We start from the raw sequence: 57,671 nt of genomic DNA on the forward strand, positions 1-57,671 counted from the left end.
CGGATCACCGCCCGGCTCTCCTCGTCGGAGGCGGCCAGGTCCACCTCGGCACAGATGCCCCAGCCATGATCGCCCTGGGGATCGGCGAAGGTCTGCCGCACCCGCCACAGGCCGTGCTCCGGCTGCTCCTCGATCATCAGCAGCTTCGGGCCGCGCGCGTCCGGGCCGGTGCCCAGGTCCTCGTACTCGTCCCAGTACGCGTCCATGGCGTCGGCCCACGCGTCGGCGTCCCACCCGGAGTCCGCGTCCAGCTCGCCGAGCTGGTCGTACTTCTCCAGCGCGGCCAGCTCCACCCGGCGGAAGAGGGCGTTGCGGACCAGCACCCGGAAGGCGCGGGCGTTGGCGGTGACCGGCTTGACCTGGTCGGCCCGTTCGGCTGCCTCCTCTGCGGTCTCCTCCTCGGGGTTGGCCAGCTGCTCCCACTCGTCCAGCAGGCTGGAGTCCACCTGCCGGACCAGTTCGCCGAGCCAGGCCGTCAGGTCCTGGAAGTCCTCCGACTTCAGGTCGTCCGGCACGGTGTGGTCCAGCGCCTTGTACGCGCTCGCCAGGTAGCGCAGCACGATGCCCTCGGTCCTGGCCAGCTCGTAGTAGGAGACGAACTCCGAGAAGGTCATCGCCCGTTCGTACATGTCGCGGACCACGGACTTGGGCGACAGCGGGTGGTCGCCGACCCACGGGTGGCTCTTGCGGTACACGCCGTACGCGTGCAGCAGCAGTTCCTCCAGCGGCTTGGGGTAGGAGACGTCCTGCAGGCGCTCCATGCGCTCCTCGTACTCCACCCCGTCGGCCTTCATCGCCGCGACCGCGTCCCCGCGGGCCTTGTTCTGCTGGGCGGCCAGGATCTGCCGGGGGTCGTCGAGGGTGGACTCGACCACCGACACCATGTCCAGCGCGTAGGAGGGCGACTCCGGGTCCAGCAGGTCGAAGGAGGCCAGCGCGAAGGTGGACAGCGGCTGGTTGAGCGCGAAGTCCTGCTGGAGGTCCACGGTCAGCCGGACGATCCGGCCCTCGGCGTCCGGCTCCGGCAACCGCTCGACCACGCCGCCGTCCAGCAGCGAGCGGTAGATCGCGATCGCCCGGCGGATGTGCCGGAGCTGCGAGCGGCGGTCCTCGTGGTTGTCCTCCAGCAGCCGGCGCATCCCGTCGAAGGCGTTGCCCGGCCGGGCGATGACCGACAGCAGCATCGCGTGGGTGACGCGGAATCGGGAGGTCAGCGGCTCCGGCTCGGAGGCGATCAGCTTCTCGAAAGTGTTCTCCGACCAGTTGACGAAGCCCTCGGGGGCCTTCTTCCGCACCACCTTGCGGCGCTTCTTCGGATCGTCGCCGGCCTTCGCGAGCGCCTTCTCGTTCTCGATCACATGGTCGGGCGCCTGGGCCACCACGAACCCGGCGGTGTCGAAGCCGGCCCGCCCGGCCCGGCCCGCGATCTGGTGGAACTCCCGCGCCCTGAGCACCCGGACCCGCTGGCCGTCGTACTTGGTCAGCGCGGTGAACAGCACCGTGCGGATCGGCACGTTGACGCCGACGCCGAGGGTGTCGGTGCCGCAGATCACCTTCAGCAGGCCGGCCTGCGCCAGCTTCTCCACCAGCCGGCGGTACTTGGGCAGCATCCCCGCGTGGTGCACGCCGATGCCGTGCCGCACGAACCGCGACAGATTGCGCCCGAAGGCGGTGGTGAAGCGGAAGTTGCCGATCAGCTCGGCGATGGCGTCCTTCTCGGCGCGCGTGCACATGTTGATGCTCATCAGCGCCTGCGCCCGCTCCACCGCCGCGGCCTGGGTGAAGTGCACGATGTAGACGGGGGACTGCCGGGTCTCCAGCAGCTCGGTGAGCGTCTCGGTCAGCGGCGTCGAGCGGTACTCGTAGCTGAGCGGGACCGGCCGGGTCGCCGACCGCACCACCGAGGTGGGCCGCCCGGTGCGCCGGGTCAGGTCCTCCTCGAACCGGGAGACGTCGCCGAGCGTGGCCGACATCAGCAGGAACTGCGCCTGCGGCAGTTCGAGCAGCGGGATCTGCCACGCCCAGCCGCGGTCCGGCTCGGCGTAGAAGTGGAACTCGTCCATGACCACCTGGCCGACGTCCGCGTCCCTGCCGTCGCGCAGCGCGATCGAGGCGAGCACCTCGGCGGTGCAGCAGATGACCGGCGCGTCCGGGTTGACCGACGCGTCGCCGGTCAGCATGCCGACGTTCTCGGTGCCGAAGAGCTTGCACAGGTCGAAGAACTTCTCCGAGACCAGCGCCTTGATCGGCGCGGTGTAGAAGGTCACCTCGTCGCGGGCCAGCGCCGCGAAGTGCGCGCCCGCCGCGACCAGGCTCTTCCCCGACCCCGTCGGGGTGGACAGGATCACGTTCGCCCCCGACACCACCTCGATGAGCGCCTCCTCCTGGGCGGGATAGAGCGAGATGCCCTCGCCCTCGGCCCACGTCGAGAACGCTTCGAAGAGGGCATCGGGGTCGGCTTCGGAAGGGAGCTGATCGATAAGGGTCACCCCTCCATCTTGCCGGTAACGGGCGGCGGAGGCGGCACCGGAGCACGGGAGGGGTGATCATGACCGGTAGGGTGTGCGCTCGACACGGCGTCAACTCCGCCCGCGGGCGGCGGTACAGGGGGCTGAGCAGCACCATGATGGGACCAGCGCACTCGTTGTCGGGAGCGGCGGCATGGCTGGGGGCCGGGGCGGTCGCCGCGGGCCTCGACCACCCGATGCCGTGGCCGACGCTCGTCGTCGGAGCGCTCATCTGCGCGGGCGCGGCGCTGGCCCCCGACCTCGACCACCACGCGGCGACCATCTCCCGGTCCTTCGGCCCGCTGTCGCGCCTGGCCTGCAAGATCATCGACGCCGTCGCGCACGCCGTCTACAACGCCACCCGGGGCAGGCGCGACCCGCGCCGCAACGGCGGCCACCGCACCCTCACGCACACCGGGATATGGGCGGTGCTGATCGGGGTCGGCTGCTCGGCCGCCGCGGTCTACGGCGGACGCTGGGCGGTGCTGGCGATCCTGTTCGTGCACGCGGTGCTGGCGGTCGAGGGTCTGCTGTGGCGGCAGGCCCGGGTCTCCAGCGACGTCCTGGTCTGGCTGCTCGGCGCGACCAGCGCCTGGGTGCTCGCCGACGTGCTGGACGACCCGGGCAACGGCAAGGCGTGGCTGTTCACCGACCCGGCCCAGCACTACATGTGGATCGGCATGCCGATCGTGCTCGGCGCCATCGTGCACTGCGTCGGCGACGCGATCACCGTCTCCGGCTGCCCGATCCTGTGGCCGATACCGATCGGGCGCAAGCGCTGGTACCCGGTGGGACCGCCGAAGTTCCTGCGGTTCCGGGCCGGCAGCTGGGTCGAGTACAAGGTGCTGACCCCGGCGTTCTTCCTGATCGGCGGGGCGAGCGCGCTGGGCGCTCTGGGCGTCATCGGCTGACCCGCCGAGCCCGCGGATCAGCCGTGCCAGGACCGCCACAGCGCGGCGTAGGCCCCGTCCGCGGCGACCAGCTGGTGGTGGCTGCCCAGCTCGCTGATCCGGCCGTCCTCGACCACCGCGATCAGGTCGGCGTCGTGCGCGGTGTGCAGCCGGTGCGCGATCGCCACCACCGTGCGGCCGTCCAGCACCCGCGACAGCGAGCGCTCCAGGTGTCGCGCGGCCCGCGGGTCCAGCAGCGAGGTCGCCTCGTCCAGCACCAGGGTGTGCGGGTCGGCGAGCACCAGCCGGGCCAGCGCGAGCTGCTGCGCCTGGGCGGGGGAGAGCACCGTGCCGCCGGAGCCCACCTCGGTGTCCAGGCCGTCGCCCAGCGCCCGCGCCCAGTCCTCGGCGTCGACCGCCCGCAGCGCCGTCCACAGCTCGTCGTCGCCGGCGTCCGCCCGGGCCAGCCGCAGGTTGTCGCGGAGCGAGCCCACGAAGACGTGGTGCTCCTGGTTGACCAGCGCCACGTGCGCGCGGACCCGCTCGGCCGGCATCCGGGCCAGTTCGGCGCCGCCGAGCGTCACCGCGCCGGTGCGCGGCGCGTAGATCCCGGCGAGCAGGCGGCCCAGTGTGGACTTGCCCGCGCCCGAGGGGCCGACGAGGGCGAGCCGGGTGCCGGGCGCCACGTTCAGCGTCACGTCGTGCAGCACGTCGGCGCCCGCGCGGTAGCCGAAGCGCACCCGGTCCGCGGCGACCTCGCGGCCGTCGGGGGCCACGGCGTCGTCGCGGTCCTCGGCCTCGACCTCGCGCACCCCCACCAGCCGGGCCAGCGACACCTGGGCCACCTGCAGCTCGTCGTACCACCGCAGGATCAGATTGACCGGGTCCACCAGCATCTGGGCGAACAGCGCGCCGGTGGTCAGCTCGCCGGCCGTCACCCAGCCGTTCAGCGCGAACGAGCCGCCGATCAGCAGCACCGCGGCGAGGATCAGCACATGGGTGGTGTTGATGACCGGGAAGAGCACGCTGCGCAGCCACATCGTGTAGCGCTCCCAGGCCACCCACTGGCCGATGCGCAGCCGGGACAGCTCCTCGCGGCGATCGCCGAGGCGGTGCGCCTCGATGGTGCGGCCGGCGTCCACGGACTCCGCGAGCACCGAGGCCACGGCGGCGTAGCCGGCGGCCTCGGAGCGGTAGGCGCTCGGCGCGCGCCGGAAGTACCAGCGGCAGCCGACCAGCAGCAGCGGCACCGCGACCAGCGCCGACAGGGCCAGCAGCGGCGAGGTCACGGTCAGCGCGCCCAGCAGCAGCGTCGCCCACACCACGGCGATCACCAACTGCGGGACGGCCTCACGCATGGCGTTGGACAGCCGGTCGATGTCCGTGGTGATCCGCGACAGCAGGTCGCCGGTGCCGGCCCGCTCCAGCACGCCCGGCGGCAGCGACACCGACCGCACCAGGAAGTCCTCGCGCAGGTCGGCGAGCATCCGCTCGCCCAGCACCGCGCCGCGCATCTGCTGCAGCCGGACGAAGAACGCCTGCACCGCCAGCGCGACCAGGAAGAGGGCGACGACCCGGCCCAGGTGCAGGTCGCGGTGGCCGGTGGACAGGTCCTCGACCATGCCGCCCAGCAGATAGGGGCCCACCATGGACGCCACCACGGCGACGGTGTTCGAGGTCATCAGCAGGGCGAAGTCGCGGCGGTGGCGGGCGATCAGCTCGCGCACATAGGCCCGCACGGTCGCCGACGAGCCGACCGGCAGCGTGGTGCCGCGCTGCGGTGCGGCCGGGTCGAACTCGGGCGGCGGCACGCCGATCATGCGGACTCCTCCATCGTCGGTTCGTTCGCGCCCGCCCGGTCGCCCGGCTCGCCCGGCTCGCCCGGTCCGGCCGGCGCGCGGTCGTGGGGCACTCGCGCCGCCGCCGGGGCGCCGCCCGCGGACCCCGGCTCCGCGCCGCTCTCCCGGGTGACCACCGCGCGGTACCGGGGCTGGGTGCGCAGCAGTTCGTGGTGGCTCCCCGCGGCGGCGGCCGTGCCCTCGTCGACGAAGACCACGCGGTCGGCGCGGTCCAGCACCAGCGGGCTGGAGGTCAGCACCACGGTGGTGCGGCCGGACCTGATCTTGCGCAGGCCGCGGGCGATCCGCGCCTCGGTGTGCGCGTCCACGGCCGAGGTCGGCTCGTCGAGGACCAGCACCTCGGGGTCGGCGACCAGCGACCTGGCCAGCGCCAGCCGCTGCCGCTGGCCGCCGGACAGCGACCGGCCGCGCTCGGTGACGCGGGCCCGCATCGCGTCCCGGGACAGCGCGTCGGCCCCGGTCAGCGACTGCGTCAGCGCCTCCAGCACGTCGCCGCACTGCGCCGCGGCCAGCGCCTCCGGCGCGCCGATCCGGCCGGAGGACGGGACGTCCAGCAGGTCGGCGAGCGTTCCGGACAGCAGCACCGGGTCCTTGTCCTGCACCAGGACGGTCGCCCGGGCCACCGCCAGCGGCAGGTCGTCCAGCGCGAGACCGCCGTAGCGCGCCGACTCCTCGCCCGCGGCGGACGGGCTGTGCCCGCCCAGCCGGTCCGCCAGCCGCCCGGCCGCGTCCGGGTCGCCGCAGACCACCGCGGTCAGCAGGCCGGCCGGCACCCGAACGCCGGTCGCCGGGTCGTACAGCTCGCCGCCCGGCGCCGGCACACCTCCCGGCGCGCCCGCGTCCGCGCCCGACCCCGCGCCCGACCCCGCGTCCGCGCCCGCCCCGGAGCCCGCCCCGGCAGCCGCCTCCGCGCCGGCCCCGGGCTCCGCCGCCGTGCCCGCTCGCGCCGTGCCGTCCCCGGTCGCCGCGGCCCTGCTCAGCCCCAGCACCCGCGCCGCGCGCTTGGCGGACGGGCGGGAGAAGGACCAGGCCATGGCGATCTCCTGGAAGTTGTTCAGCGGCAGCGTCAGGAAGCCCACCGCGCCGTACACGGTGACCAGCTCGCCCACGCCGATGGTGCCGTCGAGCGCCAGCCTGACGCCGTACCAGGCGACGCCGACCAGCAGCAGGCCGGGGAGCGCCACCTGCACCGCGGAGATCAGCGCCCACATCCGCTCGGTGTGCACCGCGGCGGTCCGCACCTCCTGGGAGGCCCTGCGGTAGCGCTCCAGGAACAGCTCCTCGCCGCCGATGCCGCGCAGCACCCGCAGTCCGGCCACGGTGTCGGCGGCCAGCTCGGTGGCCCGGCCCGCCTTCTCGCGCTGCAGGTCGGCGCGCCGGGTCGCGGTGGGCAGCATCGGCAGCACGCCGAGCGCCAGCACCGGCAGCGCGGCGGCCACCACGACGCCCAGCCGCGGCTCGTAGACCAGCAGCGCGACCGCCACCCCGATCGTGGCGATCAGCGCCGAGGTGAAGCGGGCCAGCGCCTCGACGAACCAGCCGATCTTCTCCACGTCTCCGGTGCTGACCGCGACCACCTCGCCGGCCGCGACCCGCCGGGTGAGCACCGAGCCGAGCTCGACCGACTTGCGGGCCAGCAGTTGCTGCACCCGGGCGGCGGTCACGATCCAGTTGGTCACCGCGGTCCTGTGCAGCATGGTGTCGCCCAGCGCGGTCAGCGCGCCGAGCAGCAGCATCAGGCCGCCGGCCAGCGCGAGCCGGGAGCCCGAGTGGTCCACCACCGCCTGCACGGCGACGCCCACGGCCGCGGGGAAGCCGGCCAGCGCGGCCATGTGGAGGGTGCCCCAGGCGGCGGACGCGAGCTGCCCGCGCCACTGCCTGACCTCCAGCCAGAGCAGGAAACGGAAACCTGAGCGGACGTCGGGCACGCCGGGGTCGGGGAACGGGAGGCTGCGTAGCGAGGGCATGATGTCCTGGATCGGAGGTATCGGGAGAAACCAGGCCGGGAGCGGTCAGGAGCCGTGCAAGGCTCGCGTCGCCGCCGACGCCGGGTCAACAGGTTTTCCGCGTGCCGCGCGGAACCGGCCACCGGTCGCGGTACGTTCACGTACAGGTGATCGAGAACGAGGTTACGATGCGACGGCGAACCGGCAGGACGCGAGGCACGGCCACCCCGAGGGCGGCGGCGACGAGAGCCGTGTCCGCGGCGGCGGCCCTGGCCGTGGCGGGGGCGCTGCTGCTGACCGCCTGCGGCGGCGGCTCGGACACCGGCTCGCACGGCGGCTCCCGCAAGGACTCCTCCGCGGCCGGCAAGGGGGCGGACCCGGCGGGCCGCTCCGGGGGACACGCGGCCGCCCCGGTCGCCACCCGCACGCTCCCCGGCGTCGGCGCGAGGCTGTCCGCCCAGGTCCCGGCCGGCGCCCGGCAGGCGATCGTCGTCTACGGCGCGAGCCCCACCACCTCCAAGTCCAGCGTCGCCTTCTTCACCCGCGCGGCGGACGGATGGCACCGCGGTCCCAGCTGGCCGTCGCACAACGCGATCCACGGCTGGACCGTCGACCACCACGAGGGCGACCTGAAGTCACCCGTCGGCGTCTTCACCCTGCACGACGCGGGCGGCCTGCTCGCCGACCCGGGGTCGAAGCTGCCCTACACCCGTTCGACGGCCTTCACCCCGTCCCCGTCGTGGCCGGCCAGCTACCAGCACGACTTCGACTACGTGATCGCCATCGACTACAACCGGGTGGTCGGCACCTCGCCGAGCGACCCGACCCGCCCCCAGGGCGAGTCCAAGGGCGGCAGCATCTGGATCCACCTCGACCACGGCGTCGGCACCTCCGCCTGCGTCACCGTCTCCAAGGACGCGATGCGCTACCTGCTGCGCACGGTCGACCCGGCCGCCCACCCCGTCATCGTCATGGGCGACACCGCGCACCTCGCCGCGAGCTGAGCCCCGGACCCCAACCCGAGCCCCGGACCCGGACCCGACCCCGGCCCCCAACCCGAGCCCCGAGCCCGAGCCCGGACCCGGACCCGGACCCGAGCCCGGACCCGACCCCGACCTCGGACCCGAACCCGGCCGCCCCGCTTGCGGGACCGCCGCGCGCGGAAACACCTTTCAGCAAGACGGCGCAACTTCTTCCGTCCACCGTATTGACGTGTCCGCATCGACGGCGGGAAGCTCCTGCGCGGAGCCCGCGGGACCCGGGCTCCCCTCCCCCCTCCGGCGGCCAGGCGCGTGGCTGCCTTCGCTGGGCACCCCCATGCCCTCTCACCGAAGGAGCCGCCCATGAGATCCCGTGTCCTCAGCGGTGCGCTGGCAGCGGTCGTCGCCGCGGCCGGCCTCATCGCCCTGTCCTCCCAGCAGGGAGCGCAGGCCAGCCCGCCGGGCGGCAAGGACGTCACCGCCACCCTCTTCGAGTGGACGTACGACTCCGTGGCCAGGGCCTGCACCGACCAGCTCGGCCCGGCCGGCGACGGCTACGTCGAGATCTCCCCGGCCACCGAGACCATCCAGGGCGGCCAGTGGTGGACCTCCTACCAGCCGGTCAGCTACAAGCTGCAGAACCGCCTCGGCGACGAGACCTCTCTCAAGCACATGATCGACACCTGCCACGCGGCCGGCGTCAAGGTCGTCGCCGACGCCGTGATCAACCACATGTCCGCGGGGTCGGGCACCGGCACGGCGGGCACCGCCTACACCAAGTACGACTACCCCGGCTTCTACCAGAACCAGGACTTCCACACCTGCCGCACCGACATCACCGACTACCAGGACCGCTCCGACGTCCAGAACTGCGAACTCGTCGGCCTCGCCGATCTCGACACCGGCAGCGACTACGTGCGCGGCACCATCGCCGGCTACCTCAACCACCTGACCTCGCTGGGCGTGGACGGCTTCCGCATCGACGCCGCCAAGCACATCGCGGCCTCGGACCTCGCGGCCATCAAGGCCAAGCTGACGAATCCGAACGTCTACTGGGCCCAGGAGGTCATCTACGGCGCGGGCGAGGCGGTCCAGCCCAGCGAGTACACCGGCACCGGGGACGTCGACGCCTTCCAGGGCGCCTACGACCTCAAGCGGATCTTCACCAGCGAGAAGCTCGCCTATCTCGGCAACTGGGGCGCCTCCTGGGGCGCCGGCTACCTGGCGAGCGACAAGTCCCGCACCTTCGTGGACAACTGGGACACCGAGCGCAACGGCTCCACCCTCAGCTACAAGGACAACGCCACCTACACGCTGGCCAACGTCTTCATGCTGGCCTGGCCCTACGGCTCGCCCAACGTCCTGTCGGACTACGAGTTCTCCGACAACGACGCCGGCCCGCCCAACGGCGGCACCGTCAACGCCTGCTACAGCGACGGCTGGAAGTGCGAGCACGCCTGGCCGCAGATCGCGTCCATGGTCGGTTTCCGCAACGCCGTCTCCGGCACCGCGGTCACCAACTGGTGGGACGACGGGAACAACGCCGTCGCCTTCGGCCGCGGCAGCCGGGGCTACGTCGCGATCAACCATGAGGGCGCCGCGCTGACCAGGACGTTCACCACCTCGCTCGCGCCCGGCGGCTACTGCGACGTGCAGCACCCGGGCACGGTGTACACCGTGGGCTCGAACGGCGCCTTCACCGCGACGGTCGGCGCCGGCGACGCCGTCGCCCTCTACAGCGGCGCCCCGTGCGGCACCGCGGGCGCCGGCGGCACGACCGGCACGGGATCGACCACCGGCGGGACCACCGACCCGGCCTCCGGCGCGTCCTTCGCCGTCGACGCGACCACCGTCCTCGGCCAGAACATCTTCGTGGCCGGCGACAACGCCGCTCTCGGCGGCTGGGACCCGGCCAAGGCGGTGCCGCTGTCCGCGGCGAGCTACCCGGTGTGGAAGGCCGACGTCCGCCTGCCCGCCGGGACGGCCTTCCAGTACAAGTACATCCGGAAGGACGGCAGCGGCGCGGTCACCTGGGAGTCCGGCGCCAACCGGAGCGCGACCGTCCCGTCCGGGGGAACAGTCGTGCTGAACGACACCTGGAGGAATTGACCGCACGTGACCAACAGGTGAGAAACCGGTGTGAACCGAGCCACACCGATTGGCCCCTCTGTGGCGGACTTGGCACACTGTGGCACTCGCCATCGTGACCACAGAGGGGACCCCCACCCATAAAGGGCTTCAGGACATTCCTGCTGCGCGGCAACGTCGTCGACCTGGCGGTCGGCATCGTGATCGGCGCGGCGTTCACCGCGCTGGTGACCGCCTTCGTCAAGGCGTTCCTCACGCCGATCGTCGGACTCGCCAGCGGCGCCACCGGCGATTTCAGCGCCAGGACGTTCCACGCCTCGGGCGTCACGTTCCCCTATGGCGTGTTCATCGACGCGGTGATCAGCTTCGTGATCGTCTCGGCGGTGATCTACTTCCTGGTGGTGCTGCCGATGAACCACATGCAGAAGAAGTTCTTCCCCAAGGCGGCCGGCGCCCCGATGCGGGAGTGCCCGGACTGCCTGACCGCGATCCCGGCCGCCGCCAGGCGCTGCAGCGCCTGCACCGCCCAGGTCACCCCGGTGATCGGCGTCCAGGGCGGCCCGGTCGACGACCCGGCGGACCTGGCGAAGTAGCCGCAGCGGCGGCCGGTGGCGGTCAGCGGCGCAGCGGTGGCGTGCCCGGTCGGGGCGACGAGGCGGCCTCAGCGGCCGGCGCGGCGGCCCGGCCGGGTCCTCGTCCTCCAGGGCGCCGAGCACCGAGGCGAGCGCCGCGCGCTGACCGTCGTCGAGCCGGCCCAGCAGGTCCACGGCGGCCGTCCGCCGTGCGCGGTGCAGCTCCCGTACCGCCAGCGCGCCGGGGTCGAGCAGCTCGATGCGGATCACCCGGCGGTTGTCCGGATCGGGCGCCCGGCGCACCAGCCCCCGCTCTTCCAGCGCGTCCACCAGCGTGGTGACCGCGCGCGGCACCACGTCCAGGCGCTGGGCCAGATCGGCCATCCGGGGCGGCTCGTCGCAGTGCGCGAGGGTGCGCAGCAGCCGCGCCTGCGCCGGAGTGATGCCGAGCGGCTCCATCAGCCGGCGGTGCGCCCGGTGCAGCCTGCGGCTGAGGTCGAGGAGCTGGTCGGCGAGGCGTCCGGTCAGCTCGTCGGCGGACGCGGGATCGCGGGGACCGTCGGCGGACGCGGGCTCCCGGGGGCCGTCGGCGGGCGGGCGGTCCGCGGAGGGCTCGTCGACGACAGCGGTGGTGCGCGGTTCCATGCGTCCGAGGGTACAGGACCTGGCTCATTGTGAGTATAGGTAACAATGACCTACACTCCCTGTGTCAGCGCTGTCGTGTGCCCGCCGGCAGCGGGTCCCCACCCCGCGAGGAGTCCCTTGCGTCCCGAGAACGAGCTGGTGAACCGGTGGACGCCGCCCAAGAGCGGCAAACCCACCGACTGGCGCCGCATCACGCGGCTGTTCCGCCCCTACCGCGGCCGGCTGGCCGTGGTAGGCTTTCTGGTCGCCCTGTCCTCCCTGGTCTCGGTCGCCTCGCCGTTCCTGCTGCGCGCGATCCTCGACACCGCGATCCCGCAGGGCCGCACCGGCCTGCTCAGCGTGCTGGTGCTCGGCATGATCGCCACCGCCGTCGCCAACGGCGTCTTCGGCGTCCTGCAGACCCTGATCTCCACCACCGTCGGCCAGCGCGTCATGCACGACCTGCGCACCGCGGTCTACGCCCGCCTGCAGCGGATGTCGCTGGCCTTCTTCACCCGCACCCGCACCGGCGAGGTGCAGTCCAGGATCGCCAACGACATCGGCGGCATGCAGGCCACCGTCACCTCCACCGCCACCTCGCTGGTCTCCAACGCCACCGCCGTGATCGCCTCGGTGGTCGCCATGGTCGCCCTCGACTGGCGGCTGACCGTCGTCTCGCTGCTGCTCCTGCCGGTCTTCGTCTGGATCGCCCGCAGGGTCGGCCGGGAACGCAAGAAGATCACCACCGAGCGGCAGCGGCAGATGGCCGCGATGTCGGCGATCGTCACCGAGTCGCTGTCCGTCAGCGGCATCCTGCTCGGCCGCACCATGGGCCGCGGCGACTCCCTGACCCGCGACTTCACCACCGAGTCCGAGCGCCTGGTGGACCTGGAGGTCCGCTCCAACATGCAGGGCCGCTGGCGGATGGCCGTCATCGGCATCGTGATGTCGGCGATGCCCGCGCTGCTGTACTGGGCGGCCGGCGTCACCGGCGGCCACGGCGGTCCGGCCGTCTCCCTCGGCACCCTGGTCGCGTTCGTCTCGCTCCAGCAGGGCATGTTCCGGCCCACCGTCTCGCTGCTGGCCACCGGCGTGCAGGTGCAGACCTCGCTCGCGCTGTTCCAGCGCATCTTCGAGTACCTCGACCTGCCCGTCGACATCACCGAGCGCCCCGAGCCGGTGCGCCTGGAGCGCGCCCGCGGCCACATCCGCTTCGAGTCCGTCGACTTCTCCTACGAGCCCGACGAGCCGGACCAGGGCGCCAAGACCCTGCGCGGCATCGACATCGACCTGCCGGCCGGCCGCAGCCTCGCCGTCGTCGGCGCCACCGGCTCGGGCAAGAGCACCCTCAGCTACCTGGTGCCGCGGCTGTACGACGTCACCGGCGGCCGGGTCACCCTCGACGGGACCGATGTGCGCGACCTGTCCTTCGACACCCTCGCCCGCGCCGTCGGCGTCGTCTCCCAGGAGACCTACCTGCTGCACGCCTCCGTCGCCGACAACCTCCGCTTCGCCAAGCCCGACGCCACCGACGAGGAGATCCGCGAGGCGGCCCGCGCCGCCCAGATCCACGACCACATCGCGGCGCTGCCCGACGGCTACGACACCCTGGTCGGCGAGCGCGGCTACCGCTTCTCCGGCGGCGAGAAGCAGCGGCTGGCGATCGCCAGGACCATCCTGCGCGACCCGCCGGTGCTCATCCTGGACGAGGCCACCAGCGCGCTGGACACCCGCACCGAGGCCGCGGTCCAGCAGGCCATCGACGAGCTGTCCGCGGGACGCACCACCATCACCATCGCCCACCGGCTGTCCACCGTCCGCGACGCCGACCAGATCGTGGTCCTCGACGCCGGCGAGATCGTCGAGCGCGGCACCCACGACGAACTCCTCGCCGCCGACGGCCGGTACGCCGCACTGGTGCGCCGCGACGCCCGCCTCGCCGCCACCGCGCGGTGACCCGGACCGCGGCCACGGCGGCGACTTCCGCGGCGGCCCGGACCGGGACCGTGGCTCCCGCGGCGGGCCGGGCGGTGCTCCGGCGGGCGCGGGTCTACGAGACCGCGCCCACCGCGCCCGCCGCGGCGCGCGCCGCCGCCGCGTCCTGCTCCGCCAGCAGCGCGCGGACCTCGCGGACCGCCGTGCGTCCCGCGCGGTTGGCGCCGATCGTGCTCGCCGACGGGCCGTAGCCGAGCAGGTGGACCCGCGGGTCGCCGGCCACCCGGGTGCCCTCCATCCGCACCCCGCCGCCGGGCTCGCGCAGCCGCAGCGGGGCGAGGTGGTCCAGCGCGGCCCGGAAGCCCGTGGCCCACAGGATCACGTCGGCCTCCAGCGTCCTGCCGTCGTCCCAGGCCACCCCGTGCGGCGTCACGCGGTCGAACATCGGCTCACGGCGCAGCACACCGCTCGCCCGCGCGGCGCGCACCTCCTCGGTCGCCGCCAGCCCGGTCACGCTCACCACGCTCTGCGGCGGCAGCCCCCGGCGCACCCGCTCCTCGACCCTGGCCACCGCCTCGCGCCCCCAGTCCTCGGTGAACGGCGCGCTGCGGAAGACCGGCGGCCGGCGCGTCACCCACGTCGTCGAGGCGACCTCGGCCAGTTCCATCAGCAGCTGCACCGCGGAGGTCCCGCCGCCGACCACCACCACCCGCCGCCCGGCGAATTCGGCCGCGCCGCGGTAGCCCGCGGTGTGCAACTGCCGCCCGAGGAAGGTCTCCTGGCCCGGGTAGTACGGCACGAACGGCCGGTCCCAGGTGCCCGTCGCGTTGATCAGCGCCCGCGCCGACCACACCCCCGCGTCCGTCTCCACCCGCAGCCGGCCGCCGTCCCCCTCGCGTACCGCGGTGACGTCCACCGGGCGGTGCACGCGCAGGTCGAAGGTCCGCTCGTAGCGGTCGAAGTAGGCGCTCACCACCTCGGCGGACGGCCGGTCCGCCGGGCCGTCGACCAGCGGCAGGCCGGGCAGGTCGTGCACGCGGTGCGCCTTGCCGTAGGTGAGCGAGGGCCAGCGGAACTGCCAGGCGCCGCCCGGTCCGGGCGCGTGGTCGAGCAGCACGAAGCCGCGGTCCGGGACGAGGCCCGCCCTGCGCAGGAAGTACCCGGCCGACAGGCCCGCCTGGCCCGCGCCGATCACCGCGACGTCCACGTCCACCGGCTCCGCCGCCCCTGCCGACCCCGCGCCCGTGTGCCGCGTCCCGCTCCCGCTCGATTCGCTCATGTTCCGGACAACGGCACGGCCGGGGCGAACCTTCCCGGCCGCCCGGCCGCCCCGGGCCCGGCGGCTCCCCCGGAATCACCGTGGTCGCCGGAGCCCCCGGAGCCGCCGGCCGCGGACGGCATACGGGGGTCGCTGGCCCAGCGGCGCAGCCGCGACACGCGGTCCGCGGCCTCTTCCAGCCGGCCCAGCGGCAGGTCCCCGTCGGCGACGGCCCGCGCCGCCGCGGCGTGGATCGCCTCGCGCACGCCCGCGCCGCTGGACGGGCCGAGCCTGACCAGGTCGACGCCGGCGATCCAGGCCAGCACCGCCGCCCCGGGCACGCCCCAGCCGTCGACGATCGACGGCGTGTCGAGCACGTCGGTCACCACCACGCCGGCGTACCCGAGTTCGCCGCGCAGGACGCCGGTGATCGCGGACCCGTCGAGCGCCGCGGGCAGGCCGTCGGCCGCGTCGTCGCCGGGGCCGTCGCCCGCGGGGGAGTGGCCCGCGGTGATCGCCCGCACGCCGGCCGCCGCGCCCTCGGCGAACGGCCGCAGGCTGCCCGTCCCGGTGAAGGGGCCGAGCGCCGCGGCGACGCCGTGCGTCTGCAGGTCGGTGACGAAGTCGCGGGTCCGCTCGGGGACCCGCGCCGGCCGCACGCCGAGGTGCAGGTTCGCGCCCGTCGCGACGAGTTCGGCCGCCGCCGCGCTGCCGCCGACCTGGCCGCGCGGGCCGGGGTGCCCGGCCAGCGCGTCGGGGTGCGCCGCGCGCAGCGCCCTGGCGGCGTCCCGCGCCGCGTCCCCGTAAGCGTGTACGGCGACGCCGGGCGTGCCACGGTCCAGGCCGCGCAGGATCCAGTCCGGCAACCGTCCGCCGCGTCCGCTCACCGACGGCAGCAGGCACGAGTCGACCAGCACGGCGAGCCGGTGCGGCGCGTTCACGTGATGTCCCCCTTCGGGACGCGGCAACGGGGAGCCCGTCCCTGGCCCGGTGAATGGTACAGACCAATCTCCCGTCACGGCAATCGCCCGTGCCCCGCCAGACCCAGCGGACCCAGCCCGACGCCCCTACGCCGCACGGCTGTCGGCCCGCACCTTCGCTGGTACCGCCCCCGCTACGCACCCCGTCCGCGCGGCGCGCCCGCGGCTCGCGCGGGCCCGCCCGAGTCGTGCCCGGTTCCCCGCGGCGCGCCCGGCGGCGGGTGCGCGCCGCGCGGCGGGCCGGTGGGCGACCATGGAGGCATGGCCGACCACCCCAGCTCCACCCACAGCCCGGCGCCGGAACCGTCCTCCGGCTCCGCCGCCCCCGCCTTCGCCAGCCGCCTCGTCGACGTCACCACGGGATCGCGCGAACAGGTCCACGACCTGACCGGCGCCTGCGAGGCGTTCCTGCGCGAGGCGGCCGGCGGCCGGGACGGACTGCTCAACGTCTTCGTGCCGCACGCCACCGCCGGAGTCGCCCTCATCGAGACCGGCGCGGGCAGCGACGACGACCTGCTCGCCGCGCTGCGCGACCTGCTGCCGGCCGACGACCGCTGGCGGCACCGGCACGGCAGCCGCGGGCACGGCCGCGACCACGTGCTGCCGGCGCTGGTCCCGCCGCACGCCACCCTGCCGGTGATCGGCGGCCGGCTGGAGCTGGGCACCTGGCAGTCCGTGGTGCTGGTGGACACCAACGTCGACAACCCCCGGCGCTCGGTCCGCCTCAGCTTCCTCGGCTGACCGCGGCGAGGACCGGGCGCGGAGGCCGCCGGCCGACGGCCCCCGCGGCTCAGCCGCCCAGCACCTGTCCCAGGTCGTAGCTCACCGGCTCCTCCAGCTGCGCGTACGTGCACGACGCCGGATCGCGGTCGTCGCGCCAGCGCCGGAACTGCGCGGTGTGCCGGAACCGGTCGCCCTGCATGTGGTCGTACGCCACCTCCACCACCCGCTCCGGCCGCAGCGGGACCCACGACAGGTCCTTCCCGCCGGACCACCGCGAGGGGCCGCCGGGCAGCCGGTCCCGGCCCTGCGCCTCCTCGCTGGTCCACCGCTCCCACGGATGGCCCGCCGCCGAGTCCATCCGCAGCGGCGCCAGCTCCTCCATCAGCTCCCGGCGGCGGGCCATCGTGAAGGACGCGCAGACGCCGACGTGCTGCAGCCGGCCCCGCGCGTCGTACAGGCCCAGCAGCAGCGAGCCGAGCACCGGGCCGCTCTTGTGCGCCCGCAGCCCGGCCACCACGCAGTCCGCGGTGCGCTCGTGCTTGACCTTGACCATGGTCCGCTCGCCCGGCCGGTACGCCGCCGCCGGCGGCTTGGCGACCACGCCGTCCAGACCCGCGCCCTCGAACGCGTCGAACCAGCGCAGCGCCTCCTCGTGGTCGGCGGTCACCGGCGTGGTGAACACCGGGGCCGCCGCGCCGCCCAGCGCCTCGGCCAGCGCCCGGGCCCGGTCCGCCTGCGGGGCGTCGAGCAGCCGCGCGTCGCCCAGCGCCAGCAGGTCGAAGGCGACCAGCGAGGCCGGCGTCGCCCCGGCGAGGTGCCGCACCCGCGAGTCGGCCGGGTGGATGCGCTCCAGCAGCGCGTCGAAGTCCAGCCGCTCGCCCCGCGCGATGACGATCTCGCCGTCCAGCACGCAGCGCTCCGGCGTGTGCTCCAGCACCGCGGCCACCACCTCGGGGAAGTAGCGGGTCAGAGTCTTGCCGGAGCGGCTGCCCAGCTCCACCTCGTCGCCGTCGCGGAAGACGATCGCCCGGAAGCCGTCCCACTTGGGCTCGTAGAGCATGCCGGGCGGGATCTTCTTCGCCGACTTCGCCAGCATCGGCTCCACCGGCGGCATCACGGGCAGGTCCATGCCGTCGATTCTGCTCGGCCGCGCGCCCCCTCGCGCGCCGAGAAGCGCGTCCGGTCCGCCGGTCCTAGCGTGGACCCATGGCAGAGACGCTGGAACTCGACGCCGGCGGGCGCACGGTCCGGGTGACCAACCCGCAGAAGGTCTACTTCCCCGAGCGCGGCTTCACCAAGGGCGACGTGGTCCGCTACTACCTCGCGGTCGGGGCCGGCATCCTGCGGGTGCTGCGGGACCGCCCGACCACGCTGGAGCGCTACCCCGACGGGGTGGACGGCGAGTCCTTCTTCCAGAAGCGGGCCCCGAAGAACCTGCCGGACTGGATCCCCACCGGCCGGATCGCCTTCCCCAGCGGCCGGTACGCCGACGAGATCTGCCCCACCGAGCCCGCCGCCGTGCTGTGGGCGGCGAACCTGGGTTGTCTGACCTTCCACCCCTGGCCGGTGCGCAGGAACGACACCGAGCACCCGGACGAGCTGCGCATCGACCTCGACCCGCAGCCCGGCACGGACTACGCCGACGCGGTGCGGGCCGCGCTGGAGCTGCGGGACGTGCTGGCCGGCCTCGGGCTGACCGGCTGGCCCAAGACCTCCGGCGGGCGCGGCCTGCACGTCTTCGTGCCGATCGCCCCCGAGTGGACCTTCACCCAGGTGCGGCGCTCGGCCATCGCCGTCGCCCGCGAGCTGGAGCGGCGCGCCCCCGAGCGGATCACCACCGCCTGGTGGAAGGAGGAGCGCGGCACGAAGATCTTCGTGGACTACAACCAGACCGCCCGCGACCGCACCATCGCCTGCGCCTACTCCGTACGGCCCAAGCCGCACGCCCCCGTGTCCGCGCCGCTGCGCTGGGACGAGCTGGACCGGGCGGTGCCGGCCGACTTCGACCTGGCCACCATGCCGGCCCGGTTCGCCGAGGCCGGCGACGTGCACGCGGACATGGACGAGCACGCCTTCCGGCTCGACGCCGCGCTAGAACTCGCCGCGCGCGACGAGCGCGACCACGGCCTCGGCGACCTGCCCTACCCGCCCGAGCACCCCAAGATGGACGGCGAGCCCAAGCGCGTGCAGCCCAGCCGGGCCAGGAAACCGTCCTGACCCGGCCGGGCGCGCGTCCTCACCCGCGCCCGAGCAGCTCCACCTCGGACAGCGCGGTCGCTCCGCCCCCGGCCGGCGGGATGAAGTCGAACCGCACGTACCGGTAGTCGCCCGGGGCGCTCGCCGGGGTGAACGCCCGGGTCTGCTGCCGCCACGGGAACGCCTCGCCGCTCCTGCGGTCCAGCACCGTCCAGTGCACGCCGTCCGCGGAGCCGCTGACCGTCCAGCCCGCCGGATCGCCGCCGGACTGCTCGGCGCTGGTCAGCGTGTACTGGTCGATGTGACCCGGCCGGTCCAGCCGGTAGGTCACCGAGGCCGGTCCGGACGGCAGGGCGACCGCCGTGGCGGAGGTGTCGTCGAACAGCGCGGCCGGGTCGGCGCCGCCGCTCGCGGTGGCCGTGCCGCGGCCGGCGCCGGTCAGGTCGGCCGGCGGGTTCGGCGCCGCCGAGCCCCGCGTCGGCGACGGCGGCGCGTCCGCCGCGCTCGTGCCCCACGCGGACGGCCGCGGACCCATGGTGAAGTCGATGGTCCCGCCGTCCGCCAGGTCCGCGTGCCGGACCCAGGTCCGGTCCGAGCTCCTGCCGTCGATCCTCAGCGACTGCACGTAGATGTTCCGGTCGCAGTTGTGGTGCGCGGTGATGGTCAGCGGCCGGCCGCCGACCGGGCTGACGGTCACCCGGTCGTACAGCGGCGACCCGATCGCCCAGGTCGGCGAGCCGGACTGCAGCGGGTAGAAGCCGAGCGCGTTGTCGATGTAGAACGCCGACATCGAGCCGTTGTCCTCGTCGCCGGGGTAGCCCTGGCCGATGGTGCTGCCGGTGAACAGCCGGCTCTCCGCGTCGCGCACGTGCTCCGCTGCCTTGGCGGGCTGTCCCACGTAGTCGTACATGTAAGGCACGTGCATGGACGGCTGGTCGTTGAACGCCCACTGCCCGACGCGGTCGTCGCGGGACTCGAACATCTCGTGGTACGGGCCGAGCCAGCTGCCGCCGAACTGCGCGGTCTCGGGCGTGGCGAAGAACGCGTCGAGCTTGTCGGCGAGCGCCGCCCGGCCGCCGTACAGGTTCGCCAGCCCGTTGCCGTCCTCGGGGACCGCGAAGGCGTACGTCCAGCCGTCGCCCTCGGTGTAGTCGGTGGCGTTCCAGTCGCGCGGGTCGTACGCGGACGGCGACTGCTCGAAGGCGCCGTCGGCGTCGCGGGCCTGGAAGAAGCCGGTGGCCGGGTCGAACAGGTCCACGTAGTGCCGGGCGCGGTCCTCGAAGTAGGTGTAGTTGTCGAGGTACTCGCGCCGGTGCGGGTCGCCCGCCTTCGCCGTCCGGTACAGCTTCAGCGACATCTGGGCGATGCCGTAGTCGGCCACGTAGTCCTCCAGCGACACCGACGCGCTGGACCCGGTGGTCTGCGGGGTGTAGCCGAGGAAGGTGGAGTGCTGCACGTCGGGCCGGCCGGTCAGGCCGGAGGAAGGGATGGTGGCGTCCTTCACCGCGGCCTCGTAGGCGCCGCGCACGTCGAAGTCGGTGACCCCGCGCAGGTACGCGTCGGCGATCGCCACGTCGGAGTTGGTGCCGCTGAAGCCCAGGTAGCCGGGCGCGGTCCACTGCCCGATCCAGCCGCCGTCGCGGTACTGCTGCACGAAGCCGTCGATCATCTCGCCGGTCAGCTTCGGGTAGAGCAGCGAGTCCAGCGCCCACGCGGTGCGGTAGGTGTCCCAGAAGCCCTCGTTGGCGTACGGCTTGCCGTCCTCGACCGCCGAGCCGGTCGCGGTCGGCGTGTTCGGGCCGGTCGCCTGCGTGTAGGGGCTGGCGTAGCGGTAGACCGGCGCGGCGGCGGTGCCGGTGTTCTCGAACAGCTCGTTCGGGTAGAGGTTCAGCCGGTACAGGCTGGAGTAGAGGCTGACCAGCTGGTCCTGGGTCGCGCCGGAGACCTTGATCACGCCGAGCGCGGCGTCCCAGGTCTTTTGCGCGGCGGCCCGCACTTGGTCGAAGCCGGCCCCGCCGACCTCCAGCCGGAGGTTGTGCCTGGCCTGGTCGAGGCTGATCGCCGAGGTCGCCACGCGCATCGTCAGCTGCCGGTCCGCGCCCAGACCGAAGCCCGCGTAGCCGCTCACCTTGTCGCCGCCACCGCCGGGCAGCGTGCCGCCGCCGGTGATCGGACGGTCGAAGGTGGCGTAGACGAACATCCGCGGCGCGCCCCAGAACCCGGAGGTGTCGGTGTAGCCGCTGACCACGCCGGCCCGGGCGTCGACGGTCAGGCCGCCGTTGTTGTTGACGTTGTCGAAGATCAGACTGCCCGTGTCCGAGGGGAAGGTGAACCGCATGACGGCCGCGTGGTCGGTGGGCGTCATCTCCGCGCGCAGGCCGTCGTCGAAGGTCACGCCGTAGTAGTCGGCCCTGGCCGTCTCGTGGTCGTGGCTGAACGGCAGCGCCCGCGAGGCGCGGTCGGCGGTCGTCGGCGCGGCGGAGACGGACGGCATCACCTGGAACGTCTGGTGGTCCTGCACCCAGATGCTCGGCTCGTGGCTGAGCGCCAGCGCCTGCAACCGCGGCTCGTTGTCCGCGTCGTTGCCCTGCTGGTAGGCGTAGACCGTGCCGGTGCTGCCCGCGTCGGTGACCGGCGTCCAGAAGTCGAAGCCGTGCGGCAGCGCGGTGGCCTGGCACGTCGTTGCCGCGCGAGTAGTCGCCCGAGGAGTTCGTGCCGCGGGTGGTGATCACACACGTCGAGGGGTGCGCGCAGTCGTCGGCGGGCGGCGCCTGGCCGATCCTGATGTCGTCCAGCCAGCCGGAGAAGTGCGCGGGACCGCCGGGGCCTTCGTAGCCGACGAGGACGCGGGTGATCGTCCTGCCCGCGGCGACCTTGCCGATGTCGGAGGTCACCTGGTTCCACTGGTCGCTCTGCAGCACCTTCGAGTCGCCCTGGCCGCGCGGGTTCAGCGGCTTGCCGTACTGGTCGGTGGCGCCGAGCGTGCTCAGGTGCGTGCCGTCGCTGAACGCGAGGTCCACCGAGACGTACGTACTGGGGTACGCGGGGTCCAGGCTCGCCCGCTCGGGGAAGACGTCGTACGACAGCCGGGTGTCGGGGCGCACCTTCAGCGAGAGCCGGTAGAGCTTGTCGGACGCCGAGCCGTGCTCGCCCAGCTGCCAGCCGGCGTAGCGCAGGGCGTGGGTGCCGGTGAAGCCGACGTGCGTCTTGGCGGTGGGGCTCGACGCCGGGCCGTCGCCGATCGCGGCGGTCATGCCCGGGTCCGCCGACGGGGCGGCGGCCAGCGCGAGTTCGCCGAGCTGGGTGCGGGCGTCGCCGTCGTTTGCCAAGACCGCGAGCCGGTAGTGCCCGTACGCCCCCGGGTGCGCGACGGTGAACAGCCGGGTCTGCGCGCGCCGTCCGAAGCTCTGCCCGGTCTCGGTGTCCACGGTGTGCCAGCTCCGCCCGTCGGCCGAGCCCTGGAGCGTCCAGGATCGCGGGTCCTGCGCGGGCGAGTCGGCGCCGGAGGTCAGCGCGTAGACGGTGATTCGCGCCGCCGAGGTCAGCGCCACCGTCAGCCGCGGTGAACTCCCCTCGGCCTGCCAGGACGTGGCGGTGTCGCCGTCGACGGCGCGGGCGGCGGTGTGGTCGGGCGGCACGTCGCCGGACGCGGTGACGCCGGCGACCGAGGACATCACGGAGCCGGGCAGCCCGGCGCCGGAGTCGGGGTAGACGCCGGAGACGTCCGGGCGCCCGCCGTGGCCGTCGTCCGGCGTGCTCTGCCAGTCGGGCGCGGGGTCGGCCGGTTCGAACGACGTCGTGAACGCGCCGCGCCCGCCGTCCTGCCGTGGGGGATCGGCGAGCGCGCTGTGCGCGGGCAGCACGGACAGCACCGCGCCGGCCAGCGCCGCCGCGGTGACGGGCAGCGAGTGTCTGAGACGCCGCTTGCGTGCGGGGCGAGCGGGCAGGACCACGTCCAGGCTCCTTGCGGTGAGTGGGCGGACGGCTGGGTGCGGACCACTGGGTGCGGGCGGCGGGGTGCGGCCGGTGGCGTGTGGGCGGTTCGGCCAGCGGTTCTGACAACGTTGTCCGAAGTCTTGTCACGTCATCCGCGCCATGTCAACGGCTCGGACCGGCCGGGGTCGGATCGGTCGATCGCCGGCCCTGGGGCCGATATGGGCAGTTTCCGTACGGTGTGCCGGGCTTTTGAGGGACGCCGCCGACCTGACGACCGGTCAGCGGCGGCACGGATGCGGTCACCCCTCTTGACGCGGGCGGCCGGTCGAACGAATGATGTGCTCCATCCCCCCTGACAACGTTGTCAGTTCGCGGTGTCCCGCGAACGGCGGCGCGCCCTTCCGCACACCGAACGAGGAGCACCCACATGCCCGACGACATCACCGAGGACAGAGCGCGGGGCGCGGGGTTCTCCCGCCGCGGGATGCTGCGCTCGGGAGCCGCCGTCCTGGCGAGCGTGAGCCTCGCCGGGGCGTTCGCCGAACAGGCCGCCGCCGCGCCGGGGTCCGGGCCCGAGGCGGCAGGCGGCACGCCCGGGACCGCCGCCGACCTCGCGCGCTACCGCCCGGTGACGGTCTCCTCGACCGCCTACGGACCGGTGCCGGCCGCGTTCGTGGTCGACGCCATGGGGGAGACCGGGCCCAAGGGCAGCGGCTGGCGGGCCGCGGACACCGACGGCCCGCAGTGGGTGGCGGTGGACCTCCAGGGCCCCTGCCGGGTGACCTCGGTGGTCCTGGTCTTCGAGGCCGCCGAGGGCGACACCGTCTACAAGCCGGCCGACGACGTCAACCCGCGCAACGGCACCACCGGCTGGGAGGTGCTGTCCAGCTACGCCACCGCGTTCCGCATCGAGGTGTCCGCCGACGGCACGGCGTGGTCCACCGCGCACACCGGGACCACCGCCACCGGCGGCGCCGTCGAGATCGTGCTGGACCGGCCGGTGACCGCGCGCTGGGTGCGCATGGTCGGCACCGCGCTGTCCAACCCCAACCCGCTGGGCCTGAACTCCTTCCAGGTGCTCGGCACCCCGGCCGGCCACCGCCCCGCCGCCACCGGCTGGACCGACTGGACCAGCGGCGCCCGGCCGGTCCCGGCACTGCGGGTCGCCGACGACGGCACCGTGCCGCTGGAGTCCGGCTGGAACCTCACCCTGGAGTCCTTCGCCGGCACCGACGACGGCGCGAAGGTCTCCGCCGCGGGCGTGGACACCTCCCGCTGGCTGCGCGCCCAGGTGCCCGGCACGATCCTGGCGTCCCTGGTCGCCGAGGGCCATCTGCCGGACCCGGTGGGCGGCTTCGGCAACCTCCAGGTCCCCGAGGCGCTCAGCCGCAACTCCTGGTGGTACCGCCGCGCCTTCCGCCTGCCGCACGGCTTCGGCGACCGCGGCCGCGGCCGGGTGTGGCTGGAGTTCGACGGGATCAACCACCGGGCCGAGGTCTGGATCGACGGCGCCAGGGTCGGCGAGCTCGAACACCCCACCGCCCGGGCCTCCTTCGACGTCACCGACGCGCTCACCGGCGCCGGGGAGCACGTCCTGGCCGTCCGCATCGACCCGATGCCGTACCCGGGCAACCCCGGCGACAAGGGCGCCGACGGCAGCTCCTACGCCGACGCCGGCTCCAACGTCATGATGCTCAACAGCCCCAATCTGCTGGCCGTCTCCGGCTGGGACTGGATGCCCGCGGTGCGCGACCGCGTCATGGGCATCTGGAACCACGTGCGGCTGCGCGCCACCGGCGACGCCGTGGTCGGCGACCTGCGGGTGGACACCGTGCTGCCGAACCTGCCGGACCGCTCGCAGGCCGAGGTCACCGTGACCGTGCCGGTGCGCAACGCCGCCGCGGCGGCCCGCACGGTCACCGTGGAGGCCGCGCTGAGCGGCGTCACGGTCCGCAAGAACGTGCGCGTCGAGGCCGGGCAGAGCCTGGACGCGGTCTTCGCGCCCGACGACTTCCCCGCCCTGCGGCTGAGGAACCCGCGGCTGTGGTGGCCCAACGGCTACGGCGACCCGGCGCTGCACGACCTGCGGGCCACCGCGACGGTCGGCGGCGCGGTCAGCGACCGGCGCACCGTGCGGGTCGGCCTGCGCGAGTTCGGGTACGCCTCGCAGAACCCGATCGTCTTTGCGCCCGGCGCCAACCACGTCGAGCAGACCGTCGACATCCCGGCGCAGCAGGCGCGCTACGTCCGCGTCCAGGGGCACAAGCGCGCCACCGGCTTCGGCATCTCGCTGTGGACGCTGTCGGTGGCCGACAGCGCGGACCCCGGCACCGACTTCGCGCTGCACGCCGCCGCCACGGCGTCCTCCACCGACAACTCCTCCAACACCCCCGGCAACGCCGTCGACGGCGACCCGCAGACCCGCTGGTCCTCGAACTACACCGACGACCAGTGGATCCAGGTCGACCTCGGGCGGACCAGGTCCTTCGACCGGCTCACCCTGGTGTGGGAGACCGCCTACGCGCTGACCTTCACCGTGCAGGTGTCCGACGACGGGACGACCTGGAAGGACGCGCTGGCCGTCGACAACCGGCCGCACCAGCTGCAGATCAGCGTCAACGGCGTGCGGGTGATGTGCCGCGGCGGCAACTGGGGCTGGGACGAGCTGCTGCGCCGGATGGGCGGCGGCCGCATGGAGGCCGTCGTCGGGATGCACCGCGACATGAACTTCACGATGATCCGCAACTGGATCGGCAGCAGCAACCGCGAGGAGTTCTTCGCCCGCTGCGACGAGAACGGACTGCTGGTCTGGAACGACTTCTGGAACGCCTGGTTCCTCGACCCGCCGAACCACGCCGTCTACCTGGACCAGGTGCGCGACACCGTCCTGCGCTACCGCTCGCACCCGTGCATCGTCGTGTGGTGCGGCGCCAACGAGGGCACGCCGTCGGGCGAGATCGACCAGGGCGCGGCGGACGCGGTCGCCGCCGAGCACCCCGGCGTGCGCTACGTCAGCAACTCCGCGGCCGGCGTGGTCAGCGGCGGCGGGCCGTACGCGTGGATCGACCCGGTCCAGTACTACTCGCCGCAGACCTACGGCGCCGGTACCTTCGGCTTCCACACCGAGATCGGCATCCCGACGGTGTCGGTGGCGGAGTCGATGCGCAACCTGGTCGGCGACGAGGAGGGCTGGCCGATCGGCACGGTGTGGAACTACCACGACTGGTCCACCAAGGGGAACCAGTACCCGCAGAACTACAAGGCGGCCATCGACGAGCGGCTGGGGGAGTCCTCCTCGCTGGAGGAGTTCGCCGCCAAGGCACAGTTCGTCAACTACGAGTCGATGCGGGCGATGTTCGAGGCGTGGAACGCCCACCTGTGGAACGACGCCAGCGGTCTGCTGCTGTGGATGTCCAACCCGGCCTGGCACAGCACCGTGTGGCAGACCTACGACTACGACCTCGACGTCAACGGCAGCTACTACGGGGCGCGGTCGGGCTGCGAGGCGCACCACGTGCAGGCCGACCCGCGCACCTGGGACGTCCTGGCGGTCAACCACACCCCCGATGCCGTCGAGGGCGCGGTCGTCACGGCCGAGGTGCTGGACCTGACCGGCCGGCGGCTGGCCGCGCCGCAGCGCCAGACCCTCGACATCGCCGCGGCCGCCACGGCCCCCGCCTTCACCGTGGCCCCGGCGACCGGCTCCCGGCTGCATTTGGTGCGGCTGCGGCTGACCCGCGCCGACGGGAGCGTGCTGTCGGAGAACACCTACTGGCGGACGACCGAGGCCGCCGACCTCGCCGCGCTCAACCAGCTCTCCGGCGCGGCGCTGCGGCTGACCCGGGGCCGCGTCACCAGCCGGGACGGCCGCCTGAGCACGACCGTGACGGTACGCAACACCGGCCGCCACGTCGCCCCGATGGTCCGGCTGTCGCTGCGCGACCACCGGTCGGGGGAGCGGGTGCTGCCGGCGCTGTACTCCGACAACTACCTGTGGCTGCTGCCCGGCGAGCAGCGCACGGTGACCGTCTCCTGCCCGCGGGGCGACCTGCACCCGGGCGACCTGGAGGTCAGGGCCCAGGGCTACCGCACCGCGGCGGCCAGTGACCGCCAGGGCCGCTGAACCGCGACCGCGGCCGGAGCGGGCCGTTCAGCCGCGGCCCCGCGCGCGCTTGAAGCGGGCCAGGCCCTCGGCGAGGTCGACGATCGGCGCGGGATAGCCCAGGCGTTTGCGTTCCGCGTCCGCCAGCCGCCACGGCTGGTGCGCCGACCGGCCGTCCAGGCCCGCCAGTTCGGGCACCCAGCGGCGCACGTACGCGCCGTCGGGGTCGTAACGGCGGGCCTGGAGCACGGGGTTGAGGACCCGGTGGGGGCGGGTGTCCGTGCCGGTGCCCGCCACCCACTGCCAGTTGAGCTGGTTGTTCGCCACGTCGCCGTCGACCAGCAGGTCCAGGAAGTGCCGGGCGCCCACCCGCCAGTCCACGTAGAGCGTCTTGGCCAGGAAGGAGGCGGCCAGCAGCCGTCCGCGGTTGTGCATCCAGCCCTCGTGGGCGAGCTGGCGCATCGCCGCGTCCACGATCGGGTAGCCGGTGCGGCCCGAGCGCCACGCGTCGGCGTCCCGCTCCGCGTCGGCGCCCCGCCGCCAGCGGTCCCCGCGCGACCGGTAGTCCGCGTGCGAGGCGTCCGGGCGGGCGGCGAGCACCTGGTGGTGGAAGTCCCGCCAGGCCAGCTGCCGCACGAACGCCTCGGCGCCCGGACCGCCGCGCTCGCGGGCCCCGCGCACGCACTCCACCGCCGAGACGGTGCCGAAGTGCAGGTGCGGCGACAGGCGGGAGGTCGCGTCGCCCGCGAGGTCGTCGTGACGGTCCTCGTAGGCGTCCACGCCGCCGCGCAGCCAGGCCGCCAGCCGGGCGCGGCCCTCCTCCTCGCCGCCGCGGGCCAGGCCCGGGGAGACGCCGGCGACGCCGGCCCGGCGCGGCAGATCCCGCGACGCGACGCCCGCGGGCACCGGCACGCGGCGCGGTACGGCCACGGCCGGCCGCAGCGTCTGCGCGTCCCAGCGGCGGAAGTACGGCGTGAACACCGCGAAGTGGTCGGAGGAGGCGGGCACGACATCGCCGGGCGGCACCGCGTTCGCCACCGCGTCGTGCACGGTCAGGGCGCAGCGCAGCTCCGCCAGCGCGCCGCGCAACCGCTCCTCCCGGCGCTGGGCGTACCGGCTGGCGTCCGCCGACAGGTGCACCTCGCGCGCGTCGTGCTCGCGCACCACCCGGCACACCTCCTCCACCACGTCGCCCGCGCGCAGCACCAGCCGCCCGCCGCGCCGGCGCAGCCCCGCGTCCAGGTCGGCGAGGCTGTCGGCCAGAAAGGCGGCGCGGTTGGCGGGCGCGAACCCGGCGCCCTCGATCGCCCGGTCCAGGACGAACAGCGGCACCACCTCGTCCGCCGCGTCGAGCCCCGCGCGCAGCGGCGGATGGTCGTGCAGGCGCAGGTCGCGGGTGAACAGGACCACGCAGACGGTCATCGGCCGCCCCTCCCGGACGCGAGATGGCCGCGGGCGGCGGCCCGGGCGATGTTGCGGGCCATCCCGCCGAAGACCAGCGCGTGGAACGGCGAGACCGACCACCAGTAGGCGTGGCCGAGCAGCCCGTGCGGGTGGAACACGGCACGCTGGCGGTACCGGCTGCGGCCGGCGGGGCCGCCGTCCGGGGCGCCGTCGCCGGCGGCGGTGTTGCCGGCGGCGGTGTTGCCGGCGGCGTCCGTGCCGGCAACACCGCCGGCATCGGTCCGCGCGCCGGCATCGGTCCGCGCGCCGGGGCCGCTCCCCGCGCCGCCGCTTCCGCCCGGCGCCGGCTCCACCCGCATCTCCAGCCAGGCCAGGCCCGGCAGCCGCATCTCCGCGCGCAGCCTGAGCAGCCGGCCCGGCTCGATCTCCTCCACCCGCCAGAAGTCCAGCGAGTCGCCGACCCGCAGCCGCGTCGCGTCACGCCGGCCGCGGCGCAGCCCGACGCCGCCGACCAGCCGGTCCAGCCAGCCGCGCACCGCCCAGCCCGCCGGGAAGGAGTACCAGCCGTTGTCGCCGCCGATGCCCTCGACCACCCGCCACAGCGCCTGCGGCGGCGCGTCCACCTCCACGCCGCGGCAGTCGGTGTAGAGGCTGCCGCCGGCCCAGTCGGGGTCGGTGGGCAGCGGATCGCTCGGCGCGCCCGGCACCGACGCCGAGGACCACCGCGTGGTGACCGACGCCTCGCGCACCCGGCGCAGCGCCGCCTCCAGCGCGGCGTCCACGCCGAGCCGCCCCCGCGGCGGGTCGGGCACCAGCGCCGCGATGTCGTCCTCGCGGCACACCACCTCGTGCCGCAGCGACTCGGTGAGAGGGCGGGCCAGGCCGGCGGGGACCGGCGTGACCAGCCCGACCCACTGGCTGGACAGCCGCGGCGTCAGCATCGGCACCGGCAGGATCAGCCGCCGCGGCAGGCCGGCGACCGCCGCGTAACGGCGCATCATGTCCGCGTAGGTCAGGACGTCGGGGCCGCCGATGTCGAAGGCGCGGCTGACGTCCGGCGGCATGTCGGCGCTGCCCGCGAGCAGCCGCAGCACGTCGCGCACCGCGATCGGCTGGAGCCGGGTGCCGACCCAGCTCGGGGTGACCATCACCGGCAGCCGCTCGGTCAGATAGCGCAGCATCTCGAACGACGCCGAGCCTGAGCCGAGCACCACCGCGGCCCGCAGCACCGTGGTGGGCACGCCCGACTCCAGCAGGATGCGCCCCACTTCGGCGCGCGAGCGCAGGTGCGGCGACAGCCGCTCCTCGGGGACGCCCTCGGGCGTCAGCCCGCCCAGGTAGACCAGGCGCGCCACGCCCTCCCGGCGCGCCTGCGCGCCGAAGACGCGCGCCGCCCGCCGGTCGGTCCGCTCGAAGGAGGCGCCCTTCCCGAGCGCGTGCACCAGGTAGTAGGCGACGTCGGCGCCGCGCATCGCCGCGCGCACCGACTCCTCGTCGGCGACGTCGCCGCGCACCACCTCCACGTCGCCCGCCCACGGCAGGTCGCGCAGCTTCTCCGGGGAGCGGACCAGGCAGCGCACCCGCAGCCCCCGCTCCAGCAGGACCGGCACCAGCCGCCCGCCGATGTAGCCGCTGGCGCCGGTGACCAGGCACAGCCGCCCGTCACCCGCGCCCGGGCCGCCCTCTGCCGCCACCACCGTCCCCGCTCCCTCGTCGTCGCGGCGCCGGCGCCCGCGCCGCCGGTCGCGCGCGGCCCCGCCGCAGCAGCCGGGCCGCGCCTCAGGGCCCTGGATACCGCATGCCGCGCCCGGGAGCGGGGACCCGGGCCGGGACGTGCCGCAGAACGACCCCGCCGAGCGCATCGCTCGGGCCCGCCCGACGCCGGCGCGCGTGTACGGACACGGCCGCGGACCGCCCGGGATCACGGCCGCGGACCCGCCGGGGTACGGCCGCGGACCCTCCGGGATCACGGCGGCGGACCCGCCAGGTACGGCCACGCGGGCGCGTCCCGCGCTCAGAACGTCTCGACGTACTCCTGCCGCGGCCCCAGCTCCGCGCGCTCGCGCAGGTCCACGCGGTCGCCGAGGCGTTCCAGCTCCAGGACGGTGACGGTGTTGGCGCCGGGGACGACCAGCGGCGCGGGCAGGTAGAGGGTGGTCTGCGGGCCGATCTCCCAGTAGCGGCCCAGCAGCGTGCCGTTGACCCAGACGAAGCCCTTGGCGAAGCCGGGCAGCGCGAGGAAGGCGTCGGCCGGCTCGGCGACGGTGAAGCGCGCGGTGGCGAAGCCCGAGCCGCCCGAGGGCGCGGCGGCGTCCGGCGCGCGCCGCACCTCCCGCGGCGTCCACTCGTCCAGCGGCAGCCCGTGCATCGTCCAGCCGTGCACCAGCCGCCGCCCGACGCGCACCCCGCCGAGCAGTCCTTTGCCCTGGCCCAGCAGCGGACCGTAGTTGATCCGGCCCTGGTTCTCCACCAGCAGGTCCAGACGGACCGGCGCGCCGCGGCCCTCGACGGTGAAGGCGGCGGTCTCCCGGTCCAGCACGGCGACCGCCGTCCCGTCCACGAAGACCTGCGCCCGGTCGTGCAGGCCGGTCACGGTGACCTCCTGGGGGCCGTGCGGCAGCCGCGGCCGGGCGCGGTAGAGCACCAGGCCGGACGGCTGGCCCAGTTCGTCGAAGCCGAGCGGGTGCGGCGCGGTCACCGGCGGCCGCGCCGCCGCCAGCAGCCCGTCGAGCAGCCCCGCGCCCGGCTCCGCGCGCAGCGACCGGGCGGGCAGCACCGGCGGATCGGCCGGCACCTGGCGCGGCGCGGCCCCGGTGAGCGCGTGCAGCCGGGCGCGCACCGCGTGGAACTTCGGCGTGAGCGCGCCGTTCTCGGCCACCGGCGCGTCGCTGTCGTAGCTGGTCACGGTCGGCTGCAGGCGCTCGCCGTCGTGGTTGGCGCCGGACCACAGGCCGAAGTTGGTGCCGCCGTGCGCCATGTACAGACTCACCGAGCCGCCCTCGGCGAGGATGCCGTCGAGGGTGTGCGCGGCGCTGTCCACCGACCTGACGTGGTGCGGCTCGCCCCAGTGGTCGAACCAGCCGTTCCAGAACTCCGCGCACACGAAGGGCTCTTCGGCCGGCGGGCGCGCAGCAGCGCCGCCGCCCGCTCCGGCCGGGACCCGAAGGTCGCGGCGGCGGGCAGGCCCGGCAGCGAACCGCCGTCCTGCATCAGCTCGGTGGGGCCGTCCGCGGTGTACATCAGCTCGGTGACGCCGCGTTCGGCCAGCGCGACGCGCAGCCACCGCAGATAGCCGCGGTCGTCGCCGAAGCTGCCGTACTCGTTCTCCACCTGCACGGCGACCACCGGGCCGTCGTGCGCCGCCTGGAGCGCGGCGATCCGCGGGACCAGCACGTCGAACCAGCGGGCGACCTCGTCCAGAAAGGGCTGGTGGGAGCAGCGCGTGCGCATCCCGGGCGTGCCGGTCAACCAGGCCGGCAGCCCGCCGTTGTCCCACTCGGCGCAGATGTACGGCCCCGGGCGGACGATGACGTCCAGGCCCGTGGCGTGCGCGAGGCGCAGGAAGCCCTCGACGTCCCGCCAGCCGTCGAACCGGGGACGCCCGCGGCGGGACTCGTGGAAGTTCCACGGGACGTACGTGTCCACGGTGTTGAGCCCCATCGCGGCCAGCCGCTCCAGCCGGTCGGCCCACTGCGCCGGGTGCACCCGGAAGTAGTGCAACGACCCGGACAGCACGCGGTGCGGGTGCCCGCCGCGCAGCAGCGTGCCGCCGGGGTGGGTCAGCAGGGGAGCGGGCGCCGCTCCCGCGACGCCGGCGGCCTTCACCCGGGCCGCGGCGTCCACGGGGCCCGCGGTGTCCACCGGGCCCGCGGTGTCCACCGGGCCGGCGGCGGGCGGGGCGAGCGCGGCGGGCCGTGCCGGCGGGGTGTCCAGACCCACCGCGACGCCGCGGAATGATATCGATACTTCGTCGCCGACCGACCGCGCCATGCTCGTGTCCTCCGCCTCCGCCACAGCTGCCCAGCGGGCATCCGCGCCCGCACGCGGCGCGGCGCCGTACTTGTCGCTGCCGTACTGTCGCACAGAGATGTTATCGATGCCAAGCGACTGCGTCGGGGAGGCGGAGCGGGGCGACGGGACGCGCGTCACGGCTGGTGGGACCGCTACCATGCAGGCAGGCAGAGCCGGGAAGGGACCGATGACCAGGCAGAGCGCGCGCGAGGCCGGACGGCCGCCCGGCATGACCGATGTCGCCCGGGTCGCCGGGGTCTCGGCGCAGACCGTCTCCAGGGCGCTGGCCGGCCACCCCAACGTGCAGGAGAAGACCCGCGCCAAGGTCCTCGCGGCGGTCGAGCAGCTCGGCTACCGCAGGAACAACGCCGCCCGGATGCTCTCCTCCGGCCGCAGCCGCACCATCGGCGTGGTCACCCTCCAGACCAGCTTCTACTCGCGCACCGCGCTGACCCTCGGCATCGAACGCGCCGCGCGGGAGGCCGGTTACGCGGTGAGCGCGGCCACCACCGCCTCCCTGGACACCTCCGCGATCGAGGGCGCGCTGCTGCGGCTGGCCGACCAGCACGTGGAGGGAGTCGTGCTGGCGGTGCCGCTGATCCACGTCAGCCGGCAGATCGAGCAGCTGACCGGCGCGGTCCCGACGATCACGGTGGACGGCTCGCGCACCGCGGCCACCGAGGTGGTCGCGGTGGACCAGTCGCTGGCCGCCCGGCTGGCCACCCGGCACCTGCTGGACCTGGGCCACGAGACGGTCTGGCACGTGTCGGGGCCGCGCGAGTGGCTGGACGCGGCGAGCCGCTCGGCCGGCTGGCGGGCGGAACTGGAGGCGGACGGCCGTACCGTGCCGCCGGAGCTGGAGGGCGACTGGTCGCCCGCCTCCGGCTACCGCAACGGCCTGATCCTGGGCCGCATCCCGGACGTCACGGCGGTCTTCGTGGCCAGCGACGAGATGGCCTTCGGCGTCATCCGGGCGCTGCACGAACTCGGCCGCCGGGTCCCGCAGGACATCTCGGTGGTCGGCGTCGACGACATCGCGCTCGCCGAGTACTGCTCGCCGTCGCTGACCACGGTGGCGCAGCCGTTCGACCGGATGGGCGCGCTCGCGGTCGCCCACCTCATGCGGTACATCGAGGACCCGGCGGCCGACGCGGAGCCGGCGTCGGTGGAGCCCGAGCTGGTGGTGCGGGCCAGCACCGGGCCGGCGCCCCGCCGCTGACCGCGCGGGCACTGCCCCCGCGGCGACGGCGCCCACATCGCCACCGCCGCCACCGCCGCCACCACTGCCACCGCCGCCACCGCCGCCACCACTGCCCACACCGCCGCCGCGTGCCGGACCCCGCCGCCCCACCGCCGCCGCGTGCCGGTTCCCGAGTGCCGCGTCCGCGCGTCCCGCCGCCGGACCCCGCCGCGAGGACCGCCGCCGGGGGTGTCGCCCGCTAACATCCCTGGATCTGAGCACCGCCACCTCTGGTGTTATCGATGCCATCTCGGCTACCGTCTGCCTCACTCAAGCGCTCCCCGGCACTCACGGACGCCTCCTAGGTGGTGCAATGTCCCCGCGCTCATCCCGCAGACCGCGATTCCTCACCGGCCTCCCGGCCGGCTCCTCCCGCGCCCGCGCCCGCCCGCGCGGCCGGCTGCTCGTCCCGCTGACCGTGCTCGCCCTGACCGCGCTCGGCGTCGTCCCGGCCCACGCGGGCGCGGCGGCCGGCGCCGATCCCGCGCCGGCCGCCGGGTCCGGGCCCGGCGCCGCGACCGTCGCGCCGCCCCCTCCCGCACACCCCGCGACCGGGGTCCGCATCCGGCACGGCGCGCTGACCGTCACCGTCGCCCGCGAGTTCCCGCAGGTGATCTCCTACGACCTGGGCGGACGCACCCTCACCGGTCAGCCCGCGGCCCTGGACACCTTCGAGGTCAACGGCGCCGCCCACACCGCCGACACCACGGCGACCGTGCGCGGCGACACCGCCACGTACGTCTCCGCCTTCGCCGACCTGCCCGGCGTGACCATCACCTCGGCCATCACGGCCACCGCCGCCGACACCGTGGTCTTCGCGGTGAAGAGCATCACCGGCAGCGCCGCGGGGAGCGTGGACACCCTCGAACTGCCCCACCAGTCGCTGGTGTCGGTCGACACCTCCGACCCGCTCGCGAACCTGGCCAGGACCCGGATCTCCACCGACTCCACGACCACCGCCGACCAGTTCCTGCCGATCACCGCCGCGACCGCCCCCGACGCGGCGGACGTCGCCACGCCGTACGGCTTCGTCAGCGACTCGCAGCTGTCCGCCGGCCTGATCAGCGACGCCACCCGGGACGCCCCGCAGGACGACAACGACAACGACAACTCCCGCCTGACCTCGCGGATCACCGACGCCGGCGGCGGCGCCCGGCGCGCGCAGCTCACGCCCGGCGTCTACACCGTGCACGCCGAGGGCGCGACCGACCCGCGGGTGGCGACCTACGCGCTGCCGCGCACCACCGTGGTGCTCGCCGCCGACGCCAACGGCGACGGGAAGATCACCTGGCAGGACGGCGCGCTCGCCTACCGGGCGGCCATGACGCACCCGCTGGGCGCCGACCGGGTGCCCGAACGCGTCGTCCAGCACATCCCGTTCAACTTCGCCAGCCAGGCCACCAATCCGTTCCTGAAGACCCTCGACAACGTCAAGCGGATCTCGCTGGCCACCGACGACCTCGGCCAGTGGGTGCTGGAGAAGGGCTACGCCAACGAGGGCCACGACTCCGGCCACCCCGACTACGGCGGCGACTACAACACCCGCGCCGGCGGACTGTCCGACCTGAACGCCCTCGCCGCCACCGGCGCCCGGTACAACGCCGACCTGGCCGTGCACGTCAACGTCACCGAGGCCTACCCGCAGGCGAAGAACTTCAGCTCCGGCCTGATCAAGGGCCAGGTCAACGGCTGGGACTGGCTCAACCAGTCGTACCACATCGACCAGCGCACCGACCTGGGCACCGGCGCCGTCCTCGACCGCTTCGCCCAACTGCGCCGGGAGGCCCCGGGGATCAGGACCGTCTACATCGACGCCTACTACTCCAGCGGCTGGCTCGCCGACGAACTCGCCGCGCGCCTGCGCGCGATGGGCTTCGAGGTGGCCAGCGAGTGGGCCTACAAGTTCGAGGGCGAGTCGATCTGGTCGCACTGGGCGAGCGACAAGGGCTACGGCGGCCCGACCAACAAGGGCATCAACTCGAACATCATCCGCTTCATCGCCAACTCCGACCGCGACGTGTGGAACGTCGACCCGCTGCTCGGCGGCTCCTCGATCAAGGAGTTCGAGGGCTGGACCGGCCAGGACGACTGGAACGCCTTCTACGGCAACATCTGGACGAACAACCTGCCGACCAAGTTCCTCCAGCACTTCCAGCTCACCGACTGGGACGTCGGCAGGTCCGCCGACCTGACCGGCGGGGTCCGGGTGACCGCCGACGGCGGCGTCCGGCAGATCACCATGGGCGGCGCCCTCGTCCTCAGCGGCGACAGCTACCTGCTGCCCTGGGGCGAGGCACAGGACGGACACGGCGTCTCCTCGCCGGCCCGCGCCGACAAGATGTACTACTTCAGCGCCTCCGGCGGCGCCCACACCTTCGACCTGACCCGGCAGTTCGCCGGCGTCGACCGCTTCACCCTCTACGAGCTGACCGACACCGGCCGCCTCAAGGCCGCCGACGTCACCCCCGACCACGGCCGGGTGACGCTCACCGGCGCCAAGGGGCAGCCGTACGTGCTGGTGCCGCGCGGCGGCGCCGCGCCGCACACCGACGTGCGCTACGGCGAGGGCACCCCGCTCGCCGACCCGGGCTTCGACGCCGGCGACCTGCGCGCCTGGCACCCCGCGGGCGACGCCTCCCTGGTGCGCACCGCGAACGGCGACCACGTCGCGCGGCTCGGCGCCGCCGCCTCCTCGCTCACCCAGACCGCGCACGGCCTCACCCCGGGGCGGCGCTACTCCTTCAGCGCCGACGTCGAGATCGCGCCCGGACTGCGCCGTCCGGTCACGCTGAGCGTCACCGGCGCCCGGCACACCTCGGCCGCCCGCACCTTCGACACCACCCCGGCGCGCAACGAGGTCGCCGCCGACGCCAAGGAGGGCAGCTACGCCCAACGGGCCTCGGTGACCTTCACCGCACCGCCCGACGGGAAGGCCGCCGTGACGCTCGCCGCGTCCGCCGGACAGGCCGCCGTCACCCTCGACGACGCCCGCCTGACGGCCGACACCTCGACGCCGCCGCCCGCCTCCGCACCCGGCGCCACCGTGATCGCCCACGACGACTTCGAGGGGAACCAGCCCGGCTGGGGCCCGTTCGTCAAGGGCGACGCGGGCGGCGTCACCGACCCGCGCACCAGTATCAGCGACCTGCACGCGCCGTACAGCCAGAAGCAGTGGAAGAACACCTACGCGCCGTACGACTCCGGGACGCTGAAGGGCCAGGCGGTGGACGACGTGCTCGACGGCGCGCACTCGCTGAAGTCCCACGAGGAGAACACCGGCCTGGTCTACCGGACCGTCCCGGCGACCGTGCCCTTCACCGCCGGCCACCGCTACCGGGTCTCCTTCCGCTACCAGAGCAACCTCGACGCCCAGTGGGCCTGGATCACCGGCGCCGACACGGTGGGCGGCGGGAAGGTCGCCGCCAGGGACCTGACCCGCGAGACCCTCGCTCCCGCGCTGACCACCACCGCCCGCACCGAGGAGATCACCGCGGGCTGCGGCGACACCTGGGTGGGCCTGCGCAAGCTCGGCGGCGCGGCCGGCACCGACTTCGTGCTGGACGACTTCACCGTCACCGACCTGGGCCCGGCCGCGACCGGCCCGGCCTGCGCGAGCCTCACCGCACCCGCCGGCGCCGAGCTGAGCCCCGGCGCGCCCAGCGCGTTCACCACCGTCTTCACCAACAACGAGGCGGTCGCCGCGACCGGCGTGCACATCACCCTCGACGGGCTGCCGGACGGCTGGAAGGTCGCGGTGGAGGACCGGGGCGGCAACGCCTTCGCCTCCGTCGCGCCGGGCGCCACCGCCGTCACCACATGGCTGCTCACCGCGCCCGACAGCGCCGCGGCCGGATCGGCGACCTGGCGGGCGACCGCGACCTACACCGCGGACGGCGCCAAGTCGGTCGGCGCGAACGCGGCGGCGACCGTCGCGGCCAGGCCGCTGCTGTCGCCCGGGTCGATGACCGCCACCGCCGACTCCGAGAACCTGTCCTCGGGACCGGCGGAGGGCCCGGTCGGCAACGTACTGGACGGCGACCCCGGCACCATCTGGCACACCGACTACACCGAGCAGGAGGCGCCCTACCCGCACTGGGTGGTGCTGCGGCTCGGCGGCCCGGCCGACGTGGACGGCTTCAGCTACCTCGACCGGCGCAGCGGCGGCCCCAACGGCCGCGTCGGCGGTTACGAGATCGCCGTCTCCGACGACGGGACCACCTGGACCACCGTCGCCCGCGGCACCCTCGTCGACTCCCCGGACCCGCAGGAGATCGACTTCCCGGCGGTCCGCGCCTCCTCCGTGCGCTTCACGGCGCTGAACGCGCTCAACGGCCTGCCCTTCGCCGCCGCGGCCGAGATGCGCGTCCTCGGCGGCTACGCGGACGCGCCGACGGGATACCCGCCGGTCTAGCCGCCCGCGCGCCCGCGCGCGGACGAACACGCGGTCCCCGGCGAGGTGCCTCCCGCCGGGGGCCGCGTGCCGTCCGGGACCCGCCCGGGCGGCGCGCGCCGTCCGGGACCGCGCGCTACCCCGCGTGCGGCGTGACCGCCGCCGCCGTGACCGCGGCCGACAGGTCCAGCGGGACCACCTCCTCGGTGCGGTCGTCGATCACCGAGACCCGCACCGCGGGGCTGGGCGCGGTGTCGATCGTCGCGGCCCGGTCCAGTGCGAACAGCACGTTGACCGGGCGCGGTCCGCGCACCTCCTCCTCGTAGACGCCCGCGAAGCGCAGCACCCGCCAGCCCTCGTCGTCCCAGTGGTCCAGCAGCGCGGACCTGACGATGGGGGAGGCGGCCTGCCAGGCCAGCGAGTGCTCGAGCAACTCCACCGACGCCTCGACCGGCACCCGGCCGCCCGCGTCGCCCGCGTCGCCCGCGTCGCCCGCGCGCAGCGGGTGGCCGAACAGATGGATGCGCAGCCGGCGCAGCGGCAGCAGCCAGTAGCGGTCGAGGTCCGCCGACACCAGGAACACCGCCACGGCCGCGGCGACGGCGAACACCGCCGACCCGGCGGGCCGCGCCGCGACCTGCGACCACCAGGCGCGGTCCGCCGCGGCCGAGACGCAGCCGGCGGCGAGCACCAGGAGGGCCCGTGCGAAGGAGCGCGCGCCGATCGGCCCCTCGGCCCGCGCGCTGCACCCGCAGCCCGACTCCGGCGCGGTGGCTTTCGCATAGCCGAGGTAGCCGGTGAATCCCGCGCCCAGCACGGCCGCGGCGGCGCCCGGCCCGGCGGCGGGCAGGCCCGCTCCCACGCCGGCCAGCAGTGCCGCGGCGACGGCCAGTTCGGCCGCGCCGACCGCGCGCAGCGCCCGGCCGGCCCGCTCGGCGTCGCCGAGCACCCGGACCAGCACGGTGCCGGCCGCGACCCGCGCGATGTCGCGGGACAGCAGCTTGGCCGCGCCGGTGGCCGCCAGCAGCACGCCCAGCACGGCCGGGACGAGGTTCGTCAGCAGGGGAAGCATCGCACCGCCCCCTCAGTGCCCGACGGTGACACGGGCGATGTCCACCGAGTCGTCCTCGGGCCGCCAGGCGCCCAGGACCTGCGCGGCCTGGCCGATGCGCACCCGCGACAGGTCCCGGGTCAGCGCGCCGCCCTGGTACGAGGCGGTGGTGGTGTCCGGCACGATCCGGCCGACCACCGCGTGGTCGTGGTCGCCGTGGGTCAGGTGCAGCCGGTCCTTGGCGATGCCTCTGATCGTGCAGTAGAGGTTCACGATGTTCACCCAGACCGCGTCGGCCGCGATGGTGCCGTCGGGCATGTCCACGCCGCGCGCGTACAGGCCGTCGCCGATGCTGATCTCCGCCGCGGTGGTGGGGCGCAGCTTCCACACGCTGGTGGCGTTGGTCATCTGGATCAGGTGGTGGTCGCCGTAGGAGCCGGCCACCTCCAGCACGCTGCCCCTGATCCCGGTGATCCGGCCCTCGGCGAAGGCGGACGAGGCGATCGCCGGGTCGAGGGACGCCATCGGCGCGGCGAAGGCGGCGTCCGCGTCGAGGCCGCCGAGCGCGGAGGCGCCCACGATGGTCGCGCCGCCCAGGGCCGCGGTGGTCAGGAAGCGCCGCCGGTCGAGGCCGGCGCGGGGTGCGCGTTCGCTGTCGCGGTTCATGTCGGTCCTTCCTCCTGCCGGCCGGGTCACTCGTAGATGTAGACGGGGAGCTTGCCCGAGCTGAGGTTGCCGATCGCGGAGAACGCGGCCGGCGTCAGGTCGATCACGCGGTTGGTGCGGCAGGCGCCGTTGCAGCAGGTGGCCTCGCCGCAGAAGGACTGGGTGCGCGGGCCGCAGTCGGCGACGGTGACGCACACCGAGGCGCCGGAGCACTGGTGCTTGACGTTCATCACCGAGCCGCAGGCGCGCCGCACGATGCTCTCGCCGCACAGGTCGGGGCGGGTGATGTCGAAGCACGCCTGGGAGGTGTTGGGCCAGGCGGCCATGTGGGCGTTGGACTGGCAGGTGCCGCAGGCGCCGGTGCCGGCGCTGCCGCAGGGTCCCCAGGACCCGCCGCAGCAGAACCAGGTGGTCTCACCCGCCCACAGGGCGGTCGTTCCGCAGGCCATGTCGGTCTCTCCTTCGCTCGCTCACGGCCACCGCGTCCAGGCGTGACCGGTGCATGACAATCGGATCTCGGCACAGCGCCGCCGTGGAGTGGGGGGCCGCGACGGACCGCGGGGCTGGGCCCGCTGCGCCGGGTGGGTCGGATGTGTCGGCAGTGCACGTGGAGCAGAGCCATGATGCGCGCTTCTACGCGCGTCCGCCAGACGCGCGGCTCGGCGGACCCGCGGGGACGGCGGCCGTCGGCCCCGTCGGCGCGGCGGGCGCCGGCAGGTCAGCCGCCGTCGCGGCGTGCCGCCGCGGCGCCGCGGCCGACGGACTCCACCAGCGGAAGCACCCGGTGCGGCACCCGCTCGCGCAGCGCGATCTCGGTGCGGGTGCGGACCACGCCCGGCAGCCGGATCAGCCGCTGGATGACGTCCTCCAGATGCGCGTTGTCGCGCGCCACCACCCGGGTGAGCAGGTCGCCGCCGCCGGTGATGGAGTACGCCTCGATGATCTCCGGCACGTCCGCGAGCGCGGTGCCGACGTCGTCCAGGTGCCCCTGCGTGACCTCGATCCGCACGAACGCCAGCACCGGGTGGTCCAGCGCGGCGGGCGACACCCTCGGCCCGGCCTGCGCGATCACGCCGTCCCGCTCCAGCCGGTCGAGCCGCGCCTGCAGGGTCCCGCGGGCCACGCCCAGGATGCGCGCGTACTCGCGGACGCTGGTACGCGGCTGCTGGAGCAGCAGCCGCAGGATGCGGGCGTCCAGCGCGTCGACGGACATGAGCCAGTGGTCCCCTCGCGGCCGGTGACAGGGCGGTTTCACTCTACCAATGGCACAGTGCGGGGCGATCGGTTTGAGCCAGAGCGCCACAGGATGCTTTCCTTGCGGTGACGACGGCGTTGCGGAGACCTCCGCAACGCCGTCGCCGTGTCCGCGGCGGCGCGGAGCCGGCCGCGGGCGCGGCGGACGCGTGCGACGAGGGCGCGCGGGTGCGCGGGCGCGCACCGGACGAACGGACGAACGGACGCTCGCGACGGACGGACGAACGCGCGGACCGGGCGGAGAGAACGGCAGCGGAGAGAACGGAAAGGGGCGGGAGGCACGGTGGAGCGGAGGACCTGGACGTGGGCGGCGCGGGCCGCGCGGGCGGTCGCGGCCCCGGACCCGGGCCGGCTGCGGCTGCGCTCGGCCGCCCGCGCGGTGCTCGGCATCTCCGCCGCGGTCGCGGCGGTGCTGCTCGCCGGGCTGCCGCTGCCGGCGGCGTGCGGCGGCGGACTCGCGGCCCTGCTCGCGTTCTTCACCGTGGCCGACGCGACGGTACGGCGGCAGGCGGTCACCACCGCGCTGCTGCCCGCCGCCGGGGTGCCCGTGCTGGCGGCGGCGAGCGCGCTGCACCCGTGGCCGGCGGCCCGCGACGCGGCCTTCGTCGCGGTGGTCATGGGCGGGGTGTACGCCCGCCGCTGGGGACCGCGCGGCAACGCGCTGGGCGTCTTCGCGTTCATGATGTTCTTCGTCGCGCAGTTCCTGCACGCCGCGCCCGGCGACCTCCCCGAACTCCTCGCCGCGGTCGGCATCGGCCTCGGCGCCGCCGCGACCGTCCGGTTCGGCCTGTGGTGCCACGAGCGCGGCGCACCGCCCCCGGCAGCCGCGCTGCTGCCCGCCGCCGTCCCCGCCGTCGCCGGACGCGGCCCGCGCCGTCCCACCACCCGGCAGGCCGTCCAGGCCGCGACCGCCGCCGCGGCGGCCCTCGGGCTCGGCGAGGCGGTCTCCGGCGACCGCTGGTACTGGGCGGTCGCCGCCTCCTGGTGGATCTTCGTCAACACCGCGTCCCGCGGCGAGACCCTCGTCCGCGGGTTCCGCCGGGTGCTCGGCACCGCCACGGGCGTCGCCGCCGGCTTCGCGCTCGCCGCGCCGCTGCACGGCGCCGCCGTGCCGTCGGCCGTCCTCGTCGCCGCCTGCGTCTTCGGGATCTTCTACAGCGCGCCGGTCTCGTACAGCTGGATGACCTTCTTCGTCACGGTCATGGCCGGGACGCTCTACGGGCTGCTCGGCGTGCTGCGGCCCGCGCTGCTGGCGCTGCGGCTGGAGGAGACGCTGGTGGGCGCGGGCACGGCGGCCCTGGCCGTCCTGCTGGTGCTGCCGGTCACCACGCACGCCGCCACCGACGCGTGGGTGCGCTGCGCGCTGCACGCCGTACGGGACGTCGCGGCACGGACCGCGCGGCACCTGGACGGCGCGGCCGCCACGGCGGGGACGGCAGGCTCGGCGGTGTCGCCAGCCACGGCGGGCGCAGTGGGCACGGCGCGAACGGCGGGCCCGGCGGACGCCGTGGGTCCGGGCGGCGAGGCACCCGCGCGGACCCCCGACGGCGATCTCGGCGTCCCCCGTGCGGGTGGCGTCCCAGGCGCCGCCACGGACCCGGGCGGCGTCGGCGCCGCCGCCGACCTGGCGGGCCGCGCCGCCGAACTCGACGCCGTGCTCGGCCGGGTGCGGATCTCGCTGGGCCCGCTGCTGCACCCGCTCAATCCCCATCGCGCGCGCCGCGCCCGCGCCCTGCGGGTGCTCGCGCTGCTGGACGACTGCGCCCGCGAGGCGCGGGGCCTCGCCCGGACCGCGGCCGACCCGCGGGCCGGGCACGACGCCCGCCTGCTCGCCGCCTGCCGCCGGGTCGAGCACGCGGTGCTGCGCCTGCTCGACCCGGACAGCGCGCCCGCCGCACCGCGGCAGGACACCGCCTCCGCCTCCGCGCCCGGGCCGCGGACCGCGTCCGCCGCGTCCGCGCCCGCGCCGTCCGGGCACCCGCACGCCGAGCGCGCCCTCGCGCACCTGCACGGCCTGGAGTCGGCCCTGCGCGCCCTCGCCGCGCCGCTGCGCCCGCAGGAGTCCGCCGCGCCGGCCGCGTGAGCGCACGCCGGGCGCGCCGCCGCGCCCGAGCCGACGCACGGCCGCGCCCGCGGAACCCGCACCGCACCGCCCCGCCCCGCCGCCGCAGACCCGCGCGGCCCGCCCGGCCGCCGCACCCCGTCAACCACCCCGCGCCGCGGGCCGACGCCCCGGGGGCGACGTAACCGCCGTCACGTACTACTGTCAGCCGCCGTACAGACATCAGGCGGAAGAGGTACGGCAGTGGCCGGGCACGTTTACATCGGGTCGTTCACGTCTGCGGGGGGCCGGGGCCTGACCACGGCCGCCCTCGACCCGGACACGGGAGCGCTCAGCGCGCTCGGGCACACGGCCGCGGTGCCGAACCCGTCCTTCCTCGCGCTCTCCGCGGACCGGCGGGTCCTCTACGCGGTCAGCGAGACCGAACCCGAGGGCGCCGCCGCCGCGTTCAGCCTGGCCGACCCCGCCGCGCCCGCCCTGCTCGGCGCGCCCGTGCCGGTGCGCGGCGGAGCGCCCACCCACCTGGCCGTCCACCAGGGCCACCTGCTCACCGCCAACTACGCCGCGCCCGGCAGCGTCAGCGTGCTCGCCCTGGACGGCGACGGCGGCCTGGGCGCGGTGCGCTCGGTGCTGGAGCACGAGGGCGACGGCCCGGACAGGGAGCGGCAGGAGGGCCCGCACGCCCACGCCGTGCTGCCCGATCCCAGCGGCCGCTGGGCGGTCAGTGTGGACCTCGGCACCGACTCGGTCCGGGTCTGCGAACTCGACGCCGCCAGCGGCGAGTTGGAGATCGAACGGGAGCTGGGCCTGCGCTCGGGGATCGGCCCGCGGCACCTGACCTTCCACCCCGGCGGCGCCCACGCCTATGTGATGAACGAGCTGGACTCGGTGGTCACCGTCTGCCGGTTCGACGCGCAGAAGGGCAGCCTGCGCCCGCTCGCCGAGGTCCGGGTGCTGCCCCCGGACGCCGACGGCGAGAACTACCCGTCGGAACTGGTGATCTCGCCCGACGGGCGCTTCGCCTGGGCCGCCAACCGCGGCCACAACAGCATCGCGGTGCTGGGCCTGGACCGCAGCGGCGAGCGGCTGGAACTCCTGGAGACCGTCCCCTGCGGCGGCGACTGGCCCCGCCACCTCACCCTCGACCCGACCGGCGCCCGCCTCTACGCCGCCAACGAGCGCTCCGGCGACGTCACCTGGTTCGACGTCGACCCCGGCACGGGCATCCCGAAGCAGACCGGCGCCCTCGCGCTGCCCGCCGTCTCCTGCGTGGTCTTCGGCTGACCCGACCGACCCGGCGCGTACGCGAAGGGCGGCCCCGACATCGGGACCGCCCTTCGCGCGGCACCTCCACAGAGCGACGCCGCGCCGGCTACTCCTGGGGCCCGGCCTGGCCCGCGCCGGCCGGGACGATGCCGACCGCCCCCGCGTACTGCGTGACCACCAGCTTGCCCACCGCCGGGTAGGGGCCCAGCGCGTCCGCGCCCGAGCAGCCGGCCTCGGCGGCGGCCTCGTGCAGCAGTTGCGGGGCGATCTCCGGCCCGATCAGGCACGGCGCCAGCGCGAGCGTGGTCGAGCCGGAGGAGCGCAGCTGCTCGGCCGCCCGCGCGATCGCGCCGTCCTCGTCCAGCGCCGCCGCCAGCACCGGCACCGCCAGCCGGGCGGCCAGCAGCAGCCCGGTCACGCCGGCCGCCTGCGCGGCCTCCTCGCCGCCGACCGTGGCCAGGATGATGCCGTCGGCCGCGGTCGCCACCGTGAACAGCCGGGCCCGGTCGGCGCGGGCCAGCCCCGCCTCCGACAGCCGCACGTGCAGCGCCTCGGCGAGCAGCGGGTGCGGGCCGAGCACGTCGGTCAGCTCCACCTGCGCCTTGGAGTCCCCGATCGCCTGCCGGACCCGGCGCAGCACCGACGCCTCGGGGCCCGCCAGCAGCGGCACCACGACCGCGGAGGTCTCCTCGCCCGGGCGCTCGGCGGCGACCTGGTCGAGCACGCCGCGCAGGCCCGGGAACTCCGCGTCGTCACCGTCGACGAAGGCCACCCGCGGGTCCAGGCCGGACAGTTCGGCGCGCGCCAGGCTGACGACCTCCTCGGCCAGGCTCAGCGCCGCGGCGGTGGGAGTGCCCGGGACGGCGAGCACCAGCACCGGCGCTCCCTCCGGGGCGGACAGCGCCTCGGGGCGGCGGTGGCGTCCGGTCTGGCGCGGGCGCGGGCTTCGTACGGGGAGGCCGGCGGCGGGCCCTGTGGCGTTGCTCATGGCGTCGCATGCTAACGCCTCGCGGCGGCCCTCCGCTCGTGCGGGTGCGGGAAGGGCCGGGGCTGTCCCGAACTGTCCGTTTCAGCGATCACCCGTGGTCATCGGGCCTGTCTGGCCGGTGCACGACCGACAGCAGCGCCGGGTCGGCGGGCAGCGTCAGCGCCCCGCGCCACAGCGCCGAGGCGATGCGCACCGCGCCGTCCAGCGGGTCGCCGTCCGCCAGGCGCAGCCGCGCGCCCGGCAGCACCGCGGCCGCCCGCGCGCGCAGCGGCGCGAGCAGCGGCTCGCCCGTCCTGAACAGGCCGCCGGCGAGCGCGACCTCCACCGGTTCCCCGGCCGCCGGCGCCTTCCGCGGCAGCACCGCCGCGGCGGCCTCCACGATGTGCCCGGCGGCGCGGCCCAGGATGTCCGCCGCCACCGGGTCCGCGGTCGCGCAGGCCGCCACGTCCGGCGCGAACGACGCCAGCACCGCGGGCCGGTCCTGCCGCGGATACAGCTGCCCCGGCAGACCCTCCGGCGGCCCGAACCGCTCCCGCAGCCGCTCCAGCAGCGCGGGGGAGCCGCCGGCCCGCCCGTCGTGCGCGCGCATCGCCGCGTCCAAGCCCTCCCGGCCGATCCACGCGCCGCCGCCCGCGTCGCCCAGCAGATGACCCCAGCCGTCCGCGCGCCGCCAGCCGTCGCCGGGGCCCGAGGTGCCCAGGGCGATCATGCCGGTGCCGGCGGCGACCACCGCTCCGGGCCGCAGGCCCAGCGCGCCGGCGTACGCCGTCACCACATCGCCCGCCAGGGCCAGTTCGCGCACCCCGAGCGCCTCGTCGAGCGCCTGCGGCAGCCGGGCGCGCAGGTCCGCGCCGAGCGTGGCCATCCCGGCCGCGCCCACGCACGCCGCGTCGATCCGCCCGGCGCCGGCCGCCGCCATCAGCCCCCGGGCGAGCGGCAACACCAGGCCGAGCAGGCTGTCGGCGTCGATGCCGCGCCCGCCGGTCACCGCGGGGCGCGCGCAGGCGGCCGGCGCGGCGACGGCCGAGCCGTCGCCGCGGGCCAGGGCGACCCGTACGCCGGAGCCGCCCGAGTCCACGCCGAGCACCCAGCCGCCGGCGCGGTGCGCGCCGTCCGGGCCGCCGCTCCCGCCGCCGGTGTCGCCGTGGCCGCCGAGACCCTCGCCCACTCGGTCAGCCGAGCCCGCGCGAGTCCTGCTTGAGCGCGGTGTCCACGGTCAGCGCCGAGGCCACGACCATGCTCAGCAGCGGGTCGGCGAGCGGCCGGTGGATCTGCAGCACGTAGTTGTCGGCCGTGGTGAACATGGTCTTCGCCAGGCCCTCCCACGTCTTGGTGATGCGGGCGATCTCGGTCTCGGTGTGGTCGACGATCGCGAAGTTCCAGGCCCGCCAGTTCTCGGCCTTGATCGTGCCGATCTGCTGGCCGTTGTACATGAAGCCGAACTTGATCTTGCCGAAGGCGTTCTGCTGCACGATCTCGCCGAGCGGCTCGCCGTTGGCGCGGTGCACCTGCACCTTGGACTTGATGAACTTGGCCGGCCGGGTCAGCACCAGCTGCGGCACGCCCTGGGCGTCCCGGACCTCCAGCTTGTGGGTGAGGAACTGGTCCACGCTGGAGACGAACCGCAGCACCTTCTTCGCCGTGGACTGGCCGACCTCCACCACCGAGCCCAGCGTCCGGCCGTTCTGGTCGAACACGCTGTACTCGTTGACCAGCTCGATCAGCTTGGCCTTCTGGTTCACCACCAGCACGGGCTCGGTGAACAGCGAGCCGCCGCCCTGGCCCGCCGGCGCCACGCCGGCCTGCTGCTGCACCTGGCGCTGGACCTTCGACGGGTCCGGGGCGCCGCTGACGTTCAACTCCCAGGCGCTGCCGCCGCCCTCCTTGGGCTGCTGCGGAACCTGGCCGGGGTTGGTGTGCTCGGTCCACTGGGTGCCGTCCCAGTACCTGAGCAGGTTCGGAGTGCCCTGCGGGTCGGCGTACCAGCCGGCCGGGGTGTTGGAATGCGTGGTCACCCGGGCAGACTACCCCGGCCGGGCGCTCAGCGGACCGGGCCGGCGCCCGGCCGAGCCCTGCTCAGGGGAGCCGCCAGTCCACCGGCTGCCCGCCCTGCCGCTCCAGCAGGTCGTTGGCCCGGCTGAAGGGCCGCGAGCCGAAGAACCCGCGGTCCGCCGACATCGGCGACGGGTGCGCGGACTCGATGGCGGGCAGATGGCCCAGCAGCGGCCGCAGATTGCGGGCGTCGCGCCCCCACAGGATCGACACCAGCGGACGGCCGCGCGCCGCCAGCGCCCTGATGGCCTGCTCGGTGACCTCTTCCCAGCCCTTGCCGCGGTGGGCGGCGGGCCGCCGCGGCGCGGTGGTCAGCGCCCTGTTGAGCAGCAGCACGCCCTGGGCGGTCCACGGCGTGAGGTCGCCGTTGGACGGCCGCGGGACGCCGAGGTCCTGGCACAGCTCGCGGTAGATGTTCTCCAGGCTGCCCGGCAGCGGGCGGACGTCTGGCGCCACCGAGAAGCTCAGCCCCACCGCGTGCCCGGGCGTCGGATACGGGTCCTGGCCGACGATCAGCACCCGTACGTCGTCGAAGGGCTGCTGGAAGGCGCGCAGGACGTTCGGTCCCGCGGGGAGGTACGTGCGGCCCGCGGCGATCTCGGCGCGGAGGAAGTCCCCCATGGCCGCGATCCGGCCCGCCACGGGCTCCAGGGCCTTGGCCCAGCCGGCCTCGACGATCTCGTGCAAGGGTCGTGCTGTCACGGTCCGTCACTCTACTGGCTCAACAGCCGTGCCGCGGACGCGAGTACGGGCCCCGGCCGCCGCCGGCCGGGGCAGCGCGCGATTCCGGCCATGTCGACCACCCCGACCGGTCCACCGACCGGTCCCGCGCCCGGTCCCGCGACCGCGCCCTCCGGCGCCCGCGCCGGCCCGCGCACGCCGCCGAGGGCGCGCTCAGACCTCGGCCGACAGGTCGTACTCCTCGACCCGGCCGGCGGCGCGCCCGCCGACCACGGCAGCTTGTAGCGCTGGAACAGCTCGGCGCGCAGCCGGGCCAGCGGCATCGGCGCGCCCGGCAGCAGCAGCGCCACCGTGGCGCCCATCAGCAACGCCCGCAGCAGCCGGTACTCCTCGTCCGGGTCCGCCGCGCCGTAGCGGGCCACGGTGTCCCGCAGCAGCCAGGCCAGCCGCTGCTGCTCGGGGCACTGGATGAAGCCCTCCTCCTGGAGGATCGAGGCCATGTGGGTGCGCATCAGCGTCGTGTGCCGCTGGGTGAGCCCGAGGACGGAGTCGACGGCCCGCGCGAGCAGTTCCTGGCCGTCCTCGGTGGGCGGCTCCGCGGCCAGCGCGTCCGCCAGCTCCAGGTGCATCAGCCGGTGCACGGCGGACTGCAGCAGCGCCCTTTTCCCGGAGAAGTAGTACGACACCAGACCGCGCGCGGAGCCCGCCCGCTCGGTGATGTCCGCCAAGGTCGTGGCCGCGTAGCCGCGCTCCTCCACCAGCTCCACGGTGGCCTGCAGCAGGCGCTCGCGGGACCGCCGCCGCATTTCTTCATTGACCGAAGCGCTCCGAGGCGACATGCTTTACTCCTGCGTTGACTGGCTGCGAGCCAATATACTCAGCGCGCGCCGTCCGGCCCTGGACCGGGCGGCACACGGGGGAAACGGGGAAACGGGGGACGCGCCGGACCCGGCGACGCGGGGGATCGCCGGGACCGGCGTTCCGCGTACCCGCGCCCGGATCCTCAGGCTCTTCGGCCGACCGGACACGGCGCGCCGCGCAGGGCGACCTGTCGCCGCCACGGCGGCAAGCGGTCCGCCGGTCGCGCCCGGCGGGGGAGCGCGCCGCCGGCCCGCCGCCCGTCGGGCGCGCTCAAGAAGAGGCGGAAGAGACGGAAACGGAAGAAGGGGAAGGCGGAGCCCGGGAAGCCGGGCACCGCGGCCGTCACCGTCACGCCGTCGCCTCCTCCCGGTCGTCGGCCGTCACGGCCATTGTGCCAACCACCGGTCAGGTCAACGCGTGCAGCCCCGGCCCGAAGGCGATCAGCAGCGGCACCGCGGGCAGCAGCAGCGCGTAGGCGGTCATCCGGACCCGGCGGCCCAGCGGCAGCCGCGGCGCGGGGTCGAGCAGCCGGTGCACCCGGCCAGGGACCGCGCCCGGCGGCGCGGGCGAGGGGCCGAACACCCCGCGCTCCTCGTTCAGCTCCACCAGCGCCAGGGCGGTGGTGAGCCGGCCGAACCGGCGCGAGGCGGTGTCGTCCGCCGCCAGCTCCACCAGGTGGTGGACCTGGTCGCGGAAGGCCGCGAACACCGGCACCTGCGGGAAGGCGGCGGCCAGCGCGCCCGCGCAGTGCAGCAGCAGGTCGTGCCGGGCCCGCGCGTGGCCCTGCTCGTGTGCGAGCACCGCGTCCAGCTGGCGCCCCTTGAGTCGGCGCAGCGCCGCGGTGGTGACGACGAGCCGCGGTGCCGCGCCCGACAGCCACCACGCGTCCGAACGCGCGTCCTCCAGGACCACCAGGCGCTCGCCCGGCGGCACCGACTCGCCCGGCAGCCGCGGCGCCCGCGCGAAGACCTCGCGTCTGCGCTGTCTGCGCCGGGTCCTGGCCGCGCGCACCTCGCGGGTGAGCATCGCCGCGGTCCACACGCCGCCGAGCGCGAGCAGCACCGCCAGCCAGCCGGCCCAGTGGCCGTGGTCCGACAGTCCGTACGCCTCCACCACGCCGCTCGGGGCGAAGGCGAAGACGTTCCCGCGCACCGCCGCCCACGCGGCCGAGCCGGCGAGCGCCATGGCCAGCAGGCAGCACAGCAGCACCGCGGCGACCACGCACTGCCACACCCACAGGGCCAGCACCGGCTCGCGCTCCGGCCACTGCGCGCGGGAGAGCAGACGCGGCGCCGTCGCCGCCGCAAGTGCGCCGAGGACCAGCAGCACGAACGCGACCGTCATGTGGATCACCCTAGGAGCGGGCGGCGCGGCGCGGCACGCGCGCCCAGCCGATGTGACGCATCACTCACCATCACTCACGCGGTGTGCCGCGCGCCCGCCGGGCAGCGGTCCGCGGTCACAGCGTGACCAGCATCGCCAGCATGCCCAGGGCCATGGATATCCGGCAGGCGTCGGCGACTTCGGGGGAGCGCCGCAGCGGCGGACGGACGCCGCCGGGAGCGCCGGCGGCGACGGCCGGGACCATGACCAGGCGGACCCCGGCGCGCACCACGTAGGCCGCGAAGTACACCAGCAGCGCGCCGGTCAGCAGCGGGACGCCGGTGCTGCCGTGGCCCCCGTGACCGCCGTGGCCGTCGCCCGCCGCCATGCCGGACATCGCCACCGCCATGTAGGCCATCGCGGCCGAGCAGACGGCGTGGTGGGTGCGGTGCGCCGCGTGCCGGCCCGGTCCCAGGACGGCGTACAGCGCCGCCGCGCCGAACACCGCGGCCAGCGCCGGCCCGCCCAGGCCCACGGGTCGGCCACCGACAGGGGCACGGCCATCGCCGCCATCGCGGCCCCGGTCAGCGCCTCCACCCGCTCCCGGCCGCGCAGCAGGCAGGAGATCGCGGCGGCGGCGTTCAGCGCCACGATCAGCCACGCCACCAGCGGCGGTCCGTGCATCGTCATGGCCCCTCCCTCCGTTCCCGCGTCCGTCCGCGGCGCCCTGCCGCCCGTCGTCCGCGTGGCGTTCACCCGTGCTGCGCGTGCTGGCGGCGCGATCCCCGCTGCCCGTGCTCGCCCCCGCGGCCCCACACCGGCCGGTGCGTGCCGTCCTGATCCGTTGGTCGTGCGCGCGCCGCCGCCGGTTCCCGGCCGCGCGGATCCGCGCCCCCTCCTGTGCTGCCCGCGCACGAGGGCGCACACCCATGCGCACGGAGGTACCAGGGGTGGTGCGGACATGTGCCGCGCGCCCCGAACGGTCCCGGCGCGCTCCGATAACCTGACCGCATGGACGCCGCAGCACCGCTCACCTTCCGCCCCGCCACCGCCGCCGACGTGCCCGCGCTCGTCGCGCTGATCGAATCCGCGTACCGCGGCGACTCCAGCCGCGCCGGCTGGACCACCGAGGCGGACATCCTCGAAGGCCAGCGGACCGACCCCGAGGGCGTCCTCGCGGTGATCCGGAAGGCCGACAGCCGACTGGTCGCGGTCGAGTCCGGCGGCGAGCTGGTCGCCTGCTGCCAGCTCGAACACCGCGGCGAGCACGCCTACTTCGGGATGTTCGCGGTCCGGCCCAAGCTCCAGGGCGGCGGCCTCGGCAAGGCGATCATCGCCGAGGCGGAGCGCTTCGCCCGCGACGAGTGGGGCGTCGCCGAGATGCACATGACGGTCATCACGGTCCGCGAGGACCTCATCGCGTGGTACGTCCGCCGCGGCTACTCCCGCACCGGGCAGACCTCGCCCTTCCCGTACGGCGACGAGCGGTTCGGCCTGCCCACCCGGGACGACCTGGAGTTCGAGCTGCTCACCAAGAAGCTCCGGTAGCGGAGCCGGGCCCGGCGTCCCCGCACGGGACGCCCCTGGTCTCAGCAGGCCGGCCTCGGTGATGCGGCGCAGGAAATCGCGGGTGCGCTGCTCGGCCGGAGCGCCGAACACCTCGGCGGGGGCGCCGCGTTCGAGCACCACTCCGCCGTCGAGGAAGCACACCTGGTCGGCGACCTCGCGGGCGAACGCCATCTCGTGCGTGGCGATCACCATCGTCATGCCCTCCTCCTCCTTCAACTCCCGGACCACCGCCAGCACTTCGCCGACGAGTTCGGGGTCGAGCGCGGCGGTGATCTCGTCCAGGAGCAGCAGCCGCGGCCGGGCGGCCACCGCGCGCAGCAGCGCCACCCGCTGCTGCTGGCCGCCGCTGAGCCGGTCCGGGTACTCGCGCGCCCGGTCCGCGAGCCCCAGCCTGCCCAGCAGTTCGTGCCCGTGCGCCTCGGCCTGCGCGCGCGGCACCCGGTGCACCCGGCGCGGGGCCAGGGTGATGTTGTCCAGCACGGTCATGTGGGGGAACAGGTTGTACGCCTGGAAGACCACGCCGATCCTGCGGCGCACCGCGTCCTGGTCGGCCCGGGGGTCGGTGATCTCCTCGCCGTCCAGGAAGACCGCGCCGTCGTCGACCTCCTCCAGCAGGTTCGCGCAGCGCAGCAGCGTCGACTTGCCCGAGCCGGAGGCGCCGATCAGCGCGGTCACGGTGTGCGCGGGCACCTCCAGCGAGATGTCGCGCAGCACCACCGAGTCGCCGTACGTCTTGCGGACCGACTCCATCCGCAGCACCGGCTCGTCGCGGGGCGCCGGCACGTCGCGGGGCGCCGGCTCCGCGCTCGGGCTCGGGTCCTTGCCCGGTCCCGGCCTCCTGCCCAGCGCCGGCTCGTCGCGCGGTCCCGGTGCTCCGACGCCGCCCTTCATACCGTGCCTCCCTGCGACTGCCGCCGGTTCATCCGCGCCGCCACCCAGTCGGTGAACCGGGTCATCGGGATGGTGATCGCGACGAAGACCAGCCCGGCGATGACGTACGGGGTGTAGTTGAACTCGCGGCTGGCGATGATCTGCGCGCCGTACACCGCGTCGACCGCGCCGCCGATCGACACCAGGCCGGTGTCCTTCTGCAGCGACACCATGTCGTTCAGCAGCGCGGGCACCACGCGCCGCACGGCCTGCGGCAGGACCACGTGGCGCATCGTCTGGGCGCTGCTCAGGCCGAGCGAGCGGGCCGCGGCGCGCTGGCTGGGGTGCACGCTCTCGATGCCGGCCCTGAACACCTCGGCCACGTAGGCGGTGTAGGTCAGGCAGAGCGCCAGGCCGCCGAGCGTCACCGGGTCGTTGGTGACGCCGCGCAGCCGCAGCGCGGGGACGCCGAAGACGCTGACCAGGATGCAGATGATCAGCGGCAGCCCGCGGAAGAAGTCCACGTAGGCGGTGGCCAGCGCGCGCACCGGGAAGAAGACCGGGCCGCGCAGCGTGCGCAGCAGCGCCACCAGCAGCCCCGCGACCAGGACGACCGCGCCGCACACCGCGAGCAGCCGCAGGTTGAGCCACAGCCCGTGCATGACGTCGGGGAACGCCACCCGCGCGTAGTGCGCGCTGAAGAAGGTCTGCCGGGTGCGCTGCCAGCCGGGGGAGTTGACGACGACCGCGTACACCGCCGCGGCCGTGGCGAGCGTGCTGACGGCGGCGACGGCGAAGGCGCGGCGGGTGCGGTCGCGCTCGTGGCGCTCGCGCTCGATCCGCCGCGCCGAGGGCCGGTAGCCGTCGTCCGCCGGCGCCTGCGCCCGCTTGGCGCCGACGGTCACTTCAGGACCGGGGCGTCGACCGCGTCGGACAGCCACTGCTTCTCCAGCGCGGCCAGCGTCCCGTCGCCGCGCAGCGCGGTGACGGCCCGGGACACGCACGCGGTGAGCCCGCTGCCCTTGTCCAGGACCAGCCCGAACTGCTCGGGGGTCCCGCCGGTGTCGGCGAACTGCCCCACCACCTTGGCGTCGGTGACCTCCGCGCCGGTGATGTAGAAGGCGGTCGGCAGGTCCACCACGATCCCGTCGACCTGGCCGTTCTTCAGCGCGGCCACCGCCAGGTCGTTGCGCTGGAAGACCGCGGGCTTCTTCGCCGGCTTCACCGTGCCGGTGATGACGTCCAGGCTGGTGGTGCCCACCTGTGCGCCGAGCTTGGCGTCCTTGAGGTCGGCCAGCGAGTGCGCGGAGGCGATCGGCGAGCCCTTGCGGGCGACGACCGCCTGCCGCACGTCGTAGTAACCGGGGGAGAAGTCGACGGCCTTGCGGCGGTCGGCGTTCACCGAGACCTGGTTGACGTCGAAGTCGAAGGACTTGGCGCCGGGCGCGAAGGCGCTGTTGAAGGGGACCTTCTGCCAGACGACGTCGGCGGGCGCGTAGCCGAGCCGCTTGGCCACCGCGTACGCGACGGCGGACTCGTACCCCTTGCCGTTGGAGGGGTCGTCGTCGGAGAACCACGGGTCGTAGGCGGGGTTGTCGGTCCCGACGGTCAGCTTGCCCTTGGTGCGGGTGGGCAGCGACGCCGCGGTGCAGGCGGCGCCGGCGGCGCTCGCGGCGGCGCCGGCCGTGGGCGAGCCGGAGGCGGCGTCGGAGCCGGCGGAGTCGTCGTCCTGCGGGGCGCAGCCGGCCACGGCGAGGACGAGCATCGAGGACAGGGCTGCCGCGGCGAGCAGCGCGCGGCGCGGGGACGGCGGGATCGCGGGACGCATGGCGGGACCTTGGCACCACCGGCCCGCGGCTGTCCACGGGATTGGGCCGGTCGTCCGGATGCCGGACATTTGTGTCCGCGGGATTGCCGGAGGTGGCGGGCGGTCAGGTATTTGCATACCTAACTTAGCTAGTTATAGCCTCCAGGGTACCGGCCGTCTCCGCGGGGACCTGTGTGCCGGAAAAAGATACCTAAGTTTCGCATCTATGAGTGGACCAGGGGAGGCCCCTCGCATGGCTCGACACACCGTCCCGGCCCCGGTCGCCGACCGGAACCCTTCCCGCCGGTGGTGGGCGCTGGCGGCGCTCGCGCTCTCCGGTCTGACGATCGGCCTCGACACCACCGTGCTCACCATCGCCCTGCCGGAACTCGCGGCGTCGCTGCACGCCACGACCGGGCAGTTGCAGTGGTTCAGCACCGCTTACACCCTGACCGTCGGCGCGGCGATGCTGCCGGCCAGCAACCTCGGCGACCGCTACGGCCGCAAGCGGATGCTGGTCGGCGCGCTGGTGCTGTTCGGCGGGGCGTCGCTGTGGTGCGCGCTGGCCGGCTCACCGGGCAGCCTGATCGCGGCCCGCGCGCTGCTCGGCCTGGCCGGCGCGGCGCTGATGCCGCTCGGCTTCGCGATGCTGCCGGTGCTGTTCCCCGAGCGGGAGGAGCGCGACCAGGCGGTGCTGCTGTGGACCACCGCCAGCACGCTCGGCCTGCCGCTGGGGCCGATCGTCGGCGGCTGGCTGCTCAACCACTTCTGGTGGGGCTCGGTGTTCCTGCTCAACGTGCCGCTGGCGGCCGTCGGCGCACTGCTGCTGGCGGCCTTCCTGCCCGAGGCGCGCAGCACCCGTCCGGTCCGGCTCGACCTGCTCGGCGCCGCGCTGTCCTCGGCCGGGCTCGTCGCGCTCATCTACGGCTCGATCAACGCGGGCCAGCACGGCTGGACGGACACGGGCACCTGGGCGCCGGCCCTGGCCGGGGTGGCGCTGCTCGCGGCGTTCACCGCCTGGGAGAGGGCCTGCGACCATCCGCTGATCGACCTCGGGCTGTTCCGCGACGCCGGCTTCTCCTGGGGCACGGCGCACGCCACGATCGCCAACTTCGCGCTGTTCGGCCTGCTGTTCGCGGTTCCCCAGTACTTCCAGAGCGTCGGCGGCAGCACTCCGCTGGGCACCGGACTGCGGCTGCTGCCGATGATCGGCGGCATGATCGTCGCCACCCAGTTCGGCGGCCGGTTCGCCCGCCGCTACGGCCCCCGGGCGCTGATCACCGCCGGCTTCGTGCTCGCCGCCGCCGCGCTGGCCGCGGCGGCCACCACGAGCGTCGGCACCGGCTACGGGTTCGCCGCCGCGTGGATCGCGGTGCTCGGCGCGGGCATCGGGCTCGCGCTGCCCGCGGCGATGAGCGGCGCGCTGGGCGCGGTGTCCGCGGAGCGCGCGGGCGCGGGCTCCGGCCTGCTCCAGGCGATGCGCCAGGTCGGCGGAACCATCGGCGTCGCGGTCCTCGGCACGGTGCTCAGCTCCGGCTACCGCGGCCGGCTGCACACCGGCAGGCTCGCCCCGACCTCGACAGCAGCGTCCACGCCGGCGTCTCGGCGGGCGTCCGGGCCGCACAGGCCGCCGGCGACGGGGCGCTGGTGCGTGTGGTGCGGGCGGCCTTCGTGCACGGCATGGACGTCATGCTGCTGGTCTCCGCGGGGACCGCGGCGGCGGGGGCGGTGCTGGCCCTGCTGTTCTTCCCGCGGGGCGACACGGAGAGCCCGGCCGGCGCGGCCGAGACGGGCGAGGCGGCCGCCGACACCGGGGGACAGCAGGGCGCGGACGCCGCTACCTCAGCGGGATCAGCACCCTGACGGCCACCACCAGGCACGCCGCGGCGACCACCGCACCCGCCAGAAGAACCGCGACAGGCCCGGCCGACCCCCGGGGACGTCGTCCGGGACGGCGTCCTCCGGCCGGCCGACCGGGTAGCGCACGAGCACCGGCTCGTCGATCTCCCTGGCCCGCCCCGAGCGATCGACGAGCAGGAACTGCCGCCCGTCCGGCGTCTCGAAGCTCACCACCGAGCGCTGCACGCCCGGGCGGCCCTGGTCGCCGGGCAGCAGCGACACCTCCAGCACCCGGCCCCGCGCCACCGGGCCCGCCCGCAGGGCGCGCCGGGTGCGGACCCTGCGCACCACGGCCGTCGCGCCGACGGCCACCAGGGCCGCCCCGGTCACCCCGCAGACGACGGCGGTCAGTTCGCGCAGCAGGGCGGTGCACCTCCGATCGGGAGCGGCAGGGACGTAGGGCACCAGCATGCCGAAACACCGCGCTGCCTGGGCCGGCTCGGCGCGGCCGCCGGCGCTCCGGGGGCTGAACGCGGGGTTTCGGGGTGGTGACACGCTTCGTGCGGGCGGACGGACTTGGCCGTCGCGGTTCGTCCGCGCGGACGAACGACGGGCCGGGGCGCGCGCCTACTGTCGCCGCATGGCGAAACTCAGCGAGATCCGGACCTGGTGCGAGGAGCGGCTGCCCGGCCTGCTCGCCCAGTACGACGTGCCGGGCGCGGCGGTCGCGGTCGACCTCGGCGGAGAGGTCGCCGACCACGGCACGGGCGTGCTGAGCCTGTCCACCGGTGTCGAGGTGGACACCGACACGCTCTTCCAGATCGGCTCGATCACCAAGCTGTGGACCTCCACACTGGTCATGCAGCTCGTCGACGAGCGGCTGATCGGACTCGACGACCCGGTGCGCGGCGCGCTGCCGGAGTTCCGGATCGCCGACGAGTCCGCCGCCCGGGTCATCACCGTGCGCCAACTGCTCGACCACACCGCGGGGTTCGAGGGCGACATCTTCACCGACACCGGCAAGGACGACGACTGCCTGGAGAAGTACGTCGCCACCCTGGCCGACGTCCCGCAGCTCTTCGAACCGGGCCGGCTCTTCTCGTACAACAACGCCGGCTACTGCGTGCTCGGCAGGCTGGTCGAGGTGCTGCGCGGCAAGCCCTACGACGCCTGCCTGCGCGACCACCTGTTCACGCCGCTCGGGCTCACCCACGCGGCCAACGGCCCGTGGGAGGCGATCTTGTACCGCGCCGCCGTCGGGCATCTGAGGCCCTCGCCGCGCGAACCGCTCGCACCCGCCCCGATCTGGGCGCTGGCGCGGTCCAACGCGCCCGCCGGATCGATGCTCGCGATGCGTGCGCGCGACCTGCTGGCGTTCGCCCGCATGCACCTGGACGGCGGCCGCGCCGCGGACGGCACCCAGGTGCTGTCGGCGCGGTCCGCGCGGGCGGTGCGCGAGCGGCAGGTCGACCTGCCGCGGCTGGGCGTCATGGGCGACGCGTGGGGCCTGGGCTGGGAGATCTTCGACGGCTCCGGCACCAGCGTGGTCGGGCACGACGGCACGACCGTCGGCCAGGCCGCGTTCCTGCGGCTGGTGCCCGAACACGACCTCGCCGTCACCCTGTTGACCAACGGCGGCCGGGGCGTCGACCTCTACCACGAGGTCGTCGGGCACATCCTGCGCGAGCTGGCCGGCGTCGAACTGCCCGCGCTGCCGGTGCCGCCGGCCGACCCGCCGCGC

At 75.0% G+C, this 57,671-nt stretch carries 40 protein-coding genes and 4 pseudogenes (3 of these 44 only partly in view); 17 read left to right on the forward strand and 27 right to left on the reverse strand.

The window, feature by feature from the left end:
• On the forward strand, window positions 1-69 hold the 3' end of the coding sequence (locus VSR01_RS34685) for a DUF6397 family protein (RefSeq protein WP_326452942.1). It extends 1,011 nt beyond the left edge of the window; the window shows 69 of its 1,080 coding nt (coding positions 1,012-1,080); its start codon lies off the left edge, out of view; its stop codon occupies window positions 67-69.
• Here the strand turns inward: VSR01_RS34685 and VSR01_RS34690 are convergent.
• Window positions 1-2,489 carry the 5' portion of a DEAD/DEAH box helicase gene (locus VSR01_RS34690; RefSeq protein ID WP_326452943.1) on the reverse strand. Its footprint begins 25 nt before the window's first position, so 2,489 of the gene's 2,514 nt are visible here — the first part of the coding sequence; the start codon lies at window positions 2,487-2,489; its stop codon lies off the left edge, out of view. The genes VSR01_RS34685 and VSR01_RS34690 overlap by 94 nt on opposite strands.
• Before the next feature lie 134 nt (window positions 2,490-2,623).
• On the opposite strand from VSR01_RS34690, the gene VSR01_RS34695 reads away from it, so the two are divergent.
• Window positions 2,624-3,418: a metal-dependent hydrolase gene (locus VSR01_RS34695; RefSeq protein ID WP_326452944.1), complete on the forward strand. Its 795-nt coding sequence runs from the start codon at window positions 2,624-2,626 to the stop codon at window positions 3,416-3,418.
• Window positions 3,419-3,435: 17 nt separating this feature from the next.
• Here the strand turns inward: VSR01_RS34695 and VSR01_RS34700 are convergent, their stop codons facing one another.
• Window positions 3,436-5,217, reverse strand: a complete 1,782-nt coding sequence (locus VSR01_RS34700; RefSeq protein ID WP_326452945.1) for an ABC transporter ATP-binding protein — start codon at window positions 5,215-5,217, stop codon at window positions 3,436-3,438.
• Entirely contained in the window at window positions 5,214-7,223 is a 2,010-nt protein-coding gene (locus tag VSR01_RS34705) for an ABC transporter ATP-binding protein (protein WP_326452946.1), read from the reverse strand. Before VSR01_RS34705 ends, VSR01_RS34700 begins: the two co-directional genes overlap by 4 nt.
• Window positions 7,224-7,390: 167 nt before the next feature.
• Here VSR01_RS34705 and VSR01_RS34710 point away from each other — a divergent pair, with 167 nt between their 5' ends.
• The 3 genes from VSR01_RS34710 (at window position 7,391) to VSR01_RS34720 (ending at window position 10,863) form a co-directional block, all read left to right on the forward strand.
• A complete protein-coding gene (locus tag VSR01_RS34710; RefSeq protein ID WP_326452947.1) occupies window positions 7,391-8,206 on the forward strand; it encodes a hypothetical protein in 816 nt (271 codons plus the stop codon).
• Window positions 8,207-8,545: 339 nt separating this feature from the next.
• Window positions 8,546-10,291 (forward strand): carbohydrate-binding module family 20 domain-containing protein, encoded by a 1,746-nt coding sequence (locus tag VSR01_RS34715; RefSeq protein ID WP_326452948.1) that lies wholly within the window; start codon window positions 8,546-8,548, stop codon window positions 10,289-10,291.
• 179 nt (window positions 10,292-10,470) lie between these two features.
• The gene (locus VSR01_RS34720; RefSeq protein WP_442785606.1) at window positions 10,471-10,863 is read left to right on the forward strand and encodes an MscL family protein; all 393 of its coding nucleotides are present in this window, start codon (window positions 10,471-10,473) and stop codon (window positions 10,861-10,863) included.
• Between the two features lie 93 nt (window positions 10,864-10,956).
• Here the strand turns inward: VSR01_RS34720 and VSR01_RS34725 are convergent.
• Window positions 10,957-11,487, reverse strand: a pseudogene (locus VSR01_RS34725) (MarR family winged helix-turn-helix transcriptional regulator); the annotation flags it as partial.
• Window positions 11,488-11,604: 117 nt separating this feature from the next.
• Here VSR01_RS34725 and VSR01_RS34730 point away from each other — a divergent pair.
• Window positions 11,605-13,422 carry an ABC transporter ATP-binding protein gene (locus VSR01_RS34730; protein ID WP_326452949.1) on the forward strand — a complete coding sequence of 606 codons (1,818 nt, stop codon included), beginning with the start codon at window positions 11,605-11,607 and terminating at the stop codon, window positions 13,420-13,422.
• Between the two features lie 94 nt (window positions 13,423-13,516).
• Here the strand turns inward: VSR01_RS34730 and VSR01_RS34735 are convergent, their stop codons facing one another.
• On the reverse strand, window positions 13,517-14,680 hold the full coding sequence (locus VSR01_RS34735; protein WP_326452950.1) for an NAD(P)-binding domain-containing protein: 1,164 nt from the start codon (window positions 14,678-14,680) through the stop codon (window positions 13,517-13,519).
• Window positions 14,677-15,600: a glycoside hydrolase family 3 N-terminal domain-containing protein gene (locus VSR01_RS34740; RefSeq protein ID WP_326452951.1), complete on the reverse strand. Its 924-nt coding sequence runs from the start codon at window positions 15,598-15,600 to the stop codon at window positions 14,677-14,679. Before VSR01_RS34740 ends, VSR01_RS34735 begins: the two co-directional genes overlap by 4 nt.
• Before the next feature lie 300 nt (window positions 15,601-15,900).
• Between VSR01_RS34740 and VSR01_RS34745 the strand changes: the two genes are divergently transcribed.
• Window positions 15,901-16,380: a secondary thiamine-phosphate synthase enzyme YjbQ gene (locus VSR01_RS34745; protein ID WP_326452952.1), complete on the forward strand. Its 480-nt coding sequence runs from the start codon at window positions 15,901-15,903 to the stop codon at window positions 16,378-16,380.
• A gap of 49 nt (window positions 16,381-16,429) precedes the next feature.
• Here the strand turns inward: VSR01_RS34745 and VSR01_RS34750 are convergent, their stop codons facing one another.
• Entirely contained in the window at window positions 16,430-17,491 is a 1,062-nt protein-coding gene (locus tag VSR01_RS34750) for an ATP-dependent DNA ligase (RefSeq protein WP_326452953.1), read from the reverse strand.
• A gap of 77 nt (window positions 17,492-17,568) precedes the next feature.
• On the opposite strand from VSR01_RS34750, the gene ligD reads away from it, so the two are divergent.
• Window positions 17,569-18,579 carry a non-homologous end-joining DNA ligase gene (gene ligD, locus VSR01_RS34755; protein ID WP_326452954.1) on the forward strand — a complete coding sequence of 337 codons (1,011 nt, stop codon included), beginning with the start codon at window positions 17,569-17,571 and terminating at the stop codon, window positions 18,577-18,579.
• Window positions 18,580-18,598: 19 nt separating this feature from the next.
• Here ligD and VSR01_RS34760 read toward each other — a convergent pair whose 3' ends face one another.
• Window positions 18,599-21,220, reverse strand: coding sequence for a GH92 family glycosyl hydrolase (locus VSR01_RS34760; RefSeq protein WP_326453974.1), 2,622 nt, complete (start codon window positions 21,218-21,220; stop codon window positions 18,599-18,601).
• Between the two features lie 188 nt (window positions 21,221-21,408).
• On the opposite strand from VSR01_RS34760, the gene VSR01_RS34765 reads away from it, so the two are divergent.
• Window positions 21,409-21,681 (forward strand): hypothetical protein, encoded by a 273-nt coding sequence (locus VSR01_RS34765; RefSeq protein WP_326452955.1) that lies wholly within the window; start codon window positions 21,409-21,411, stop codon window positions 21,679-21,681.
• A 335-nt stretch (window positions 21,682-22,016) separates the two neighbouring features.
• Here VSR01_RS34765 and VSR01_RS34770 read toward each other — a convergent pair.
• Window positions 22,017-22,232 (reverse strand): annotated as a pseudogene (locus VSR01_RS34770) (hypothetical protein); the annotation flags it as partial.
• 689 nt (window positions 22,233-22,921) lie between these two features.
• Between VSR01_RS34770 and VSR01_RS34775 the strand changes: the two are divergent.
• Window positions 22,922-26,617 (forward strand): discoidin domain-containing protein, encoded by a 3,696-nt coding sequence (locus VSR01_RS34775; protein WP_326452956.1) that lies wholly within the window; start codon window positions 22,922-22,924, stop codon window positions 26,615-26,617.
• A 27-nt stretch (window positions 26,618-26,644) separates the two neighbouring features.
• On the opposite strand, the gene VSR01_RS34780 is transcribed toward VSR01_RS34775, so the two are convergent.
• The 4 genes and pseudogenes from VSR01_RS34780 to VSR01_RS34790 form a co-directional block, all read right to left on the reverse strand.
• On the reverse strand, window positions 26,645-28,018 hold the full coding sequence (locus tag VSR01_RS34780; protein WP_326452957.1) for a cryptochrome/photolyase family protein: 1,374 nt from the start codon (window positions 28,016-28,018) through the stop codon (window positions 26,645-26,647).
• On the reverse strand, window positions 28,015-29,697 hold the full coding sequence (locus VSR01_RS34785) for an SDR family oxidoreductase (protein WP_326452958.1): 1,683 nt from the start codon (window positions 29,695-29,697) through the stop codon (window positions 28,015-28,017). Before VSR01_RS34785 ends, VSR01_RS34780 begins: the two co-directional genes overlap by 4 nt.
• A gap of 317 nt (window positions 29,698-30,014) precedes the next feature.
• The gene (locus tag VSR01_RS38120) at window positions 30,015-30,368 is read right to left on the reverse strand and encodes a beta galactosidase jelly roll domain-containing protein (RefSeq protein WP_442785740.1); all 354 of its coding nucleotides are present in this window, start codon (window positions 30,366-30,368) and stop codon (window positions 30,015-30,017) included.
• A 48-nt stretch (window positions 30,369-30,416) separates the two neighbouring features.
• A pseudogene (locus tag VSR01_RS34790) lies at window positions 30,417-32,242 on the reverse strand (glycoside hydrolase family 35 protein); the annotation flags it as partial.
• Between VSR01_RS34790 and VSR01_RS34795 the strand changes: the two are divergent.
• Together VSR01_RS34795 and VSR01_RS34800 are read left to right on the forward strand one after the other, a co-directional pair.
• Complete coding sequence (locus VSR01_RS34795; RefSeq protein WP_326452959.1) at window positions 32,199-33,230, forward strand: LacI family DNA-binding transcriptional regulator; 1,032 nt, start codon at window positions 32,199-32,201, stop codon at window positions 33,228-33,230. The pseudogene VSR01_RS34790 and the gene VSR01_RS34795 overlap by 44 nt on opposite strands.
• A gap of 334 nt (window positions 33,231-33,564) precedes the next feature.
• Window positions 33,565-37,662, forward strand: coding sequence for an endo-alpha-N-acetylgalactosaminidase family protein (locus VSR01_RS34800; protein WP_326452960.1), 4,098 nt, complete (start codon window positions 33,565-33,567; stop codon window positions 37,660-37,662).
• Window positions 37,663-37,777: 115 nt separating this feature from the next.
• Here the strand turns inward: VSR01_RS34800 and VSR01_RS34805 are convergent, their stop codons facing one another.
• The 4 genes from VSR01_RS34805 to VSR01_RS34820 all read right to left on the reverse strand — a co-directional run bounded on the left by VSR01_RS34805 (window position 37,778) and on the right by VSR01_RS34820 (window position 40,571).
• A complete protein-coding gene (locus VSR01_RS34805) occupies window positions 37,778-38,713 on the reverse strand; it encodes a MauE/DoxX family redox-associated membrane protein (protein WP_326452961.1) in 936 nt (311 codons plus the stop codon).
• Window positions 38,714-38,725: 12 nt separating this feature from the next.
• Complete coding sequence (locus tag VSR01_RS34810) at window positions 38,726-39,358, reverse strand: cell wall protein (protein ID WP_326452962.1); 633 nt, start codon at window positions 39,356-39,358, stop codon at window positions 38,726-38,728.
• Window positions 39,359-39,384: 26 nt separating this feature from the next.
• Entirely contained in the window at window positions 39,385-39,807 is a 423-nt protein-coding gene (locus VSR01_RS34815) for a hypothetical protein (RefSeq protein WP_326452963.1), read from the reverse strand.
• Window positions 39,808-40,076: 269 nt separating this feature from the next.
• Window positions 40,077-40,571 (reverse strand): Lrp/AsnC family transcriptional regulator, encoded by a 495-nt coding sequence (locus VSR01_RS34820; RefSeq protein WP_326452964.1) that lies wholly within the window; start codon window positions 40,569-40,571, stop codon window positions 40,077-40,079.
• Window positions 40,572-40,895: 324 nt separating this feature from the next.
• On the opposite strand from VSR01_RS34820, the gene VSR01_RS34825 reads away from it, so the two are divergent.
• Together VSR01_RS34825 and VSR01_RS34830 are read left to right on the forward strand one after the other, a co-directional pair.
• On the forward strand, window positions 40,896-42,695 hold the full coding sequence (locus VSR01_RS34825; RefSeq protein WP_326452965.1) for an FUSC family protein: 1,800 nt from the start codon (window positions 40,896-40,898) through the stop codon (window positions 42,693-42,695).
• Window positions 42,696-42,917: 222 nt separating this feature from the next.
• The gene (locus VSR01_RS34830) at window positions 42,918-43,958 is read left to right on the forward strand and encodes a lactonase family protein (RefSeq protein ID WP_326452966.1); all 1,041 of its coding nucleotides are present in this window, start codon (window positions 42,918-42,920) and stop codon (window positions 43,956-43,958) included.
• A gap of 88 nt (window positions 43,959-44,046) precedes the next feature.
• On the opposite strand, the gene VSR01_RS34835 is transcribed toward VSR01_RS34830, so the two are convergent.
• The 7 genes from VSR01_RS34835 to VSR01_RS34865 all read right to left on the reverse strand — a co-directional run bounded on the left by VSR01_RS34835 (window position 44,047) and on the right by VSR01_RS34865 (window position 50,776).
• Complete coding sequence (locus VSR01_RS34835) at window positions 44,047-44,928, reverse strand: sirohydrochlorin chelatase (RefSeq protein WP_326452967.1); 882 nt, start codon at window positions 44,926-44,928, stop codon at window positions 44,047-44,049.
• A gap of 88 nt (window positions 44,929-45,016) precedes the next feature.
• On the reverse strand, window positions 45,017-46,096 hold the full coding sequence (locus VSR01_RS34840) for an N-acetylglucosamine kinase (protein ID WP_442785607.1): 1,080 nt from the start codon (window positions 46,094-46,096) through the stop codon (window positions 45,017-45,019).
• A gap of 4 nt (window positions 46,097-46,100) precedes the next feature.
• Window positions 46,101-46,943, reverse strand: coding sequence for a phospholipid scramblase-related protein (locus VSR01_RS34845; RefSeq protein WP_326452968.1), 843 nt, complete (start codon window positions 46,941-46,943; stop codon window positions 46,101-46,103).
• A gap of 61 nt (window positions 46,944-47,004) precedes the next feature.
• Complete coding sequence (locus tag VSR01_RS34850) at window positions 47,005-47,682, reverse strand: uracil-DNA glycosylase (RefSeq protein ID WP_326452969.1); 678 nt, start codon at window positions 47,680-47,682, stop codon at window positions 47,005-47,007.
• 11 nt (window positions 47,683-47,693) lie between these two features.
• Window positions 47,694-48,500, reverse strand: coding sequence for a TetR/AcrR family transcriptional regulator (locus tag VSR01_RS34855; RefSeq protein WP_442785608.1), 807 nt, complete (start codon window positions 48,498-48,500; stop codon window positions 47,694-47,696).
• Window positions 48,501-48,927: 427 nt separating this feature from the next.
• The gene (locus tag VSR01_RS34860; protein ID WP_326452970.1) at window positions 48,928-49,866 is read right to left on the reverse strand and encodes a M56 family metallopeptidase; all 939 of its coding nucleotides are present in this window, start codon (window positions 49,864-49,866) and stop codon (window positions 48,928-48,930) included.
• A gap of 115 nt (window positions 49,867-49,981) precedes the next feature.
• Window positions 49,982-50,776, reverse strand: coding sequence for a DUF5134 domain-containing protein (locus tag VSR01_RS34865; protein ID WP_326452971.1), 795 nt, complete (start codon window positions 50,774-50,776; stop codon window positions 49,982-49,984).
• 80 nt (window positions 50,777-50,856) lie between these two features.
• Between VSR01_RS34865 and VSR01_RS34870 the strand changes: the two genes are divergently transcribed.
• On the forward strand, window positions 50,857-51,393 hold the full coding sequence (locus VSR01_RS34870; protein WP_326452972.1) for a GNAT family N-acetyltransferase: 537 nt from the start codon (window positions 50,857-50,859) through the stop codon (window positions 51,391-51,393).
• A gap of 42 nt (window positions 51,394-51,435) precedes the next feature.
• Here the strand turns inward: VSR01_RS34870 and VSR01_RS34875 are convergent.
• The 3 genes and pseudogenes from VSR01_RS34875 to VSR01_RS34885 all read right to left on the reverse strand — a co-directional run.
• A pseudogene (locus VSR01_RS34875) lies at window positions 51,436-52,164 on the reverse strand (amino acid ABC transporter ATP-binding protein); the annotation flags it as partial.
• A 137-nt stretch (window positions 52,165-52,301) separates the two neighbouring features.
• Window positions 52,302-53,189, reverse strand: coding sequence for an amino acid ABC transporter permease (locus VSR01_RS34880; RefSeq protein WP_326452973.1), 888 nt, complete (start codon window positions 53,187-53,189; stop codon window positions 52,302-52,304).
• Entirely contained in the window at window positions 53,186-54,112 is a 927-nt protein-coding gene (locus tag VSR01_RS34885) for an ABC transporter substrate-binding protein (RefSeq protein WP_326452974.1), read from the reverse strand. Before VSR01_RS34885 ends, VSR01_RS34880 begins: the two co-directional genes overlap by 4 nt.
• Window positions 54,113-54,344: 232 nt before the next feature.
• Here VSR01_RS34885 and VSR01_RS34890 point away from each other — a divergent pair, with 232 nt between their 5' ends.
• Entirely contained in the window at window positions 54,345-56,072 is a 1,728-nt protein-coding gene (locus VSR01_RS34890) for an MFS transporter (protein WP_326452975.1), read from the forward strand.
• A gap of 498 nt (window positions 56,073-56,570) precedes the next feature.
• On the forward strand, window positions 56,571-57,671 hold the 5' portion of the coding sequence (locus VSR01_RS34895) for a serine hydrolase domain-containing protein (protein ID WP_326452976.1). Its footprint extends 288 nt past the window's final position; 1,101 of the gene's 1,389 nt are visible here — the first part of the coding sequence; it begins with the start codon at window positions 56,571-56,573; its stop codon lies off the right edge, out of view.

It is taken from the genome of Actinacidiphila sp. DG2A-62, assembly GCF_035825295.1.
Taxonomy (GTDB): domain Bacteria; phylum Actinomycetota; class Actinomycetes; order Streptomycetales; family Streptomycetaceae; genus Actinacidiphila.

Bases quoted from the DNA above. Each gene is read 5' to 3' on its own strand.
- VSR01_RS34775 (WP_326452956.1), top strand. From the start codon at position 22,922: ATGCCCGACGACATCACCGAGGACAGAGCGCGGGGCGCGGGGTTCTCC.
- VSR01_RS34890 (WP_326452975.1), top strand. From the start codon at position 54,345: ATGGCTCGACACACCGTCCCGGCCCCGGTCGCCGACCGGAACCCTTCC.
- VSR01_RS34710 (WP_326452947.1), top strand. From the start codon at position 7,391: ATGCGACGGCGAACCGGCAGGACGCGAGGCACGGCCACCCCGAGGGCG.
- VSR01_RS34715 (WP_326452948.1), top strand. From the start codon at position 8,546: ATGAGATCCCGTGTCCTCAGCGGTGCGCTGGCAGCGGTCGTCGCCGCG.
- VSR01_RS38120 (WP_442785740.1), bottom strand. From the start codon at position 30,368: ATGCACGGGCTGCCGCTGGACGAGTGGACGCCGCGGGAGGTGCGGCGC.
- VSR01_RS34870 (WP_326452972.1), top strand. From the start codon at position 50,857: ATGGACGCCGCAGCACCGCTCACCTTCCGCCCCGCCACCGCCGCCGAC.
- VSR01_RS34705 (WP_326452946.1), bottom strand. From the start codon at position 7,223: ATGCCCTCGCTACGCAGCCTCCCGTTCCCCGACCCCGGCGTGCCCGAC.
- VSR01_RS34820 (WP_326452964.1), bottom strand. From the start codon at position 40,571: ATGTCCGTCGACGCGCTGGACGCCCGCATCCTGCGGCTGCTGCTCCAG.
- VSR01_RS34800 (WP_326452960.1), top strand. From the start codon at position 33,565: ATGTCCCCGCGCTCATCCCGCAGACCGCGATTCCTCACCGGCCTCCCG.
- VSR01_RS34855 (WP_442785608.1), bottom strand. From the start codon at position 48,500: ATGTCGCCTCGGAGCGCTTCGGTCAATGAAGAAATGCGGCGGCGGTCC.
- VSR01_RS34750 (WP_326452953.1), bottom strand. From the start codon at position 17,491: ATGGACCTGCCCGTGATGCCGCCGGTGGAGCCGATGCTGGCGAAGTCG.
- VSR01_RS34865 (WP_326452971.1), bottom strand. From the start codon at position 50,776: ATGGGTGTGCGCCCTCGTGCGCGGGCAGCACAGGAGGGGGCGCGGATC.
- VSR01_RS34780 (WP_326452957.1), bottom strand. From the start codon at position 28,018: ATGACCGTCTGCGTGGTCCTGTTCACCCGCGACCTGCGCCTGCACGAC.
- VSR01_RS34810 (WP_326452962.1), bottom strand. From the start codon at position 39,358: ATGAACCGCGACAGCGAACGCGCACCCCGCGCCGGCCTCGACCGGCGG.
- VSR01_RS34735 (WP_326452950.1), bottom strand. From the start codon at position 14,680: ATGAGCGAATCGAGCGGGAGCGGGACGCGGCACACGGGCGCGGGGTCG.
- VSR01_RS34815 (WP_326452963.1), bottom strand. From the start codon at position 39,807: ATGGCCTGCGGAACGACCGCCCTGTGGGCGGGTGAGACCACCTGGTTC.
- VSR01_RS34745 (WP_326452952.1), top strand. From the start codon at position 15,901: ATGGCCGACCACCCCAGCTCCACCCACAGCCCGGCGCCGGAACCGTCC.
- VSR01_RS34835 (WP_326452967.1), bottom strand. From the start codon at position 44,928: ATGAGCAACGCCACAGGGCCCGCCGCCGGCCTCCCCGTACGAAGCCCG.
- VSR01_RS34795 (WP_326452959.1), top strand. From the start codon at position 32,199: ATGACCAGGCAGAGCGCGCGCGAGGCCGGACGGCCGCCCGGCATGACC.
- ligD (WP_326452954.1), top strand. From the start codon at position 17,569: ATGGCAGAGACGCTGGAACTCGACGCCGGCGGGCGCACGGTCCGGGTG.
- VSR01_RS34885 (WP_326452974.1), bottom strand. From the start codon at position 54,112: ATGCGTCCCGCGATCCCGCCGTCCCCGCGCCGCGCGCTGCTCGCCGCG.
- VSR01_RS34860 (WP_326452970.1), bottom strand. From the start codon at position 49,866: ATGACGGTCGCGTTCGTGCTGCTGGTCCTCGGCGCACTTGCGGCGGCG.
- VSR01_RS34695 (WP_326452944.1), top strand. From the start codon at position 2,624: ATGATGGGACCAGCGCACTCGTTGTCGGGAGCGGCGGCATGGCTGGGG.
- VSR01_RS34700 (WP_326452945.1), bottom strand. From the start codon at position 5,217: ATGATCGGCGTGCCGCCGCCCGAGTTCGACCCGGCCGCACCGCAGCGC.
- VSR01_RS34805 (WP_326452961.1), bottom strand. From the start codon at position 38,713: ATGCTTCCCCTGCTGACGAACCTCGTCCCGGCCGTGCTGGGCGTGCTG.